Origin of the sequence: Streptomyces sp. NPDC126510 (assembly GCF_040302345.1) — a bacterium.
GTDB lineage: Bacteria > Actinomycetota > Actinomycetes > Streptomycetales > Streptomycetaceae > Streptomyces.
This window is the reverse complement of record NZ_JBEORR010000020.1, coordinates 113,073-169,055: the sequence shown is the minus strand read 5'-3', so window position 1 is coordinate 169,055 and position 55,983 is coordinate 113,073. Positions and strand designations below refer to the sequence as shown.

Annotated in this window: 50 protein-coding genes and 1 pseudogene (2 of these 51 running past the window's edge); 22 read left to right on the top strand and 29 right to left on the bottom strand. The window is 72.4% G+C overall.

The annotated features are described in order from the left end of the window. Window positions 1-243, bottom strand: partial view of an N-methyl-L-tryptophan oxidase gene (gene solA / locus ABTX60_RS27000; RefSeq protein ID WP_352099593.1) — the beginning only. Its footprint begins 897 nt before the window's first position; only the first 243 of its 1,140 coding nucleotides appear in the window; its start codon is at window positions 241-243; the stop codon falls past the left edge of the window. 282 nt (window positions 244-525) lie between these two features. Between solA and ABTX60_RS26995 the strand changes: the two genes are divergently transcribed. Together ABTX60_RS26995 and ABTX60_RS26990 are read left to right on the top strand one after the other, a co-directional pair. Further along, window positions 526-1,272: an IclR family transcriptional regulator gene (locus ABTX60_RS26995; protein WP_352099606.1), complete on the top strand. Its 747-nt coding sequence runs from the start codon at window positions 526-528 to the stop codon at window positions 1,270-1,272. A gap of 260 nt (window positions 1,273-1,532) precedes the next feature. Then, window positions 1,533-2,276 (top strand): IclR family transcriptional regulator, encoded by a 744-nt coding sequence (locus tag ABTX60_RS26990; RefSeq protein ID WP_352099605.1) that lies wholly within the window; start codon window positions 1,533-1,535, stop codon window positions 2,274-2,276. A 233-nt stretch (window positions 2,277-2,509) separates the two neighbouring features. Here the strand turns inward: ABTX60_RS26990 and ABTX60_RS26985 are convergent, their stop codons facing one another. The 3 genes from ABTX60_RS26985 to ABTX60_RS26975 all read right to left on the bottom strand — a co-directional run bounded on the left by ABTX60_RS26985 (window position 2,510) and on the right by ABTX60_RS26975 (window position 5,202). Next, window positions 2,510-2,725 (bottom strand): FAD-dependent oxidoreductase, encoded by a 216-nt coding sequence (locus tag ABTX60_RS26985; protein ID WP_352099592.1) that lies wholly within the window; start codon window positions 2,723-2,725, stop codon window positions 2,510-2,512. A gap of 90 nt (window positions 2,726-2,815) precedes the next feature. Next, entirely contained in the window at window positions 2,816-3,499 is a 684-nt protein-coding gene (locus tag ABTX60_RS26980) for a haloacid dehalogenase type II (protein ID WP_352099591.1), read from the bottom strand. 485 nt (window positions 3,500-3,984) lie between these two features. Continuing rightward, window positions 3,985-5,202 carry a PucR family transcriptional regulator gene (locus ABTX60_RS26975; protein ID WP_352099590.1) on the bottom strand — a complete coding sequence of 406 codons (1,218 nt, stop codon included), beginning with the start codon at window positions 5,200-5,202 and terminating at the stop codon, window positions 3,985-3,987. Window positions 5,203-5,961: 759 nt separating this feature from the next. On the opposite strand from ABTX60_RS26975, the gene ABTX60_RS26970 reads away from it, so the two are divergent. Both ABTX60_RS26970 and ABTX60_RS26965 read left to right on the top strand, forming a co-directional pair. Beyond that, complete coding sequence (locus tag ABTX60_RS26970) at window positions 5,962-8,988, top strand: aminotransferase class III-fold pyridoxal phosphate-dependent enzyme (RefSeq protein WP_352099589.1); 3,027 nt, start codon at window positions 5,962-5,964, stop codon at window positions 8,986-8,988. Window positions 8,989-9,366: 378 nt separating this feature from the next. Further along, complete coding sequence (locus ABTX60_RS26965; RefSeq protein ID WP_352099588.1) at window positions 9,367-10,770, top strand: MFS transporter; 1,404 nt, start codon at window positions 9,367-9,369, stop codon at window positions 10,768-10,770. A gap of 46 nt (window positions 10,771-10,816) precedes the next feature. On the opposite strand, the gene ABTX60_RS26960 is transcribed toward ABTX60_RS26965, so the two are convergent. From ABTX60_RS26960 to lnt, 4 genes and pseudogenes are all read right to left on the bottom strand, one after another. Then, complete coding sequence (locus ABTX60_RS26960; RefSeq protein WP_352099587.1) at window positions 10,817-12,721, bottom strand: helix-turn-helix domain-containing protein; 1,905 nt, start codon at window positions 12,719-12,721, stop codon at window positions 10,817-10,819. A gap of 75 nt (window positions 12,722-12,796) precedes the next feature. Next, window positions 12,797-13,597: a 3-hydroxybutyrate dehydrogenase gene (locus tag ABTX60_RS26955; RefSeq protein WP_352099586.1), complete on the bottom strand. Its 801-nt coding sequence runs from the start codon at window positions 13,595-13,597 to the stop codon at window positions 12,797-12,799. A gap of 54 nt (window positions 13,598-13,651) precedes the next feature. Then, window positions 13,652-14,130, bottom strand: a pseudogene (locus ABTX60_RS26950) (NUDIX hydrolase). A gap of 69 nt (window positions 14,131-14,199) precedes the next feature. Then, window positions 14,200-15,816 (bottom strand): apolipoprotein N-acyltransferase, encoded by a 1,617-nt coding sequence (gene lnt / locus ABTX60_RS26945; protein WP_352099585.1) that lies wholly within the window; start codon window positions 15,814-15,816, stop codon window positions 14,200-14,202. Window positions 15,817-16,033: 217 nt separating this feature from the next. Here lnt and ABTX60_RS26940 point away from each other — a divergent pair, with 217 nt between their 5' ends. Beyond that, window positions 16,034-17,107, top strand: a complete 1,074-nt coding sequence (locus ABTX60_RS26940) for an O-antigen ligase family protein (protein ID WP_352099584.1) — start codon at window positions 16,034-16,036, stop codon at window positions 17,105-17,107. Between the two features lie 80 nt (window positions 17,108-17,187). On the opposite strand, the gene ABTX60_RS26935 is transcribed toward ABTX60_RS26940, so the two are convergent. Continuing rightward, the gene (locus ABTX60_RS26935) at window positions 17,188-17,745 is read right to left on the bottom strand and encodes a hypothetical protein (protein ID WP_352099583.1); all 558 of its coding nucleotides are present in this window, start codon (window positions 17,743-17,745) and stop codon (window positions 17,188-17,190) included. 117 nt (window positions 17,746-17,862) lie between these two features. Next, window positions 17,863-18,648, bottom strand: coding sequence for a glutamate racemase (locus tag ABTX60_RS26930; RefSeq protein ID WP_352099582.1), 786 nt, complete (start codon window positions 18,646-18,648; stop codon window positions 17,863-17,865). Between the two features lie 39 nt (window positions 18,649-18,687). Between ABTX60_RS26930 and ABTX60_RS26925 the strand changes: the two genes are divergently transcribed. After that, window positions 18,688-19,878, top strand: coding sequence for a glycosyltransferase (locus tag ABTX60_RS26925; protein WP_502992402.1), 1,191 nt, complete (start codon window positions 18,688-18,690; stop codon window positions 19,876-19,878). 15 nt (window positions 19,879-19,893) lie between these two features. Here ABTX60_RS26925 and ABTX60_RS26920 read toward each other — a convergent pair whose 3' ends face one another. Beyond that, on the bottom strand, window positions 19,894-21,171 hold the full coding sequence (locus ABTX60_RS26920; protein WP_352099604.1) for a TerD family protein: 1,278 nt from the start codon (window positions 21,169-21,171) through the stop codon (window positions 19,894-19,896). A gap of 298 nt (window positions 21,172-21,469) precedes the next feature. On the opposite strand from ABTX60_RS26920, the gene ABTX60_RS26915 reads away from it, so the two are divergent. The 4 genes from ABTX60_RS26915 to ABTX60_RS26900 all read left to right on the top strand — a co-directional run bounded on the left by ABTX60_RS26915 (window position 21,470) and on the right by ABTX60_RS26900 (window position 26,207). Next, window positions 21,470-21,898, top strand: a complete 429-nt coding sequence (locus ABTX60_RS26915; protein ID WP_351640038.1) for a DUF6643 family protein — start codon at window positions 21,470-21,472, stop codon at window positions 21,896-21,898. 44 nt (window positions 21,899-21,942) lie between these two features. After that, a complete protein-coding gene (locus tag ABTX60_RS26910; RefSeq protein WP_352099580.1) occupies window positions 21,943-22,770 on the top strand; it encodes an MOSC domain-containing protein in 828 nt (275 codons plus the stop codon). Between the two features lie 165 nt (window positions 22,771-22,935). Further along, entirely contained in the window at window positions 22,936-23,541 is a 606-nt protein-coding gene (locus ABTX60_RS26905) for an Rv1733c family protein (RefSeq protein ID WP_352099579.1), read from the top strand. 230 nt (window positions 23,542-23,771) lie between these two features. Then, window positions 23,772-26,207 (top strand): right-handed parallel beta-helix repeat-containing protein, encoded by a 2,436-nt coding sequence (locus ABTX60_RS26900; RefSeq protein WP_352099578.1) that lies wholly within the window; start codon window positions 23,772-23,774, stop codon window positions 26,205-26,207. A gap of 8 nt (window positions 26,208-26,215) precedes the next feature. Here the strand turns inward: ABTX60_RS26900 and ABTX60_RS26895 are convergent, their stop codons facing one another. Beyond that, window positions 26,216-28,624, bottom strand: a complete 2,409-nt coding sequence (locus ABTX60_RS26895; protein ID WP_352099577.1) for a hypothetical protein — start codon at window positions 28,622-28,624, stop codon at window positions 26,216-26,218. A 293-nt stretch (window positions 28,625-28,917) separates the two neighbouring features. Here ABTX60_RS26895 and ABTX60_RS26890 point away from each other — a divergent pair, with 293 nt between their 5' ends. Beyond that, entirely contained in the window at window positions 28,918-29,748 is an 831-nt protein-coding gene (locus ABTX60_RS26890) for a DeoR/GlpR family DNA-binding transcription regulator (RefSeq protein ID WP_053668592.1), read from the top strand. 83 nt (window positions 29,749-29,831) lie between these two features. Here the strand turns inward: ABTX60_RS26890 and cds1 are convergent, their stop codons facing one another. After that, on the bottom strand, window positions 29,832-30,956 hold the full coding sequence (gene cds1, locus ABTX60_RS26885; RefSeq protein ID WP_352099576.1) for an L-cysteine desulfhydrase Cds1: 1,125 nt from the start codon (window positions 30,954-30,956) through the stop codon (window positions 29,832-29,834). A 509-nt stretch (window positions 30,957-31,465) separates the two neighbouring features. Between cds1 and ABTX60_RS26880 the strand changes: the two genes are divergently transcribed. Together ABTX60_RS26880 and ABTX60_RS26875 are read left to right on the top strand one after the other, a co-directional pair. Then, entirely contained in the window at window positions 31,466-31,789 is a 324-nt protein-coding gene (locus ABTX60_RS26880; RefSeq protein WP_352099575.1) for a hypothetical protein, read from the top strand. A gap of 183 nt (window positions 31,790-31,972) precedes the next feature. Beyond that, the gene (locus ABTX60_RS26875; protein WP_352099574.1) at window positions 31,973-32,515 is read left to right on the top strand and encodes an ATP-binding protein; all 543 of its coding nucleotides are present in this window, start codon (window positions 31,973-31,975) and stop codon (window positions 32,513-32,515) included. A gap of 163 nt (window positions 32,516-32,678) precedes the next feature. Here the strand turns inward: ABTX60_RS26875 and ABTX60_RS26870 are convergent, their stop codons facing one another. Next, window positions 32,679-32,963, bottom strand: a complete 285-nt coding sequence (locus tag ABTX60_RS26870) for an SHOCT domain-containing protein (protein WP_352099573.1) — start codon at window positions 32,961-32,963, stop codon at window positions 32,679-32,681. Between the two features lie 164 nt (window positions 32,964-33,127). Here ABTX60_RS26870 and ABTX60_RS26865 point away from each other — a divergent pair, with 164 nt between their 5' ends. From ABTX60_RS26865 to ABTX60_RS26855, 3 genes are read left to right on the top strand one after another with little or no spacing between them, the layout of a single operon-like run. Further along, the gene (locus ABTX60_RS26865; RefSeq protein ID WP_352099572.1) at window positions 33,128-33,706 is read left to right on the top strand and encodes a TetR/AcrR family transcriptional regulator; all 579 of its coding nucleotides are present in this window, start codon (window positions 33,128-33,130) and stop codon (window positions 33,704-33,706) included. A 10-nt stretch (window positions 33,707-33,716) separates the two neighbouring features. After that, window positions 33,717-34,295, top strand: a complete 579-nt coding sequence (locus ABTX60_RS26860) for a DUF4865 family protein (protein ID WP_352099571.1) — start codon at window positions 33,717-33,719, stop codon at window positions 34,293-34,295. Next, entirely contained in the window at window positions 34,289-35,218 is a 930-nt protein-coding gene (locus ABTX60_RS26855; protein ID WP_352099570.1) for a phosphotriesterase family protein, read from the top strand. Before ABTX60_RS26860 ends, ABTX60_RS26855 begins: the two co-directional genes overlap by 7 nt. A gap of 6 nt (window positions 35,219-35,224) precedes the next feature. Here the strand turns inward: ABTX60_RS26855 and ABTX60_RS26850 are convergent, their stop codons facing one another. The 4 genes from ABTX60_RS26850 to ABTX60_RS26835 form a co-directional block, all read right to left on the bottom strand. Beyond that, on the bottom strand, window positions 35,225-35,647 hold the full coding sequence (locus tag ABTX60_RS26850; protein WP_352099569.1) for a PPOX class F420-dependent oxidoreductase: 423 nt from the start codon (window positions 35,645-35,647) through the stop codon (window positions 35,225-35,227). 12 nt (window positions 35,648-35,659) lie between these two features. Beyond that, on the bottom strand, window positions 35,660-36,550 hold the full coding sequence (locus tag ABTX60_RS26845; protein WP_352099568.1) for an NAD(P)-dependent oxidoreductase: 891 nt from the start codon (window positions 36,548-36,550) through the stop codon (window positions 35,660-35,662). 143 nt (window positions 36,551-36,693) lie between these two features. Beyond that, complete coding sequence (locus ABTX60_RS26840) at window positions 36,694-37,941, bottom strand: ROK family protein (RefSeq protein ID WP_352099567.1); 1,248 nt, start codon at window positions 37,939-37,941, stop codon at window positions 36,694-36,696. After that, the gene (locus ABTX60_RS26835) at window positions 37,938-38,672 is read right to left on the bottom strand and encodes an alpha-ketoglutarate-dependent dioxygenase AlkB family protein (protein ID WP_352099566.1); all 735 of its coding nucleotides are present in this window, start codon (window positions 38,670-38,672) and stop codon (window positions 37,938-37,940) included. Before ABTX60_RS26835 ends, ABTX60_RS26840 begins: the two co-directional genes overlap by 4 nt. Before the next feature lie 68 nt (window positions 38,673-38,740). Here ABTX60_RS26835 and ABTX60_RS26830 point away from each other — a divergent pair, with 68 nt between their 5' ends. Further along, window positions 38,741-39,871: a methyltransferase gene (locus ABTX60_RS26830; protein WP_352099603.1), complete on the top strand. Its 1,131-nt coding sequence runs from the start codon at window positions 38,741-38,743 to the stop codon at window positions 39,869-39,871. Here the strand turns inward: ABTX60_RS26830 and ABTX60_RS26825 are convergent. Beyond that, on the bottom strand, window positions 39,861-40,721 hold the full coding sequence (locus ABTX60_RS26825; protein ID WP_352099565.1) for a class II fructose-bisphosphate aldolase: 861 nt from the start codon (window positions 40,719-40,721) through the stop codon (window positions 39,861-39,863). The two genes, ABTX60_RS26830 and ABTX60_RS26825, sit on opposite strands and share 11 nt — an antisense overlap. Window positions 40,722-40,835: 114 nt before the next feature. Further along, window positions 40,836-41,717 carry an SIS domain-containing protein gene (locus ABTX60_RS26820; protein ID WP_352099564.1) on the bottom strand — a complete coding sequence of 294 codons (882 nt, stop codon included), beginning with the start codon at window positions 41,715-41,717 and terminating at the stop codon, window positions 40,836-40,838. Between the two features lie 135 nt (window positions 41,718-41,852). Here ABTX60_RS26820 and ABTX60_RS26815 point away from each other — a divergent pair, with 135 nt between their 5' ends. Then, window positions 41,853-42,632 carry a DeoR/GlpR family DNA-binding transcription regulator gene (locus tag ABTX60_RS26815; protein ID WP_352099563.1) on the top strand — a complete coding sequence of 260 codons (780 nt, stop codon included), beginning with the start codon at window positions 41,853-41,855 and terminating at the stop codon, window positions 42,630-42,632. Between the two features lie 266 nt (window positions 42,633-42,898). After that, on the top strand, window positions 42,899-44,725 hold the full coding sequence (locus ABTX60_RS26810; RefSeq protein ID WP_352099562.1) for a glycoside hydrolase family 15 protein: 1,827 nt from the start codon (window positions 42,899-42,901) through the stop codon (window positions 44,723-44,725). A 3-nt stretch (window positions 44,726-44,728) separates the two neighbouring features. On the opposite strand, the gene ABTX60_RS26805 is transcribed toward ABTX60_RS26810, so the two are convergent. Continuing rightward, window positions 44,729-45,688, bottom strand: a complete 960-nt coding sequence (locus ABTX60_RS26805) for a DUF8832 domain-containing protein (RefSeq protein ID WP_352099561.1) — start codon at window positions 45,686-45,688, stop codon at window positions 44,729-44,731. Window positions 45,689-45,887: 199 nt separating this feature from the next. Between ABTX60_RS26805 and ABTX60_RS26800 the strand changes: the two genes are divergently transcribed. Next, a complete protein-coding gene (locus ABTX60_RS26800) occupies window positions 45,888-46,100 on the top strand; it encodes a heavy-metal-associated domain-containing protein (RefSeq protein ID WP_352099560.1) in 213 nt (70 codons plus the stop codon). A 3-nt stretch (window positions 46,101-46,103) separates the two neighbouring features. Beyond that, window positions 46,104-48,350 carry a heavy metal translocating P-type ATPase gene (locus ABTX60_RS26795; RefSeq protein ID WP_352099559.1) on the top strand — a complete coding sequence of 749 codons (2,247 nt, stop codon included), beginning with the start codon at window positions 46,104-46,106 and terminating at the stop codon, window positions 48,348-48,350. A gap of 12 nt (window positions 48,351-48,362) precedes the next feature. Here ABTX60_RS26795 and ABTX60_RS26790 read toward each other — a convergent pair whose 3' ends face one another. Next, window positions 48,363-49,019, bottom strand: coding sequence for a class I SAM-dependent methyltransferase (locus tag ABTX60_RS26790; protein ID WP_352099558.1), 657 nt, complete (start codon window positions 49,017-49,019; stop codon window positions 48,363-48,365). Between the two features lie 135 nt (window positions 49,020-49,154). On the opposite strand from ABTX60_RS26790, the gene ABTX60_RS26785 reads away from it, so the two are divergent. Beyond that, on the top strand, window positions 49,155-49,856 hold the full coding sequence (locus tag ABTX60_RS26785; RefSeq protein WP_352099557.1) for a phosphatase PAP2 family protein: 702 nt from the start codon (window positions 49,155-49,157) through the stop codon (window positions 49,854-49,856). Between the two features lie 280 nt (window positions 49,857-50,136). Here ABTX60_RS26785 and ABTX60_RS26780 read toward each other — a convergent pair whose 3' ends face one another. The 7 genes from ABTX60_RS26780 to ABTX60_RS26750 form a co-directional block, all read right to left on the bottom strand. Next, window positions 50,137-50,745 carry a hypothetical protein gene (locus ABTX60_RS26780; RefSeq protein ID WP_352099556.1) on the bottom strand — a complete coding sequence of 203 codons (609 nt, stop codon included), beginning with the start codon at window positions 50,743-50,745 and terminating at the stop codon, window positions 50,137-50,139. A gap of 5 nt (window positions 50,746-50,750) precedes the next feature. Further along, on the bottom strand, window positions 50,751-51,611 hold the full coding sequence (locus ABTX60_RS26775) for a carbohydrate ABC transporter permease (protein WP_352099555.1): 861 nt from the start codon (window positions 51,609-51,611) through the stop codon (window positions 50,751-50,753). Continuing rightward, entirely contained in the window at window positions 51,608-52,546 is a 939-nt protein-coding gene (locus tag ABTX60_RS26770) for a carbohydrate ABC transporter permease (protein ID WP_352099554.1), read from the bottom strand. The genes ABTX60_RS26775 and ABTX60_RS26770 overlap by 4 nt, the downstream gene beginning before the upstream one ends. Continuing rightward, entirely contained in the window at window positions 52,543-53,826 is a 1,284-nt protein-coding gene (locus ABTX60_RS26765) for an ABC transporter substrate-binding protein (RefSeq protein ID WP_352099553.1), read from the bottom strand. The genes ABTX60_RS26770 and ABTX60_RS26765 overlap by 4 nt, the downstream gene beginning before the upstream one ends. A gap of 89 nt (window positions 53,827-53,915) precedes the next feature. Then, the gene (locus tag ABTX60_RS26760; protein WP_352099552.1) at window positions 53,916-54,680 is read right to left on the bottom strand and encodes a cupin domain-containing protein; all 765 of its coding nucleotides are present in this window, start codon (window positions 54,678-54,680) and stop codon (window positions 53,916-53,918) included. Next, window positions 54,674-55,597, bottom strand: a complete 924-nt coding sequence (locus ABTX60_RS26755; RefSeq protein ID WP_352099551.1) for a DUF6807 domain-containing protein — start codon at window positions 55,595-55,597, stop codon at window positions 54,674-54,676. The genes ABTX60_RS26760 and ABTX60_RS26755 overlap by 7 nt, the downstream gene beginning before the upstream one ends. Further along, a protein-coding gene (locus tag ABTX60_RS26750; RefSeq protein ID WP_352099550.1) for a Gfo/Idh/MocA family protein crosses the window boundary here: on the bottom strand, window positions 55,594-55,983 show its 3' end. 726 nt of this gene lie beyond the right edge of the window; the window shows 390 of its 1,116 coding nt (coding positions 727-1,116); the start codon falls outside the window, past its right edge; its stop codon occupies window positions 55,594-55,596. Before ABTX60_RS26750 ends, ABTX60_RS26755 begins: the two co-directional genes overlap by 4 nt.

Here is a 55,983-nt window from a genome sequence, read left to right as displayed (position 1 = left end):
GGTCTCCTGTTGGAGCTGTTCCCAAAGGGCGTCTGCGTGCTTGAGGAGCGGAACGTACCGGGAGTCCTCGAAGTGCGCGCTGCGGAAGATGCGGGACTCGCCGCCGCCGGCACTGCGGTCGTGGCCGGGTGCGTAGCGGTCGTATCCGACGACGTCGGCACCGCGGGCCGCCAGCCGCCAGGCGGCCTGGCTGCCCATCGTTCCGACGCCGATCACCGCGACGCGCTTCCTGGCAGCTGACACAGGACTTTCCTTTCGTATCGCCGAGGCGCATGCTGAGCCTTCGACGTGAGGCTGTTCGATTCGAGAGGGTTTGGGCGGGAGCCAGGTCCTCCTCGTGGACCTGCGGCTCGCAACCGCCGCTTCTCGCAGTCCGGCTCACTTCCGGGGGATCCCCCCGAGGCCGTGCCACTATGTGGAATGCTGTGCTAGAATCTGGCACAGAGAATGACAGCGGCCTCAGGGAGGCGTCAAGAGGGTGTCCAGCAGAATTTCTGAGGATCAACAGGGGGAAAACGGATGGAAATGAAGAGCGTCACCAGGTCCCTTCGGATCCTGGAGGCGGTCGCTCAGCATCAGCCCGTGACCGTGGGGGAGTTGACGAAGCTCTTCGGGCTACCCAAGTCCACCGTGCAGCGCACGTTGGTCACGTTGGCGGAGGCCGGCTGGCTTCGCGCCAGCCGCAAGGACACCACCCGCTGGGAGATCGGCGCCCGCGTCCTGGCCGTACGCCCCGCCGCACTGCAGGGATCGAGCCTGTTCGCCGCCGCCCGTGAACCCATGATCCGACTCCGCGACGCGCTGAACGAGACCATCCACCTGTCGGTGCCGGACGCCCTGCAGTGCATGGTCGTGGTGGACCGCGTCGACTGCGACCACGCAGTGCGGACCTTCCACACGATCGGCGATACCTCACCTCTGCACGCCACCGCCGTCGGGCGCGCCGTCCTCGCCCACCTTCCGAGGCAGGACGTCGAAGAGTTCGTCGCGGCGGGGCTTGAGCGTTTCAGCGACACGACCCCCGTCGAGCCCGACGAGCTGCGCGCCGAGCTGGACCGGATCCGCGCCGACGGCTACGCGGTCAATCGCAACCAGTACCGGCCGGGCGTCTGCGCCGTCGCCGCCGCCGTGCTCGACGAGGACGGCACCCCGCTGGCAGCCGTGGCAGCCTCCATGCCCGAGGCCCGGTACATGGATGAGCGAACGCCCAAGTGGGGCCACCTCGTCGCCGACACGGCCGCGGAGATCTCACGGCGCCGCCTGGGCGCCTGACCAGCAGACGACCCACAAGCCGTCGACCGAGGGCCGGCTCACACGCGTCAGCGTGCGAGCCGGCCCTCGGCCTTGTGTCACGGCAGCCATGCCCTGCGCTGGTCGGCCGCATCGTGTCCGGCCTACTGTCCGACCCCCCTTTGTTCCACATAGTGGCACGCTATGCTGTATTCTGGCATGAGTCGTGGCCGTAGAGCTCCGTACCGGAGCCAAGAGACGAGCACCGGGAATCCACGGGGCGGAGGGGGTATCGAATGGAGATGAAGAGCGTCACCAGATCGCTGCGCGTTCTGGAGGCAGTCGCCCGGCATCAACCCGTGACCGTCGGGGAGCTGACGAAGATCTTCGGGCTGCCCAAGTCAACCGTGCAGCGCACCCTGGTCACCCTCAACGAGGCGGGTTGGCTACGGGCGAACCGTGAGGACACCACCCGCTGGGAAGTCGGCGCCCGCGTCCTGGCCGTACGTCCCGCCGCACTGCAGGGATCGAGCCTGTTCGCCGCCGCCCGTGAACCCATGATCCGACTCCGCGACGCACTGAACGAGACCATCCACCTGTCGGTGCCGGACGCTCTGCAGGGCATGGTCGTCGTCGACCGCGTCGACTGCGACCAAGCCGTTCGCACGTTCCACGCCATCGGCGACACCTCACCCCTGCACGCCACCGCGGCCGGGCACGCCGTCCTGGCCCATCTGGCGAAGTCCGAGATAGAAGAGGTCGCCGCGGGGACGCTGGAGGGCTACGGCGAGGAGACCATCACCGACCCCGGACAACTGCGCGCGGAGCTCTGCCGTGTGAGAGAGCGTGGCTACGCCGTCAACCACAACCAGTACCTGCAGGGTGTCTGCGCGATCGCGGCTCCCGTGCTCGACGAGGACGGCACCCCACTGGCCGCAGTGGCCGTCTCCCTGCCCGACTCCCGCTTCGAGCCGGACGGCCTGCCCGAGCTGGGCCGCCTGGTTGCCGAGACGGCTACGGAGATCACCGCCCGGCATCTGGCCTGACGACGGTCCTGGCCCCGAGTCCTCCACGCCGGCTGACAGCACCGGCCCGGCTACGAGCGGATCACCGACATCGCCGACATATCCATGGAGCGGCCCATGTAGGTGGCCATCCGTACGCCGTGGCCGCAGCAACCCATGGAGTATCTGCGGGAAGAGCTCGGTCATCTCCCGCTTCAAAACGTCACCGCTCTGACGTCCGAGGCGGGGTCTGACCCTCCACGACGCCCACCGCCTCACGGACGGCGTCGTACAGTTCCCCGGGCCCGCGGCTGCCCGTAGCGCTTGCGCGCCTCGGCGGGGCTGATGGTGACGCCCTGGGTGCACATGCTGCCGTTGCGCCCGGAGGCGCCGGAGCCGGCCTCGTCCTTTTCCACGAGGACGACGTGGGCGCCCCTGCGTGTCGCATGGCAGGCAGTGAAGAGGCCGTTCAGGCCGCCGCCGATGACCACCAGGTCCGCCTGCTCGGGCAGGGGCTTGCCGGTCAGGTCGGGGAAGCAGGAGCTGAGTCGAGCCGGCAGGGAATCGTCCGGGTCCCGGCTTCAGCAGCCGAGCAGGGCAGGCAGGCCGGACAGGTCGGGGAGCTCGTCGTAGGGCTGGTAGTCGGCGCTGCCGCGGGCGCCGATGGAGCCGTTGTGGCCGTAGCGGTTGATCCACACGCGGCGAGCGAGGCCGAGGTCGCGGGTGGGGATGAGGTCGTACTCCCAGCCCTGGGCGACGTGTATGACCTGGGCGGGGTCGATGTCCATGGTCTGGAAGGCGTACTCGAAGGTCTGCCGGGACGGCTTGTACGCCTTGGCCTGCTGGGCGGTGACGACATGGTCGAACTCGACGCCGATGTTGACCAGGTTCTGGGCGATGAGATCGTCGTCCGTGTTGGAGATGATGGCGATCTCGTACCGGGACTTCAGCGCCTGCAGGGCGGCCGGGACCTCGGGGTGGGGGCCGAAGGTGGGCACGGCCGCGACCAGGGCCTCGCCGTCGGACTGCCGGTACTCCAGGCCGTGCAGACGCATCGCTGTCTCCAGGCTGGCGGGCAGCACCTCGCGGAAGGGGCGGTATGCCTCCAGGACGGCGTGGAACCGCATGATGCGGAAGTCGTCGAGAAACTCGTCGACGTTCAGACGGTCCAGGTCCAGCCGGTCGGCCAGGACCTTCAGGGTGGTGGGGCCGAGCTGAAAGTCGACCAGGGTGCCGTAGGCATCGAAGGTGACGATCTGACGCATGATATTCAACCTCTTTCTGGATATATAGGACATCCTGTTTACCGGGAGTCGCGATCTCGTCGAGTGCGGCCAGGCCGGCCGCATCGGAAGTTCAGGAGGCTGCCGAGGCGTTGGGGCGGCGACCTGTTCAGGAGGGATGGGGGCTGAGGGGGTGCCCGAGGGGCCGCCGCTGGAGGACGAGCCCCCGGACAGGCCCGGGGCGGCGAATGCTGATCAGGTGTCGGCGGCAGCATCATTACTGCTCCGATGCGGTGAGCCTCTCCGGCTCGAAGTGATGCGTCAGTGAAGCACTGTCGAGAATCCCGCAACAAGGGACGTCAGGCTGCGAGATCGACTGCGCATTTTGTGCCTGTGCACAATTCCTGTCAGGGAACCGTGCCGTTCTGCTCGAACCGAATGGTCTCTGAGAGGCACCGCGAGCAGCTCCGGACCGCGGCCGCTCGGCGGCGTGACCGGGCCGTCGGCCGTCGCCGGCGACCGGTGGATCAGGACGTCGTCGCCCGGAAGCGGGCGCCCGCGTCCGTCTCCAGCCAAGCCAGGGCCAGGACCAGCCGGGCGGCGTCGTTCGGTCGGGACAGCTTCAGCCCGGTCGCCTCTTCCGCAGCCTGCAGGCGATTGCCCACCGTGTTCCGGTGACGGTAGGTGCGTGCGGCCACCTCGGCGACCGAGCCCAGGTCGAAGTACCAGCGCAGGGTCTCGACGATGCTGTCGCGGTCGCGCAGCTCGAGCAGTGGGCGCAGCACGCCGGTGGCCATCGCACCGGTGAGCTCCTCCTGCGCCGACATGATCGCCCCGATCCAGTGGCCCTCCACATGCCGCACTCCGGGCTGTGCGGAGCTGCGGATCGCGGCGCGTGCGAACCGGATGCCCCGCGCCGTCAGCGCCAGCCCGGGGACTTCCGCGACGCCGCAGCGCCACGGGGCGAACGGCCGGAGCACGGCAAGCATGGCCTCTTCATCGCGCCGTCCGTGACCGATGATGCCGAGGAGCTCGTCACCCATCCATCCGAAGTGACGTACCAGGCCGCCCCGACGCAGCGCATCGTCGACCTGGGACACAGCCGGGTCCCCGGTGGGAACGGATTCGACCACGACCACGGTCAGGGCGACGTTCTCGGAGAAGCCCAGCAACGTGGAGGCCTCGGCGACGGTGGAGGGATCCTGCTCCCCTTCCAGGACCAGGCGGCTGAAGGCGCGGTTGCGCACCTCCGTACGACGGCTCGCCAGGTCGCGCTCGGTGCGGCGGTAGGCGTCGACGACCTCGACGCTGTTGGCGTCCGTCGCCTCCCAGACGCGGATCAGCCCGTCGAGGAAGTCGGGATCGGCGCTGATGCCACGTGCTCGCCCCTCTGCGAGCACGGCCTCCCACAGGGTCCTGAGATCCAGCTGGAAGGAGTGCATCAGAGCGGTCAGCGGGAACCCCTGCTCCGCTCGCTCGCGTCCCACGTCCTCGCTGGCGCGCGAGACCGCCCGGGGCAGGGGGCCGCCGGCCAGCCGGGTCAGGGCGAGTTCGAGGGTCCGTCGCATCCCCTCCCGTTTCTGGACCGGGTCCCAGTCCGCCGACGCGTAGGCCGGCTCCTCGGCTTCCAGTTGTTCGAGAGCGCGAGAGGTCAGTTCGTCGAGTCGTTCTTCCAGGAGCCGGCGTGCGATCGCCTGCACGGCGTCGTGGCGAGCCCCGCCCTGACGGCGTCCCGGGCCGCTCATGAGGACCGCCTCTCCCTACGACAGCTGTCACCTGATGGATTCGGGGCCGTCTTCGGGCGATGCCGCTGACATGCCGCCGGGGCTTGCTGACAGAGATTGTGCACAGGCACAAAATACGGGGTCGATGTCGCGGCCTCGCGTCCCTTGTTGCCGGATTCTCCGCGGTGTTTCACTGACGCACCACCTCGGGCTGGACTGGGCTCGTGACATGACCACGCACTTGGAGCAGCTATGGCACTTCCGTAAGCACCTGATCCCCGGTCCGTCCCCTTGAGCAGGCGCTGCTGAGGGGCGCCGCGTTCCTCGGGTCGGTGTCAGCGGTTCGCCAGGCAGAGCGGCATCGAGATCGCCCAGGACTCCCCCAGAGCCTACGCCGGGCTCAAGGCGAGGGTCGAGGACCGTGAGGACATCGACGGAGCCCGTCGAGGCGCTGGGCGGGTGCTCGCCTCCAACGTCACCCGGGACGCCGTGAGCGCCGCCGCGTGAGCTGTTGACCGGTCTTCCGATGAGCGCTCCGCCTTTACGGACGGCTGACGGACGGCCCGCGGCGGACCTGATCGCCTTGCACGCCCCCGGTGTTGACGCGCGTCCTGGCCCGGCCCCCTGCGGCCGTCTGAGTGGGGCATCGAGGGGACGTACCAGGCGGGAGAGCCAAGGTCCGACACGGGTGGCGGCGGACGACTGGCGACGACCTGAGCGTCGTGGCGCAGGCCCACGGTGAGTGATGAGCGACCTGACGACGAGAGAGAGAACGCACCGATGACCTCAGTGACCACCACCGGCCAGGACGGAACGACCGTCCCCGGTCACACCGGCCAATTGCCGGGCCCACTCCTCGATCACGTGCTGCGGCAGTCCTTCGGACTCGAGGGACATGTCCAGCACCCCCTGGGAGGGGAGGTCGACCAGAACGTCCGGATCACCGGCGATGACGGTATGCGCTACTTCGTACGGGTCACCCGCGCGGAGCCGGACTCGGCCGACGTTCTCTGGCAGAACTCGCTCCTCCAGCATCTGGCCTCCACCGTTCCCGACCTTCCGGTGCCACGGCTGGTCCCGACACGGGAGGGGACGTTCCTCGCCACCGTCGTCCACGAGGGCCGAACGCACGTGGTCCGCGTGATGAGCTGGGTCGAGGGCCGGGTCCTGGCGGAATTCGACGACCACCCGGCGGCGCTTCTGCGTCGGCTGGGAGAAGCCGCTGGGCGGCTGAGCCTCGGACTCTCCAGCGTGGAGCCACCGGTGGGCCTGGAACCGCACGACTGGGACATGCGCCGGGCCGCTGAGATCGTCGAGGCGTCGCTGCACGCTGTCCAGGACGCGGACCGGCGGGAGTGGGTGCGCACGATCATGGGCTGGTACGACGATCTCCTGCCGGCATGGGACCGGCTGCCGCGGAGCGTCGTACACCAGGATCTCAATGACGCCAATGTCCTGGCCGACGCCGACGAGGACGGGACGCTGCGGATCTCGGGCATCGTCGACGTGGGTGACTCGCTCTACGGTGTGCGCGCGGTGGAGGTGGCGATCGCGGCGGGCTACGCCATGCTCCGCAAGGCCGACCCGCTCGCTGCGGCGGCCGAAGTCGTGGCAGGCTTCCACTCGGTGCTCCCCCTCACGGCTGAGGAACTGGCGGCTGTCCATCCGTTGGCCGCCGCCCGGCTGTGCATGAACGCCGTGACGTGGACGCGCCGGGTCGCCGAGAGCGACACGCCGTACGGGCGGACCCGCATGCAACACACATGGCCCGCGATCGCGCAGGTGGCCGAAGTCTGCCCCGATGTCGCCGAGGCGACGTTCCGGGTCGCGTGCGGGCTCCCCCCGACGCGGGAGCAGCGGAATTTGGAAGAGGTCTTGGCAGAGGCGGCCCGAGACGGTGCCCCGCGCGCACAGGCCCCACGGCTGCTCGACCTGCGACCGGCAAGTGACCTCTACGACGAAGTCGACTGGCACGACGCGAGGACGGTGCGCGCGAGCATCGACGACGTCCTCGACGGACGACGGCGACGGGGTTACGTGCCCCACCTCAGCGCATCGCTGCTCCTGGGGGGCCGCCGCCGCCCGGGAGCCGACGAGCCCGCGACGGTTCAGGTCGGCGGCTCGCTGATCGTGGCCGACGCCGAGGAGGTCTCCAGCCCGCTGCCCGGCGTCGTCGAGGCCCGCGGCGGCGCCGGGATGCCGTTGGTACTGCGACATGCGGTCGAAGGGCAGGAGTTCTGGACGTGCTGGTGGGGACTCGACGACACGCCGCCCGTTGGGGAGACGGTCCCGGCCGGTGCCCCGTTGGGACGCGCCGGCGCGAGCGAGGAGACGGACCCGCTCGGGTCCTGCGTCCAGGTACAGGTCCACCGCACCGCGCGGATGGCCACGTGGCCGCCCCCTCGTGTCGTGCCGCCTTCCGCACGGCAGGTCTGGAGCCACCTGTCACCCGACCCGGCCCGGCTCCTGGGGTTCACCGAGTCCTCCTCCGCGGCCCCGACCATTGACGACGTCGTCTCAGTGCGCCGTCGCCACATCGCTCGCTCCCAGCGCAACTACTACCGCACCCCGATGAACCTTGTGCGTGGGCGGGACGTGTGGTTCCACGACGAGGACGGCCTGGCCTATCTGGACTCGCTGAACAACGTCACCCACGTCGGCCATGCCGAGCCACGCGTGACGGCCGCCGCCACCCGACAGATGCGCAAGCTCAACACCAACAGCCGTTTCGTCTACCCGCAGATCGCCAGTTACGTGCAGAAGCTGGTAGCCACCCTGCCCGACCCGCTCGAGGTCGTCTTCCTCGTGTGCACCGGCAGCGAGGCAAACGACCTGGCGCTGCGGATCGCCCGCCAGGTGACAGGTCGTCAGCACATCGTCAACATCGACGGCGCGTACCACGGAAACACCGGCGTGGTGACCGGGATCAGCCCGAACCGTTACAAGGGGCCCGGCGGCGCCGGCGCACCCGCGACCACCCACGAGGTCGTCATCCCGGACCGCTACCGCAGCACCTACGGGTACGACGACGCGGACGCCGGAGTCAGATACGCGCGCGACGCCGCGGCCGTCATCGAGCGGATCACGGCCGACGGCCGATCCCCGGCCGCCTTCATCGCCGAGTCCCTGATGGGATCGGGTGGGAACATCGTGTTCCCCGACGGCTACCTCGATGGCGTGTTCACCGCTGCCAGGCGGGCGGGCGCCCTGTGCATCTCCGACGAGGTCCAGGTCGGCGTCGGACGACTCGGGCCCTGGTGGGGGTTCGAGCTCCAGGGGGTGGTGCCGGACATCGTCACGATGGGCAAGCCGCTCGGGAACGGGCATCCTCTCGCGGCGGTGGTCACGACTCGCGAGATCGCCGACGCGTTCGACACCGGCATGAAGTACTTCAACACCTTCGGCGGCAACCCGGTCTCCTGCGCGATCGGTGAGGCCGTGCTGGACATCGTCGAGCAGGATGGGCTGAGGGAGAACGCCGTGAGCGTGGGCGGGTACTTCGCCCAGTCGCTGCGCGAGCTCCAGCAGCGCCAACCGCTCATCGGTGACGTGCGGGCGGAAGGGCTCTACCTCGGCGTCGAACTGGTCCGCAACCGCACCACCAAGATGCCGGCCACGGAGCAGGCCTTCATGGTCACCGAACTCATGAAGGAGCGAGGCGTCATCGTCTTCCCCAATGGCGTGTACGACAACGTACTGAAGATCAAACCGCCCATGACCTTCCGCCGCGAGCACGTGGATCTCTACGTCGACGTGCTGGACGAGGTCCTGTCCCTGCCCGAGCTGCGCTCGGCCGTTCAGTCCTGAGAAGTGCCGTGCGGGCCGGCTTCTCCGGCCAGGGCTTCAAGGTCTCGCCCGCCATGCCGTGGAGTGGCGAGCCCGCTCATCGTGGAGCACGCGACGGCTCTCTCCGAGCTCTCCGCCAGGGGAACGCGGTATGCGCGAGGGCGATGGCGTCCAGGTCGGCGTGAGTCGGACCGCGTTGTTGTGCGGGTGGTGCACAGGTCAAGCCGGCCCGGGCGTCCCGTCGACGCCGGGCGCCCGGTGTCTGAACGAGCCAGCATGGTGGCCGCACGCATAGGCGCTCCCCGAACTATGTTGCCCCACCACATGTGCCCCTGAACTGCACCTTCCTACGGTGTGCGAACACCACCCGTCCCCACCGCACACGAGGAAGTGGCGCACATGGCCTCAGCAACCACCGCTCCCCCACCCCCCGCCAGCCTCAAACGCATCGTCGCCGCCAGCCTCATCGGCACCACCATCGAGTGGTACGACTTCTTCCTCTATGGCTCCGCCGCCGCGCTCGTGTTCAACAAGCTGTTCTTCCCGGACTCCGACCCGCTCGTCGGCACTCTGCTGTCGTTCCTGACGTACGCGGTCGGGTTCGCCGCCCGGCCGCTGGGCGCGCTGGTGTTCGGGCACTACGGCGACCGGCTCGGGCGCAAGAAGCTGCTGGTGCTGAGTCTGCTGCTGATGGGCGGTGCGACCTTCGCGATCGGGCTGCTGCCGACGCACGCCTCCATCGGGACGGCCGCGCCGGTGCTGCTCACCGTGCTCCGGCTGGTCCAGGGGTTCGCGCTCGGCGGTGAGTGGGGCGGTGCCGTACTGCTGGTGTCGGAGCACGGAGACGCTCGGCGTCGTGGGTTCTGGGCGTCGTGGCCGCAGACCGGCGCGCCGGCGGGACAACTCCTCGCCACCGGTGTGCTCTCGCTGCTCACGGCCCTGTTGTCGGACGCCGCGTTCGGCAGCTGGGGGTGGCGGGTGCCGTTCCTGCTCTCCGGGGTGCTGGTGATCGTCGGTTTGTGGATTCGTCTGTCTGTCGATGAATCGCCTGTCTTCAAGCAGGCGTTGGCGCAGGCCGAGGCCCGCAAGGCGGACGCGGCGGCGGATGCCGAGAAGCTGCCGATCGTCTCCGTGCTGCGGCACCACTGGCGTGACGTCCTGGTCGCGATGGGGGCGCGCATGGCGGAGAACATCAGCTACTACGTCATCACCGCCTTCATCCTCGTCTACGCCACCACCTCGGCCGGCGTCTCCAAGCAGACCGCGCTGAACGCGGTACTGATCGCCTCGGCCGTGCACTTCGCGGTCATCCCGGCGTGGGGCGCGCTGTCCGACCGGATCGGCCGCCGGCCCGTGTATCTGATCGGTGCGGTCGGCGTCGGGCTGTGGATGTTCCCGTTCTTCTCACTGATCGACACCAGTGGCTTCGGCAACCTGATCCTCGCCGTCACCGTCGGGCTGGTTCTGCACGGGGCCATGTACGCGCCCCAGGCCGCTTTCTTCTCCGAGATGTTCGCGACGCGGATGCGCTACTCCGGTGCCTCGATCGGCGCGCAGTTCGCCTCGGTCGCGGCGGGTGCGCCCGCACCGCTCATCGCCACCGCGCTGCTGTCCGACTACGGCAGTTCCACACCGATCGCCCTGTACGTCATCGCCGCCGCCGTGCTCACGGTCGTCGCGGTCGCGGCGGCCGAGGAGACACGGCACCGGGACCTGGCTGACGCCGACGCCGGCGCCGTGCTTCCCGCCGACCGAGGATCGGACCGGAAGGGCGCGGCCGCGGAGGACGTCCGCACCTCCTGACCGGGAACCTGCGCCCTCCGGCCCCCGTACGCCCCGCGTACGGGGGTCAGTGCGGTGCCGGCGCCGACAAGCGGTGCAGGCGCAGCGCGAGCTGGATCTCCAGGGCCCGGGCCGGGCTCTGCCAGTCGTCGCCGAGGAGGCGCCCGACGCGCTCCAGGCGCTGGGCGACCGTGTTCACGTGGACGTGCAGTTCGTCCTTGGTGCGCGCCGGGCTCATGCCGCAGGTGAAGTACGCGTCGAGGGTGCGCAGCAGTTCCGTGCCGCGTCGCTTGTCGTAGGCGACGACCTCGCCGATGGTGCGGTCGACGAAGCCCGGGATGTCCCCGTCGCCGGCCAGGAGCAGTCCCAGGAAACCGAAGTCCTCGGCGGCCGCCCCGTCCCCGCGGCGGCCGAGGACGCGCAGGGCTTCGAGGCAGCGGCGGGCCTCCGCGTACGCCGTGGTCACCCTCTCGGGGCGGGTGGCGAAGTCCTCGGCGGGGGCGGAGGCACCGACGGTGACCGGTGCGTGGACCGCTGTGCCCAGGTGCCGGGCAGCGCGGCGGGCCAGATCGGTCGCGGTGTCGCCGGGACCGAGGGGCAGCAGCAGGACGGTGCCCCCGTCACGTGCGGCCGCCAGGCCGTGCCGGGTCGCGGCCAGGTGGGACGCCGCCGCCGCCAGACGCCTGCGGGAGTCCGCCTCCTGGTCGGCATCGGTCGTGTCGCCCTCCCGTCGCGCGGTCAGCACCACGTGGCGGGCGTCGAGGTCGGCGTGGAGCCGGGCCGCGCGCTCCCGCAGCAGGCGCGGGTCACGGTCGCGGGCGTCGAGCAAATCGTCGAGCAGTTCGCCGCGCACGCGCTGTTCGGCCTCGGCGGCGGATCTGCGGGCCAGGAGCAGCAGGGAGGTGACCATGGCGGCACGCTCCAGGGTGCGCTGGTCGACGGGGTCGAGCCCGGGGTGCCCGCGCAGCACCAGGGCGCCGAGCACTTCACCGCCGGCGGCGACGGCGGCGATCCAGTCGTCCTCGTGCAGCACCGCGTGGCCCTGGGCGCCGGACTTCTCCAGGGCCTCTGCGGGTGCGGCGGCGGCCTCGGCGAACTCGACCGTACCGTCGAGGATTTCGGAGACCGCGGCGGCCACGTCGTGCACCCCGCCGCCGCGCAGGACGAGTTCGGCGAGCCGGTCGTGCACGTCGGAGGCTCGCTCGATGACGCCGCTGCGGTCCCGGATGATCTCGTTCGCCCGCTCCAGGCCGGCGAGGGCCGACCGGGTCTCGGCGAGCAGGTTGGCGGTGTCGATGGCGGCCGCGGCGAGGGCGGCGAAGGAGCCCAGCAGGGCGATCTGCTCGCGCTCGAAGACCCGGGCGCGGCGGTCCGCGGCGAACAGCACGCCGATGACGTGGTGCCCGAGCGTCAGGGGCACCCCGAGGATGGCCACCAGCCCTTCGTCCCGCACGCCCGCGTCGATGGTGAGGGTGTGCTGGAAACGGTCGTCCTTGAAGTAGTCGTCGGTGACATAGGGGCGCGCCGTCTGTGCGACCAGGCCGCCGAGCCCCTCCCCCATGCCGAGCCGCAGCTGCTGGAACCGGGCCGCGACCGAGCCCTCGGTGACCCGCATGTAGGTGTCGCCGCGTTCCGTGTCGTTCAGGCTGAGGTAGGCGACGTCCGTGCCCAGCAGCGAACGGGCGCGCTGCACGATCGCCTGGAGCACGGCGTCGAGGTCGCGCAACCCGGCGAGGTCGTGGGCGGTCTCGAACAGTGCCGACAGCTCCGCCTCGCGCCGGCGTCGTCCCTCCAGCTCGGCGCGGACGCGCAGGGCGAGCGGCTTGGCCTGCCGGAGCGCGGCGATCCACTCCGCCGGGCGCCCTTCGGCACGCGCGAGCAGCTCCGGCTGCTCATAGGCGTCGGCCGACGCGCCCCGGGCCAGGAGCTCGAGGAACGGCATTTCGGCGGACTGCACGTGATCGCTGGACATGGTCACAGGATTCACCATGTCCGGGCCGCCCTGTCAGCCCTGTGGACAACTCCCCGGGCCGAGCGGACCGGCCGCTCAGTGGGCGGTCCAGCCACCGTCGAGCACGAGTGAGGCACCGGTCACGAAAGACGCCTGCGGGCTGCACAGATAGGCCACCGCCTCGGCGACCTCCTTCGGCTCGATGAGCCGTTTGACGGCACTGTCCTGCAGCAGCACCTCGGACAGGACGCGTTCCTCGGGGATACCGTGTGCCTGGGCCTGGTCGGCGAGCTGCTTCTCGACCAGGGGGGTGCGCACATAGGCGGGGTTCACACAGTTCGAGGTGACACCGTGGGGCGCTCCTTCGAGGGCGGTGGTCTTGGACAGTCCCTCCAGCCCGTGTTTGGCCGCCACATAAGCCGACTTGTACGCCGAGGCGCGCAGCCCGTGCACGGAGGACACGTTCACCACGCGGCCCCATCCCTGCCCGTACATGTGAGGCAGGGCCCCGCGGATGAGCCGGAAAGGTGCCTCCAGCATCACGGTGAGCACCGTGTGGAAGACCTCGGGCGGGAACTCCTCGATGGGGCGCACCAGTTGGAGTCCCGCGTTGTTGACGAGGACGTCGGTGCCCGCGGCGGCGAGTTCGGCGGCGTCCAGGTCGGTGAGGTCGAGGACGTGCGGCTCCACCGTGCCTGCGAGGCCGCGCCCCTGCTCGGCCAGTGCCTCCAGGCCCGCCGCGTCGCGGTCGACGGCTCTCACCTTGGCCCCGGCGGCGGCGAGCCGCAGCGCGCAGGCACGGCCGATGCCACCGGCTGCGCCGGTGACGAGCGCGGTGCGGCCGCCCAGGTCGAGCGGGGATGCGTGGGGAGCCGGATGGGCCCGGGGCGCGGTCATGGTGCGACCCTAGGCAGCGCCAAGCCCCCACCCCATGTGGTCACGCCCCATAGTTCAGCCGGAGGCAGTGGGGTCGAACCATGTGGGGGCGTCCGACAGGGCCTGTTTGATCCGGTGCAGGCCGAACTCGTTCAGCTCGGGCAGGGCGTCGACGTCGAACCAGGCGCCGCCCGGCGACTCGTCGTCGTTGACACGCGCCTCGCCGCCGACAGCCCGGCAGCGGAAGGTGATGTCCGTGTACTGGCAGATGTCGCCGTTCTCGTACGGGACGGGCTCCCGGGCCTGGACGAGGACGACCCGTTCGGCGACGCAGCGTACGGCCGTCTCCTCGTGGACCTCGCGCACCGCGCAGGCGGTGGGCTGTTCCCCGGGGTCGGGGATGCCGCCCAGCACGGGCCACTCGCGGGTGTCGGCGCGGCGGCTGAGCAGCACCCTGCCCTCGTCGTCGAGGACGAGGGCGGTGACACCGGGGAGCCACAGCAGCCGGTGACGGCCGAGGCCCGAAGAGTGCGGTTGAAGTCGGGAGCAGCCATGCGATCGCCCCTGAACGGGCCGCTCATGGCGCCCCGGCGCGATTCAAACGGCGCGCGCCGGGCGTACGGTCACACGTCACCGGCGCGTCGCCCGCGCAGCCCGGCGCCGACGGCCCATCCGAGGCCGCCGGCCGCGACCAGGACGAGGGCGATCTCCGGCAGGATGCCGAGCCGCGTGGCGGGGGTCTGCGAGGAGCGCAGCGGCACCTTCTGCACCAGGGAGTCGGCCACGAACATGCCTGTCTTCTGGGTGATCCTGCCGTCCGGCATGATGATCGCACTGACACCGCTGGTCACCGGTACCGTCACGGTCCGGCTGTGTTCGACCGCGCGCACCCGGGACATGGCGAGCTGCTGGTAGGTCATCTCGCTGCGGTCGAAGGTGGCGTTGTTGCTGGGCACGGAGATCATCTGGGCGCCGTCGGTGACCTCGGAGCGCACCGTCCAGTCGAAGGCGGCCTCGTAGCAGGTGACCAGGCCGACCTTGGCGCCGTCCATGGTGAACACGCCCGGCTCGGTACCCCGGCTGAAGTCCTGGCGGACCATCGCCGTCCAGTTCTTGTTGATCGCGCCGATGAGCGAGCGCAGCGGCAGGTACTCGCCGAACGGCTGGATCTGGCGCTTGTCGTAGGTGTCGACGGGGCCCTTGGCCGGGTCCCAGAGGATCTGCTCGTTGTACAGCTTGCCGTCCCGCTCGACGACACCGCCCACCGAGATGGGCACGCCGATGGACTTCGCGGCGGCGTCGATGACGGCGCGGGCGTCGGGGTTGGCGAAGGGATCGATGTCGGAGGAGTTCTCCGGCCAGAGGACGAAGTCGGGCCGCGCGACCTTGCCGGCCCGGACCTCGGCGGCCAGTCGCTCCGTCTCGCGCACGTGGTAGTCGAGTACGGCCCGGCGCTGGGAGTTGAAGTCGAGGCCGGCGCGCGGCACGTTGCCCTGGATCACCGCGACGGTGGCGGTGCCGTCCTCTGCCGCGTCGCTCACGAGCGGCCGGGCCGCGACGGCGCCCACGACCGGGACGGCCAGGCTCAGCAGGCCCACGGCCGCCGCGGCACGCCGTACCTGACCGGTCCGCCGCCATCGCACGGCCAGCCGGACGACCTCGAACAGTCCGAAGCCGCACAGGACGACCGCGAAGCCGAGCACGGGGGTGCCGCCCACCGCGGCGAGCGGCAGGAACACCCCGTCCGCCTGCCCGAAGGCGACCTTGCCCCAGGGAAAGCCGTGGAAGGGCACGCGCGCGCGTGCCGCCTCGCCGGCGATCCACACGGCCGCCGCCCACACCGGCCGGCCGGGGAGCTTGGACACGGCCGCGACACCCGCGCCGACCGCGGCGACGAACAGGGCCTCGATCGCCACCAGGGCGAGCCAGGGACCCGGCCCCACCTCCACTCCGGTCCACACCAGCAGCGGCAGCAGGAAGCCGAGGCCGAAGAGGTAACCCAGTCCGAGTGCCGGCTTCCAGCCGCGGCCGCGCAGCACCCAGCCGAAGACGGCGAACGCCGGCAGCGCCAGCCACCACAGCGTGCGGGGCGGGAAGGAGACGTAGAGGAGCAGGCCGGAGAGCGCGGCTGCGGCGGCCGGAGCGAGACGGACGAGCCGCTGGGCCCACGTCCGCGCCCCGGGCGCGATCCGCGGCTCCAGCTGGTCCGACTCGCCGACGGAGGTTGCGGTGACGGTCACTCCCGGAGTGTAAGACGCGTGACCTGGGAGCCGACAGCGCGGTCTGCACCGGGGACTCCCCGTTCATTTCGGCACGACACATCCTCAAACCGTCCACCAGCCGTTACGGTGTGCCCAGCCTCAGTCGTGCGGCCCGTGGCGGCTCGTGACGGCGGGGGGTCTTCACAAGTCGGGGGCGACGGTGCGCCGGGGGGCGGGCGGGGTGGGTTCCAGCGGGATGACGTCCGCGTCCGGGTCGGACGCGGACGGCGAGAGACGAATCGTTTCCGACGCGGCCGGTGTCGTGGTGCTGGGTGCCTGCGCCACCTGGTCCCTGGTCACGGCGGCCGTGCACGACGGCAGGCCGGAGGGGGTTCTCCTGGCGGTGCTGGCCGTGGCCGCCGGGTACGCCGCCGGACGGATCAGCGGGGCGCTGCTGCCCGTCGGTGCGCCCTTCGCCGGGGCACTGTCCGGCATCGCGCTGACGGTTGCCGTCCCCCACCTCGCGCCCGGCCCGCAGATCGCCGCGCCCCTGGGACATGCGGGGGCCACCGCCGCCGTACTGACCCTGTCGGCCGGTGCCGCGTGCTGCGCGGCCTGGGCCACGCCGGTACCAGCCGTCCGGTTCGCCCTGCGTCTGCTGGCCGCCGGGACCGCGGTGCTGGCGGTCGTGCTCGGTTCCACCAGCGGCTTCGCGACCTGTCTGGCGGTACTGCTGTGCTCGCTGGCCGCCGGCCGCACCCGTCACCGCGGCGCCGGTACGGCCCTACTGGCCGCGGTCGCCGCCCTGGTCACCGGTCTGGTCTGGGCGGTTGCCGCGCGGACCGTACCGGGGGGCTTCGTGGCGGCTCTGGAGGGGCGGCTGACGCCGCACCGCGTGCGGCTGTGGCAGGACGCATGGCAGCTGCTGGGCGACGACGCCCTGCTGGGGGCCGGGCCGGGCCGCTTCGGCGAACTGAGCACGACGTCCGCCCGGTCCCTGCTGTCCGACGACAAGCCCCACTCGGCGCCCCTGCAGCAGGCGGCGGAGCAGGGGATCGTCGGCGTGGCCCTGCTCGCGGCCGTGTTCGGCTGGGTCCTGTACGCCCTGTGGCGCGGTCCGCGGCCGACCCCGGTGGCGCTCACCGCGGGTGCGGCCCTGACGGCACTCGCCGCGATCGCCGCCGTCGGCAACGCGCTGAGCTTCACGGCGGTGTCCGTCGGAGCGGGCCTGCTGGCGGGCATGGCCACGGCGCGCCCCCTCGCCGACGAATCGTCGAGCCGTACGGCGCGAGGCCCGACGCGTGGAGCCGGTCGCGCCCCGGCGCGGTGACCGCGGACAGCCGGCGTTCGACGCGGTGTGCGTCACCCTCCGATGATCACAGCCGGTGACGAGTGCCGTCGGGCTGCGGTTCAGCGCGCGGGAGCGCCCGGCTTGGTGGGCCGCAGTCGTGCCTCGATCACCCGTACGGCGGCCTCCGCGTCGTCCACGGTGATCGTGAAGGTGTGCCCGTCCCACAGTTCGAGCTCGACGCCCTCGCCGCGTCGTACGACCACCGCGGTGCCCTTCTCGGGCCGCCACCGGTAACCCCAGCCGCCCCAGTGGCGGGGGGTGACGTGGGAGATGTACGTGGCGCCGACCACGCTGGAGAGCGGGATACGGCGGCGGGGCACACCGATGTGGCCGCAGCGCACCTCGAGGTGCTCCTCGTCGACCCGCAGCGCGACGTGCACGAAGGCGAGCGTTCCGAAGAGGACCAGCAGCCCGGCGGCGATGCACCCGACGACGGCCATGACCAGCGGGGCGATGCCGGACGTCCACGCGGAGTCGACGGCCAGCTCGATGCCGAGCGCCATGCAGGCGGCGCCCACGAGCGCCAGCAGCCACTGCACCCGGTTCGTGGCACGGCCGGTCCAGACGTCCGTGTGCGAGTGGTGGGGGGCGTTCTCGCCGTGGCGGTGGTCCCTCATGTCTTTGAGGGTACTCAGATTTCGCTGGGCTGGTACCTCGTGGCGGAGCGTGACTACGCCGGGCGGGCGTGGCACCGATCCGGTTTCGCCGGTGACCGTCGGTGGCCGGTTCTCCGGTCAGCGGGCGGGCGTCGCCGCCTGCAGCAGACGGCCTTCGGCGTAGGCCAGGGCGGGGGCGGGCAACGTCCCCTCGCGTCCGCTGAGCAGCACGGTGAGCGTGCCGGGCGGGGTGGCTCCCGGAGCGGGCTGCCGGCCGAGGCGGCGCAGGGCTTGGGCGGCCACGGCCCCGGCGGAGCCGTGCAGCACGAGGGGCGGGCGGCCGGGGCGCTGGACGGCGGCCCTGATGCGCTCGGCGACCAGTTCGTAGTGGGTGCAGCCGAGGACGACGGTGGTCACCTCGTCCGGGGTGAGGGCGGCGGCCGCGGCGACGGCCCCGTCGATCGCCGCCTCGTCGGCGTGTTCCACGGCCTCGGCGAGGCCCCAGCAGGGCACCTCGGTGACGGGCACGCCACCGGCGAATTCACTGATCAGATTCTGCTGGTAGGGGCTGCCCGTGGTGGCCGGGGTGGCCCAGATGGCCAGGTGACCGCCGCCGGCCGCGGCCGGTTTGATCGCGGGGACGGTGCCGATGACCGGAAGCTCCGGTTCGAAGCGGGCGCGCAAGGCGGTCAGCGCGTGCACGGTCGCGGTGTTGCAGCCGACGATCAGGGCCTCGGGGCGGCGCGCCGCGGCGGCTTCGGCGACGGCCAGGGCGCGTCCGGTCAGGTCCTCGACGGTGCGCGGGCCCCACGGCATGCCGTCGGGGTCCAGGGAGAGCACGAGATCGGCGTCGGGGCGCAGCCGTCGCACCGCGGCGGTGGCCGCCAGCAGACCGATTCCGGAATCCATGAGCGCGATCTTCACCCGATCACGATAGACGATGAGCCGTCCGGAGCAGCGCCGGTGGGGCAGACTGCGCCCGTGAGCGCCGTTGTGTGGACCGCCGCTGGATCACTCCTCGCCTGGTTGTGGCTGCTGCTCTGTCAGGGCTTCTTCTGGCGCACCGATGTGCGACTGCCGCCGCGCCCGGAGCCGGATGTGTGGCCGTCCGTGTGCGTCGTCGTCCCCGCCCGCGACGAGGCGGCCGTGCTGCCCGCCGCGCTGCCGTCGCTGCTCCTGCAGGACTATCCGGGACGGGCGGAGATCTTCCTCGTCGACGACGGCAGCTCGGACGGTACCGGTGATCTGGCGCGCGAGCTGGCACGCCGGCACGGTGGGCTGCCGCTGACGGTGGGGTCGCCGGGCGAGCCTCCGGCGGGCTGGACCGGCAAGCTGTGGGCGGTGCGCCACGGCATCGGGCTGGCACGCGCGCGGGGTCCCGAGTACCTCCTCCTCACGGACGCCGACATCGCACACGCTCCGACCAGTCTGCGGGATCTGGTGGCGGCGGCCCGTTGCGGTGGATACGACGTCGTCTCCCAGATGGCCCGGCTGCGGGTGGAGAGCGTTTGGGAACGGTTCGTCGTGCCGGCGTTCGTCTACTTCTTCGCGCAGCTCTACCCCTTCCGCCGGGTCGCCGCGGCGGGCCGGACGGCGGCCGCGGCCGGGGGCTGCGTCCTGCTGCGGGCGGAGACCGCTGAGCGGGCACAGATCCCGGACGCGATCCGGCACGCCGTGATCGACGACGTGGCGCTCGCCCGGGCCGTCAAGCGCGGCGGCGGTCGCGTCTGGCTCGGGCTCGCCGAGCGGGTGGACAGCGTGCGGCCGTATCCGCGTCTGCACGACCTGTGGCGCATGGTCTCGCGCAGCGCGTACGCCCAGCTGCGGCACAGCCCCCTGCTGCTCGCCGGGACGGTCGCCGGGCTGGCGCTGGTGTACCTGGTCCCGCCCGTGGCGCTCCTGACCGGCCTCGCCGCCGGCAGCACGCCCGCCGCGGTCCTCGGCGGTCTGGCGTGGCTCGTCATGGCGGGGACGTACGTCCCGATGCTCCGCTTCTACCGGCAGCCGCTGTGGCTCGCTCCCCTGCTGCCCTTCACGGCGTTCCTCTATCTCCTCATGACCGTCGACTCCGCGGTGCAGCACTACCGGGGACGGGGTGCGGCCTGGAAGGGCCGCACCTATGCGCGCCCGGACGCCCTGCCCGACGAGGGCTGACGGCCGCCGGAGGGGTCATTTCCGGCCAGGGGTCCAGTTCATGCCCCAGCCGTAGGCGTGGTCGACGGTCCGCTGCGGACTCACCCCGCGCTCGGGCACCAGGTAGCGCGCCTCGCGCCGGACGACCAGGTCGCCTCCGGTGTTGGTGATCAAAGCCAGTGCGCACACGAGCGAGGGAACCGTGCACTCGTCGAGGGAGAACTCGATCGGCGCCCCGTGCTGCGGCCGGAGCGTGACCGAGGCATGCAGATCGGCGAAGGAACGGGCTCCTTCGTAGATGGTGACGAAGACGAGGATGCGCCGGAAGGCGTTCTTGTGGTCGAGGTTGACGGTGAGGTTCTCACCGCTCGACACGGCACCGGTGCGGTCGTCACCGTCGAGGTGGATGTACGGCGGCCGGTGCATCGCTCCGAAGCTGTTGCCGAGGGCCTGGACGACGCCCTTGCTGCCGTCGGTGAGTTCGTACAGCGCGCACAGGTCGAGGTCGAGGTCGGAGTGCATCGCGGTCGGGCGCCCGAACTTGCCGCTCCACCCCGAGAACTGCTTGCGCACCTCCCAGTTGAGGTTCACGTGCAGCGCTCCGGAGGTGCCTCCCTGCTTGGTGAGGGAGACGGACGGGGCCGCCTTGGTGAGCGTCACCTTGGTGAGGCGGACGGGCGTGGGCGGCGCGGCGGGCGGGGGCGGCGCAGCGGGCTGCGGCATGGACGGAGGCGCATACGCGGTGGGCGGCGCGGTTGCCGGCGGCGCCGCGGCGGGGGCCGGTGCCGCCCGCTGCGGTTCGTCCACCGTGATGCCGTAGTCGGTGGCCAGCCCCTCGAGGCCGCTGCTGTAGCCCTGGCCCACGGCGCGGAACTTCCAGGCGCCCTGGCGACGGTAGAACTCGCCCAGCACGAAAGCGGTTTCGGTGGTGGCGCCCGGGTTGTCGAAACGGGCCACCGGCGTGCCCTGGACGGCGTCCTGGACCTCGATGTACAGGCCGGGGACCTGCCCGAAGGTGCCGCCGTCGGCCGATGCGGCGAGGACGACGGTCTCGATGGCGGGTTCCACGCGCGCGAGGTCGACGAGGAGCGTGTCGGTGACCCGGCCCTCGGTGGTGCGCTTGCCCTCGTGCCGGATCGCGCCGGAGGAGTGCGCGGGCTGATTGTAGAAGACGAAGTCCGCGTCGGAGCGGACCTTACCGCTCACCAGCAGCAGAGCGGAGGCGTCGGAGTCGGGCACGCCCGCTCCGGCACGCCATCCCAATTCCACCCGCAACGCGGCCGTCGGCACAGGAGTATTTGAACCTTTCAGCATTTGCATGTCCGCCCCCATTGCGTGTCGCCGCGCCGGGCCCGTCCCGGCCGTCCATCGAGTTTCGTGCGCACAACCTAATTGCTCACCCCGGCGAAGTCCCCGGCGCGACCGCCACGGAGGCCGGCGGCCGACCCCCGGTAACCCGCCCGGAACTCGGCCTTTACACGATCAAGGCGTCGATCGCCGCCCCTTTTTGGCGAGTTCGCTCGCATTGGGGATACCGGGTCACTGCGGACACGGAAAACAACCCTCTTATCGGTCTCCCCAACGAGCACATCGTTGGCTTAACTTATGTGCCATGACCTCCCCCCGCTCCACCTATGGCGGCGGCTACTACTCCGCCTCCTTCCCGGACACCCCGATCTACGACAGGCTCGTCGCCGAGCGGGGCACCCCGCAGATCGCCCCGATCCGGGTGCCCGCCCAGTACGACATGCCGGGCAGCAACCTGCCCGCCCTCCCGTCGGCGCTGCCCGCCCTTCCGGCAGCCCCTTCCCAGCCCGCCTACGGCTATCCGCAGGCGCAGCAGCCCGCCCCGCTGCAGCAGGCGCCCGCGGCGTACATCCCGCAGCAGGCCACCGCTCCGCGCGGCTACCCCGGCCCCCAGCCGCAACAGCCTCGTCCGGCGGCCCCCGCGGGCTACGAGGCGATGCGCCCCGCGGCTCCCCGGCCGGCCCCGGCTCCCTATCAGGATCCGTACAACAGCCAGCAGTACCGCGGGTACTGAGCCGGACTCGGGGGGCTGTCGGTGCCGGCTGGCACGATGGCCCCATGGGGAACGCTCACCTGCACTCGATTCACGTCCATCCGGTCAAGGCGGTCCGGGGCCTGGCGCCCCGGCAGGCCGACGTGGAGCCCTGGGGGCTGGCCGGAGACCGGCGCTGGGTGCTGATCGACGACGGGGGAAAGGTCGTCACACAACGCCGGCAGCCGCGACTCGCGCTCGCCGCCGCCGAGCCGCTGCCCGGTGGCGGCGTCCGCCTGTCCGCGCCGGGCATGCCGCCGCTGACCGTGCCCGTACCCCGGTCCTCGGTCACCGTGCCGGTGGAGATCTTCCGCGACAAGGTCGAGGCGGTCCCGGCCGAGGACGAGGCCGCGCACGCCTGGTTCGGTTCCCACCTCGGCATCGAGGTGCGCCTGGCGCACCTGGACGAGCCGGCCACGCGCAGACCCCTCGCCCCGGAGTACGCGCGGCCCGGTGAGACCGTCTCCTTCGCCGACGGCTTTCCGCTGCTGCTCACCACGACAGCCTCGCTCGACGCCCTCAACTCCCTCATCGCGCAAGGCGATCACGCGGGCGAGGGCCCGCTGCCCATGAACCGCTTCCGGCCGAACGTGGTCGTCACGGGCACCCCCGCGTGGGCCGAGGACGACTGGTCGCTCCTCGCCATCGGGGACGTGCCGTTCCGCGTGGCCAAGACCTGCGGCCGGTGCGTGGTGACCACCACCGACCAGGACACCGGCGAGCGCGGCCACGAGCCCCTGTTCAGCCTGGGACGGCACCGCCGGCTCGACGGCAAGCTGGTCTTCGGCCAGAACCTGGTGCCGCTGTCCCGCGGCACGATCCGGGTCGGGGACCCGCTCACGATCCTCGAATAGCTCTTCGGTCGGAGCGGGAACCGTGCCGCGCGCCTGGGCGTTCGGGCTTGTGTGAGAAATTCGTGAGAGGCCCCGGGAGAGGTGATTTCGCTCTCTCTTCGCCGGGTCCGTGCGTGGGACGGCTCCGCCGGGGAGTATCACGGAGCGGGAAGGGGGGTGCAGGCGGTGCGAGCGATCAGCGGACTCTGGCGCTGGCGGCGCAATCCACTCTGCCGCGCGACCGACCTGGCCGAGGCCTGGGTGGCGCTGGCCGCCCTGCTGTTGATCCTGCTGGTCGCGCCGGTGGCCGGCTCGCTCGTCGGGGGGTCGGCTCAGGACGCGCTGCAGCGCTCGGTGCGCGCGCAGCACGACGCGCGGCATCTGGTGACCGCCACCGTGGTCCGCAAGCTGGACCGCTCCCCGCTGGACTCCGACCCCGAGACCTCGTCGGGCCGGGATCTGCGCAACCGCGTCCTCGCCGACTGGACCGCGCCGGACGGCACCGCGCACCAGGGCCCCGTCCTGGCGGGCCTCAAGGACCCGCAGCAGGGCGACAGGTTCCGGATATGGACCGACCGGCACGGCCGGATGGTGCCCCGCCCGCTGGATTCCGCGACCGCCTCGACGCACGCGCTCCTCGCCGGCGTCGGCACGGCCCTGGCGACGGGCGGTCTCATCGAGGGCTGCAGGCGGCTGATCGTCTGGCGCATGGCCCGCCGCCGGTACGCCCGTTGGGACCAGGCATGGGACAGGGCGGGCCCGGACTGGGGCAGGACGGGCACCGGCAGCTGACGGCCTTCCGGCTCTGGTCAACCCACCACCCGCGCGCACGCTACGGTGGTCCGGCCGAACCGTTCGGCACAACCCGCGCGCGAGCGAGCCTCAGGGACGCGCCGGTGTCGATGCCGCGTACGCGCCCAGGGCCCCGAAGGGCCGGGCTCGGTCGCGGTCACGGCCCCGGCCGGAACGCCCCGAGGGCGGACGAGCCATCAGTACGACCGAGGTGGGGGCACGGCTACACCATGGCACAGGGCACGGTCCAGGTGACGCACACCGGCACGTCGCGGTGGCGGCGCCGCACGGGTGAGTACGCATCGCTCGCCGCCGCCCTGGAGGCCGCGGCCGACGGAGACGTCCTCACCGTCGCGCCCGGCACCTACCGGGAGAACCTCGTCCTGCAGCGCGCGGTGACACTGCGCGGCCCCGAGGGCTCCCCCGGCTCGGTGCGGATCGCGCCCGTGGACGGCGTGCCGCTGACCGTGCGTGCCTCTGCGGTGGTGCAGGACCTGCACGTGGAGGGCCAGGACGCGGCCGCCCCCGCCGTGCTGGTGGAGGAGGGCACCCCGGAGCTGCGGGACGTGCGGGTCGTGACGCGGTCGGCGGCCGGGATCGAGGTGCGCGGCAGCGCCCGGCCCACGGTGCGGCGCTGCGCGGTGGACAACCCGGCGGGCATCGGCATCGCCGTGGTCGACGGCGCGGGCGGGGTGTTCGAAGAGTGCGAGGTCGTCGCGGCCGGACAGGCGGGAGTGGCGGTGCGCGGCGGCGCCCACCCGCGCCTGGAGCGCTGCCGGGTGCATCACACCTCGGGCGCCGGCCTGTCGGCGACCGGGGAGAACTCGGCGCTGGAGGCCGTGGGCTGCGAGGTGTACGAAGTCCGGGGCAGCGGGGTGCAGATCACCGGCCGGGCCACCGCGCACCTCACCGACTGCGATGTGCACCGCACGACATCCGACGGGGTCACACTCGACACCGACGCGGTGCTGACCCTCGCCGACTGCCGTATCCACGACATCCCGGAGAACGCGGTCGACCTGCGTTCCCGTTCCGTTCTCACCCTGACCCGCACCACCGTGCGGCAGTTCGGGCGCAACGGCCTGTCGGTGTGGGACCCGGGCACACGCGTGGACGCCAACCAGTGCGAGATCTTCGACAGCACGGGCGACTACCCGGCGGTGTGGGTCAGCGACGGCGCCACCGCCGTACTGGACTCCTGCCGGGTGCACGACGTGCCGGACGCGCTGTTCGTCCTCGACCGCGGTTCGCGTGCCGACGTCGTCGACACCGACCTGTCGCAGGTGCGCAACACGGCCGTGTCGGTGAGCGACGGCGCGACCGCGCAGCTCGACGACTGCCGGATCCGGGACGCGGCGACGGGCGCCTGGTTCCGCGACCACGGCAGCGGCGGCACGCTCAGCGGCTGCACGGTGGACGGCACCCAGACCGGCGTGATCGTCACCAAGGGCGCCGACCCCACCGTGGAGCGCTGCACGATCGACTCCCCCGCGGAAGCCGGTGTCTATGTCTCGGCCGGCGGCCGGGGAAGCTTCCTCAACTGCCGGGTGACGGGCAGCGGCGGCTACGGCTTCCACGTCATCGACGGCAGCCGCACGACGCTGCGGAAGTGCCGCACGGAGCGGTGCGCGCGCGGGGGTTACGAGTTCGCGGACAGCGGCGCCGACGGGGCGTCCGGGGCGGGCCCGCTCGTCGAGGACTGCACGAGCGACGAGAGCGCGGGGCTGCGGACGCCCGCGGCGCGGGAGACGGCCGTGCAGACGGTGAGCCACTCCTCCGGCCTGCTGGGCGCGCTCCCGGGGCCGCGCACCGAACCTGAGCCTCCGGCGCCGGTCGCCGAGCCCGAGCAGCCGGCCCGGACCTCCAAGGACGTCCTCGGTGAACTGGACGCGCTGGTGGGCCTGGAGAGCGTCAAGCGCGAGGTGCGCGCCCTGACCGACATGATCGAGGTCGGCCGGCGCCGTCAGCAGGCCGGTCTGAAGGCGGCCTCGGTCAAGCGGCATCTGGTCTTCACCGGCTCCCCCGGCACCGGCAAGACGACCGTCGCGCGGCTCTACGGCGAGATCCTCGCCTCCCTCGGCGTGCTGGAGAAGGGCCACCTGGTGGAGGTGTCCCGGGTCGACCTGGTCGGCGAGCACATCGGCTCGACGGCGATCCGCACCCAGGAGGCCTTCGAGAAGGCGCGCGGCGGCGTGCTGTTCATCGACGAGGCGTACGCGCTGTCCCCGGAGGACGCGGGGCGTGACTTCGGCAAGGAGGCCATCGACACGCTGGTGAAGCTGATGGAGGACCACCGGGACGCGGTCGTGGTGATCGTCGCGGGCTACACGGCAGAGATGGAGCGCTTCCTGTCGGTCAACCCGGGCGTGGCGTCCCGCTTCTCACGAACCATCACCTTCAGCGACTACGGCCCCGAGGATCTGCTGCGGATCGTGGAGCAGCAGGCCGAGGAGCACGAGTACCGGCTCGCGCCGGGCGCCACGGAGGCCTTGCGCGAGTACTTCACGGTGCTCCCCAAGGGCCCGGCGTTCGGCAACGGCCGTACCGCGCGGCAGACGTTCGAGGCGATGGTCGAGCGGCATGCGAGCCGGGTCGCCCAGCTCCCGGAGCCGAGCAAGGACGACCTGACGCTGCTCTTCGCCGAGGATCTGCCCGAGCTGCTCTGAGGATCCGCCTAGGCAGCGGGCGGCTCGGGCTGGTGGCGTGGCGAAGGCAGCTCCGGATGTTCCGAGCGTCGCCCTGGAGGCTCCGTCGGCACCTCCGAGGGCTCCGAAGGCGCCTCGGGCCGCAGCCGGGCGAGCAGGGCGCGGCGCTCCTCGGCGAACACCGGGTCCGCCTGGTAGTCGGAGTGCCCGAGGATCGGTGCCGGCAGCGGCAGCAGGTCGGTGCGGCCGTAGGCGAGGGGGTCCATCAGAGGGGCGTGGTCGACCTGGGGACCGCGCTCGCCGGGCAGGTGCATCGGGCCGCCGATGGGGTCGGTGAGCCGGTAGAGGTTGCGCCAGCAGTCGACGTCCCGGTGCAGGGAGCTGAGTGCGGCGGGCCCGAAGTGGGCCGGGAACCAGCGGCCGTAGAGGCGCTCCAGAGGGGAGCCGTAGGTCAGGAGCGCGACGCGCTTGCGGGCGGACGGGGCGAGTTGCCAGGCCGCGGCGGCGGCGAGGACGCTGCCCTGCGAGTGCCCGGAGATGACCAGCCGCCCGCCGGTGGCGCGGGTCCAGGTCGCCATCCGCCAGGTCAGGTCGGGCACGGCTCGCTCGGCGTAGCAGGGCGGGGCGAAGGGGTGGGAGGCGCGTGGCCAGAAGGTGCCGACGTCCCACAGGATGCCGATCGTGCGGCGGGCCGCGGCGTCCTTGTAGGCGCGCCGGCCCCAGGTGACGAAGAGTATGAAGCCGAGGCCGATCAGCCAGGAGCCGAGGGCCTGGGAGGTCTCGGCGGCGCCGTGGAGGACGGGGTAGGTGCCCTGCGCGGCCTCGCCCGGGGTCTCGTCGGTGGCCAGGGCGCCCACGAGGGCTCCGGCGCCGAGCAGCAGGGTGACCCCGGAGGTGACGGCGACGACGCGGGGTCCCCGGTCGGTGAGCGAGGCCATCGCACGGGTGTAGGCGATACGGCGGGTGCGGGCGCGGTCCTGGTGTTCGTCCGGGTAGTCGAGTGCCACGGCGGTGCGCTCGGCGCGGACCAGCTGCCAGGCGCGGTGGGCCAGCCAGCCGAAGAGCCCCAGCAGGACGACGAGCAGCGGCGGGATCACGGACGCCTGCCAGGTCAGCAGCACCGGCGGGCCCTGGATGGACGCCCCGGTGCCGTCCAGCCAGTCGGACACCCGCTGGGAGACGCCGCCGGACATCACCCCGCCGAGCGCGCAGGCCAACATCGCCACCGCGGGCCCGCCCAGGCCCCGCAGCACCGCACGGCGGTCGGGGTCCGTGTGGTGCAGGACGTGGGCGACGATCCCGAGGACGATCACGAGCAGCCCCTGGACCAGGGCGATCCCGCCGAAGGTCGTGTCACCCGGCAGCCGGCCCTCCGACGTCCACCCCGGGCGCTCCCACCCGGCGTACACCACGGCGAGGGCGAGCAGGACGAGCGCGGCGAGCGGCAGGCGTCGTACGAACCCCTCGTCGAGTTTCCGGTCCAGCCGTCTCTCGCTGCGGCCGCGGCGGCACACCACCCACACCACGGCGACCGCGCAGAGCACGAGGGCCGCTTCCAGGATCAGCCCCAGGGTGCCGAGCACGGCGGGGCCGCCGGGGCGGCGGTCGTGGCGGGCGGCGGCGCTGCCGACGGCGGCGGCGACCGTGATCAGGCCGGCGGCGGTGTGCGCGGCGCGCAGCCGGGCCACCAGCCGGCGCCCGTACCAGAACCCGGGCCGGCCGAGGGCGGTCGGGCCGCCATCCGCTTCGGGCCCAGGGGCACGTTCGATGGGCTGCTGGGACTCGTAGTCGCTCCAGGTGCGCCGGGACAGGTACCACAGCAGGACGGTCAGGGCGGTGGGCACGGCGGCGGCGAGGGCGAGCCGGCGGCCGGGGGCGCTCCACCAGCCGCCGTCCGAGACGGTGGGGGACAGGAAGCCCAGCCAGGAGTGCCGGTCGGCGCACGCGGCGGTGCCCGCGCACTGCCAGGCCGCCAGGTCGAGGGCGACCTCGCAGGCCGCCGCGACGAGCAGCACTGTCAGGGTGAGTCCCGCGAGCCGCACCAGCAGGCCGTACAGCCGTACGGTTCGGCGGCGGCCGTGGGCTGTGGGGCGCATCCAGTGGGCCAGGTTGACGACCATGAACGGCAGCAGCAACAGCCACAGGGCTCGGGTGCCGTTGCCGGAGGTGAGGTTGCACCAGACGTAGGCCTCGGGCACCGGCCCGTCGCGGCGGCGGTCGCCGGGGCTGTGCTCGGCGTCGACGTCGTCGGCGCGCCGGAAGACGGCCGCGGTGTGGTCGCCGGTGATCCGCACCGTCCGCGGATCGTTGAGCATTTCCTGCGGCGTGGTGCCGCCCACGCCGTGGACCAGGAGCTCCAGGGCGGTTCCGCTTTCGCCGCGCCCCGCGGCGGGACCGTCCGGTCCGCCGGTCGACGCTTTCCCCTGCGCGTGTTCCACTGATTCGCACTTCCCCCGTGACACGCCGTCGGCTCTGTCCGTGCGGGCACAAGGATCTCCACTTCCGCGGCGCGGCACACCCCCTGTCACCGAATCTCCCCGATCTGTGATGAAGCGGAGCCGGGAGAGGAGCGAGCGGGTGGCACGGGCGCGACGAGCGGTCGGTGGCACTGTCCGCCCCTCGACATGCGAGGATGGGGCGTCCTCGCATCACGGCCGGGAAGAATGTCCTGGTAAGAGCCGGTATGCGCGGGGCGTGTCGACGGCATTGAGGCGAAAGGACCGGAGCGTACGTGAGCGAGAATCAGAACCTCCTCGCGGAGCAGCGGCGATCCCTGATCCTCGACGAGGTCCGCCGCCGGGGCGGTGTCCGGGTCAACGAGCTGACCCGCAAGCTCGGCGTGTCGGACATGACGGTCCGCCGCGACCTCGACGCGCTCGCCCGCCAGGGCGTGCTGGAGAAAGTGCACGGCGGCGCGGTCCCGGTGGTCGAGGCGAGTACGCACGAACCGGGCTTCGAGGCCAAGTCCGGTCTGGAGCTCACCGCCAAGGAGGACATCGCACGCGCCGCGGCCAAGCTGGTCGCGCCGGGCGCGGCGATCGCCCTGTCGGGCGGTACGACGACGTTCGCGCTGGCGCACCAGTTGCAGGACGTACCGGACCTCACGGTGGTCACCAACTCGGTGCGGGTCGCGGATGTGTTCCACGCGGCGCAGCGCACCTCCGGCCCGCGGCAGGGTGCGGCCACGGTCGTGCTGACGGGCGGGGTGCGCACGCCCTCCGACTCGCTGGTGGGGCCGGTCGCCGACCAGGCGATCGCGGCGCTCCACTTCGACCTGCTGTTCCTCGGGGTGCACGGCATATCGGTCGAGGCCGGCCTGTCGACGCCGAACCTCGCGGAGGCCGAGACGAACCGGCGGCTCGTGCAGTCGGCCCGCCGCGTGGTCGTGGTCGCGGACCACACCAAGTGGGGCAAGGTGGGCCTGAGTTCGTTCGCCGCGCTGGAGCGGGTCGACACGCTCGTGACGGACGCCGGCCTGCCGGAAGAGGCCCGCGGGGTGGTCGCGGACCATCTGCGGCGGCTGGTGGTGGCCGGGGAGCCCGAGGACGCCGAGGACATCTGACGGCCCTTCAGCCGAGGTGGCGCGCGGTGCGCCACCCGCTCCCGGGTGGGAGGCCCGGCGGCCGCTGGGCCGATGTCCCGGGCTCAGTCGGGCCAGACTCCCGTCTTCAGGAGTGAGTCGATCGCGGCCGTGTACGGCTCGATGTCCAGTCCCTGGCCTGCCAGCCAGGCGTCCGAGTAGTACTTGTCGAGGTACCGGTCCCCCGGGTCGCACAGCAGGGTCACGACGCTGCCCTGCCGGCCGGCGGACACCATCTCGGCGACGATCTTCAGCGCGCTCCACAGCCCGGTGCCGGTCGAACCGCCGGCCTTGCGGCCGATGGCGCGCTCCAGGGCCCGGACGGCGGCGACACTGGCCGCGTCGGGCACCTTCATCATCCGGTCGATCGCGCCGGGCACGAAGCTCGGTTCCATCCGGGGCCGGCCGATGCCCTCGATACGGGAGCCGCAGTCACAGGTGACGTCCGGATCGCCGGCGGTCCAGCCTTCGAAGAAGCACGAGTTCTCGGGGTCGGCCACGCAGACGCGGGTGTCGTACTGCATGTAGTGGACGTAGCGCGCCAGGGTCGCGGAGGTACCGCCGGTGCCCGCCGTGGCGACGATCCACGCCGGCTCGGGAAAACGCTCCAGGCGCAGCTGGCGGAAGATGGACTCGGCGATGTTGTTGTTCCCGCGCCAGTCCGTGGCCCGTTCGGCGTAGGTGAACTGGTCCATGTAGTGGCCGCCGGTCTCGGCCGCGAGGCGGGCGGACTCCGCGTACATCGTGCGAGGGTCGTCCACGAAGTGACATCGGCCGGAGTGGAACTCGATGAGGCGGATCTTCTCGGCACTCGTCGTGCGCGGCATGACGGCGATGAAGGGCACGCCGATCAACTTCGCGAAGTACGCCTCGGAGACGGCCGTCGAACCGCTGGAGGCCTCGATGACGGGCCGGTCCGGCCGGATCCAGCCGTTGCAGAGGCCGTAGAGGAAGAGGGAACGGGCGAGGCGGTGCTTGAGGCTGCCGGTGGGGTGGGTGGACTCGTCCTTCAGGTACAGGTCGATGCCCCACCGCTCCGGCAGTGGGAACTGGAGCAGATGGGTGTCGGCCGAGCGGTTGGCGTCGGCCTGGACTCTGCGGACGGCCTCTTTGAGCCACGTCCGGTAGGCGGCGTCGCTGTGGTCGACGTCGAAGGTCACGCCGGTCCGGGTCTGCTGGGAAGTACTCACGGGGGCTCCTAACGCTGCGCGCCGACGACGCGTCGCGCGGCCGACACCTCCGATCATAAGCACCTTGTGCACGCTTCTCACCTGCATAAACGCACCTTTGAGCCCCCCAAAGCGCCCCCAGGAGCAGAGCCGGGGCAAGGGGGCGCGTGGTCCCGGGGGCGCGTTCGCGAGCGTGCTGCGGGCGCCCCCCGGCGAGGGGGTCGCGGGCACTGGTGCTCGACGCCGGGCAGGGGGCAGACTGCACGGCGGGACCAAGGCCCCGGACGGGGTGACCGCGGGGATACGACGCGTCTTCCGCGGCAGGCTCCCGGGGCATGGGCACCGCGCCCCGGGAGACGCGGCCGGCGAGGTGCGTCGCGGTGCCGGGCCGGGGTCCTGACCGGGCACGACGCACCGGCCGGAGGGGAGCACCCCCTGCGGACGGGGCACACTGGAACAGGACACGAGCCCGTACCGGGCATCGCGCGGAGCGATCCGGTACACCGACGCGCACCAGGGGGGCGGGTGGCATGGGAGAGCCGGAGTTCAGGGCCACGGGCGTGCGGATCGGGAAGCGGCTGCGCTCGCTCACCCGGGCCGGACAGGTCCGGATCAACGACGGCCGGCTCGAGCTCCTGACCAGCTACGGCAGTGAGATCGACAGCGCCCCGGTGCAGGCGGTGCGCGCCTCCAGGCCCTGGTTCGGCCCCGATGACCGGGCCACGGCGGATCTCAACGGCAAGCGGTACCTGCTCACCCTGGGCGAGAACGACCCCGCGCCGGGAGAGCCGGGCCCGCCGGCCGCGCGGCGCTTCATCGAGGCCGTGCGCAGGGCAGCGGGGCGTGGCGACTGAGATGTCCGCGAGTTGCGGTACCCCACCCCCTGCGCCACTCTGGTCTCACGTCACTCTGGGTTTACCGGCGATAACGCTGCGAACCAGCCCGCCGGCCACGACAGCAGGCGGCAGTGTCACGCAGGCGCCCTGCTGGATCCGAATCCCGTGTTCTTCCGGACCTCACGTCGGGGAGTCGCAGCCGTGATCAGCTACCCAAGCAGGCACTGCACGGTGGAGCTCCAAGCCCTGCCGTCGCGGATCGGCCAGGTCCGCAGAATCGTATCTGCGCAATTGCGCTACTGGCATCTGGATCCCCTGATCGACCGGGCCTCACTCGGCGTGACGGAACTGTTGTCCAACGTCCACCGGCATGCCCAGCCCGACAAGACGTGCACCGTGGAGATAGAGCTGCTGCTCGACCGGCTCATGGTCTCCGTGCGCGACGGCGATCCCCGTATGCCCGTGGTGGAGGACCCTCAGGACATCGCACCGATGGCGACCTGCGGGCGCGGACTCGCCATGGTCGCCGCCATGAGCGAGAGCTGGGGCGTCCGGCCGGACGGCGAGTCCGGCAAGGTCGTGTGGTTCACCCTGCCGACGTCCGCCCCCGTGATGACGGCGCCGTCGCTCCGCACGCGGCGCACGGTGCCAGAGAAGCCCGAGCGCCGGTTCGCCGAGGTCGGGGCGTCGACCGACGGGCTCAGGCCCGACCATGCTCCCGCCCGGTCCGCCGTTGCCGGCTGACCGGGCGGTGACCACCGTCCCCCTTGGTGCGCCGGGGGCGTACGCCGTCGGGTGTGCTCCCAGGGTGTGCGCCACTGCCACCCCGAAGCGACGGCACACCGCACGTCCGGGCGTGCCGCGCGCCGGACCGGCCACGGCCCGGCGCGGTGTCGGTCGCGCGTGATCAAGCCGCACCTGACGTGTGGCCGAACTCCTCGTTCAGCACCGACAGTCGGCGCCAGTACTCGTCCTCGTCGATCTCGCCGGAGGCGAAGCGGCGTCCGAGCACGGCGATGGGCGAGTCGTGCCCGACGGTGGGGCGCCGCCCCGGGCCGCCGCGGCGTCCGTGCCACACGGTGCGGCGCAGCAGCGCGATGCCGCCGCCGATCACCAGCGCCCAGATCACCGGGAAGAACAGGATCCACGGACCGGGCCCGCCACCGTCACCGAAGTTCGCCAGGGTCTGCATGTCGTCCCACTCCTCGATCGCATCGTGTCGCGTGTCGCTTTCGAGCGTCGCCCGGCAAAGGGGCCCAGGTCGTCGTACGGCCGGCGGCACCGCGTGTACCCCGCGGGGAGCAGGCGGGCGGGCTCCGAGTGCTCCGTGCCCCCTCGACTTCTGTAACTACTGGTATGTACAGTGAGAGCATGAGCACCCCGGAACGGCTGATCGAGTCCACCCGTGAGCTGCTGTGGGAGCGCGGTTACGTGGGCACCAGCCCCAAGGCGATCCTGGAGCGCGCGGACGCCGGACAGGGCAGCATGTACCACCACTTCAAGGGCAAGCCCGATCTCGCCCTGGCCGCGATCCGGCGGACCGCGGAGGAGATGCGCGCCACCGCCGCGAGAGTTCTCGACGGTCCGGGCACGCCGTACGAGCGGATCGCGGCCTATCTGCGGCGCGAGCGGGACGTGCTGCGGGGCTGCCCGGTCGGCCGGCTGACGATGGACCCGGACGTGATCGCGAGCGCCGAACTGCGGGCGCCGGTCGACGAGACCCTCGACTGGCTGCGCGGGCGGATCGCCGGGATCGTCGAAGAGGGAAAGACCCAGGGCCAGTTCGCGCCGGGCCTCGACGCCGGGGAGATCGCGGCGGCGGTCGTCGCGACCGTCCAGGGCGGTTACGTCCTCGCCCGCGCGTCCGGCTCCCCCGCCGGCTTCGACGCGGGGGTCCGGGGACTGCTCTCCCTGCTGGCACCCCGGTCCGCCTGAGGAGACTTCCATGCACGCCATGCAGTACGAGCTCACCCTGCCCGCGAGTTACGACATGGGCATCATCCGCGACCGCGTCGCCCGCCGGGGACATCTGCTCGACGACTGGGACGGGCTCGGCCTCAAGGCCTACCTGGTGCGCGAGCGCGGGCTGCGCGGTTCGCCGGTCAACCAGTACGCGCCCTTCTACCTCTGGAACACCGTCGACGGCATGAACGCCTTCCTGTGGGGCGGAGGGTTCCAGGGCGTCAGTGACGACTTCGGGCGGCCGTCGGCGCGGCAGTGGACGGGACTCGCGTACGAGGAAGGAGACGGTTCGCACGCGCGGTTCGCGGTGCGGCGGCGTCAACCGGTGCCGGACGAGAGGCCGTTGGCCGATGCCGTGGCGGACGCGGTGGGCGAGGTCGGGCGGTTGGCGGCGCGGGACGGTGCTCTGTTCGCCGCCGCGGCCGTCGACACCAGCCGCTGGGAGCTGGTGCACTTCTCCCTCTGGGAGCAGGATGCGCCCGAGGCCGACGGCGATGTCTTCGAGGTGCTGCACCTGTCCGCGCCGGGCCGGGACCGCCTGCCCCGGGGACGCCGGTGGTGAACGCCGTCGCCGTCCGAACGGTGCTGGGGGACGTGCCCCCGGCGGACCTGGGGGTGTGCGACGCCCACGACCATCTGTTCTTCGGCAGTCCCCGGCTGCCCGGCCAGGAGCTGCGCAGCGTGGCGGCGGCGCGGGCGGAGCTGGCGGCGTTCCGGGAGCAGGGCGGCGGGGCCGTCGTGCAGTGGACGCCGTACGGGCTCGGGCGGCGGGTCGCCGATCTGCCGCCGCTGTCCCGGGAGACCGGTGTGCACGTGGTCGCGGCGACCGGTCTGCACCAGGCCGTGCACTACGACGAGGACACGCTCGCCGGACTGCGGAGCCGGCTCGCCGAGGTCTTCGTCTCCGAACTCACCGCGGGCATCGGGACATCGGGGGTGCGGGCGGGGCTCGTCAAGGTCGCGGGAGGCTTCCACGCACTGGACGCGCACGCCCGCTGGACCATGACGGCGGCGGCCGAGGCGCATCACGCCACGGGCGCGACGATCACCGTGCACCTGGAGATGGGGACCGGCGCACTGGACGTACTGGACCTGCTGTGCGGGCGGTTGGGGGTCCCGCCGCACCGGGTGGTGCTCGGGCACCTCAACCGCTCCCCCGACCTGGTGGTGCACCGGCAGGCCGCGGAGTTCGGCTGCTATCTGGCCTTCGACGGGCCGTCGCTCGCCCACCACGCCACCGACTGGCGGATGCCGGACGCCGTACGGGCCCTCGCGGACGCCGGGTTCGGCGACCGGCTGCTGCTGGGCGCGGACACCACGACGGCCGCCGCCCGCTCGGTGGACGGCGGCCCCGGCATGCCGTACCTGCTGCGCCGGGTGCGGCCCCGGCTCGTGCACGCCGTGGGCGAGGAGCTGGTGGGGCGCATCCTCACGGAGAATCCGGGCCGGGCGTTCGGGACCGAGTGGCGCCGACCGGTGCGGTGACCGGCCTCAGCCGCCGGCCTGGTCGCTGTCCTTCATCGAGCCCCAGCCGTGCCAGCGGTCGACCTCGATCCACGCACTGACCCGGGGGCGGACACGGTCCGGGTAGGGCTTGCCGGTGTAGTGCCGGGCGAGGAGGTCGATGTCCCCCAGGTCCTCGTCGGCGTACGTCTCGGTGACGCGGCCGATGAGGGTGACATGGGTGTACCAGTCGTCCCCGGCGAGGACGGTGAGGGTGACGCGCGGGTCGCGGCGCAGGTGCTTGAGGCGTACCCGGCCCTCGTCGAGGTTGATCAGCACACGGCCGTCCTTCCACGCGTACCAGGTGGCGGTGGAGACGGGGGCGCCGTCGGAGCGCAGCGTGGCCATGACGCACGGGTTGGGCTTGCTCAGCAGGGCCTCGGCCTCGGGCGGCAGCGGCGGCTTGGACATGGGAGGAACCTCCTAGGAGCCGGTCTTCTCGTCGAAGCTTGCGAAGTAGGCCGCGACCATGTCCTCGTCGGCGTGGCCCTGGGCGGCGGCGCGCTCCATACGGGCCGCGGTCGCCTCGGCCACGTCCAGGCGGACACCGTTGTGCGCGCCGGCCTCAACGATCAGCCGGGCGTCCTTGGCGGCGGTGTTCACCGCGAACTGGGGCGGCGTGAGCCGGTCTTCGAGGACGAGTTCGGACTTGGCGCGCAGATAGCCCATGTCGAGGGGGCCGCCGACGACGAGGTCGAAGAAGCCGTGCGGGTCGACGCCGAGGGCCTTGGACAGGGCGAGGGCCTCGCCGGCGGCGGCCGTGACGGCCAGGACCCAGCTGTTGGCCACCAGCTTCAGCCGGGTGGCACCGCCCAGCGCCCCGTCCTCGCCGCTCCACACGGTCCGGGCGCCGACGGCGTCGAAGACGGGTGTCACCTTCTCGCGCCCCTCGGTGGGGCCGGCGGCGAGCACCGTCAGCTTCCCGGCCTCGGCGGGCTGGCGGGTGCCCAGGACGGGGGCGTCGTAGAAGACCAGGCCGTGTTCGCGGGCGAAGGCGGCCAGCTCGGCGACGTCCTCGATGCCCGCGGTGGTCGACTGCACCCAGACGGTGCCGGGGCGCAGGGCGGGGGCGGCCGCACGCAGGGTGTCCAGGGCGGCGGGGCCGTCGTGGAGCATGGTCAGGACGACGACGGTGCCCTGGACGGCCTGCGCGGGGCTGTCGGCGATCTCGACGCCCTCGTCGGCCAGCGGCTCGGCCTTGGACCGGGTGCGGTTCCAGGCGCGGACGGTGTGTCCGGCCCGGGCGAGATTGCGGGCCATCGCTGCGCCCATGATGCCGGTGCCCAGGACGCTCACGGTGAGTGTGTCGGTCATTGCGTCAACTTCCTCGGTGGTGCGGTGCGGGCGGACTGCTCTGCGGATCAGCCTGCCCGCTCAGCGGCGCGCGTTCCCGGAAGCGGCGCGGACAAGCCTGATACCGGTGGGGTCACTCTCGCGCTCTCGCGCCCGGCGAGCTGTCACGCCTGCGCGGCCAGCGCACCCAGCGGATCGTCCAGGACCGGCTGCCAGGCCAGTTCTGCCGCACCGACCAGGCTGTTGTGGGCGAGGGTGCAGGGCAGGATGGGGACACCGCCGCTCTGGCCCCACAAACTCCGGTCGGCCACGACCGCGCGCAGCCGGCCGGGGTCGGCGTCGAGGAGGGTCTGGTGCAGACCGCCGAGGATGATCCGGTCCGGGTTGAGGATGTTGACCAGGCCGGCGAGGCCGAGGCCGAGGCGGTCGATGAGGGTCTCGGTGGCGGTGCGGACGCCCGGGTCGTCGTAGTGATGGCGGATCAGGTCGATGGACTGCTGGAGCAGGGACACTTCGGGGCCCGGTTCGCGTCCGGCCTCCGTGAGGAAGGCCAGCGGGTCGGTCTCCACGTCGAGGCAGCCGCGGCTGCCGCAGTGGCAGGGGCGGCCCTCGGGGTGCACGGTGAGGTGCCCGACCTCCAGGGCGAGGCCCGAACTCCCCCGGTGCAGGCGGCCGTCGAGGACCAGCGCGCCGCCGACCCCGCGGTGGCCGGTGGCCACGCACAGCAGGTCGCGGGCGCCTCGGCCGGCGCCGTGCCGGTGCTCGGCGAGCGCGGCGAGGTTGACGTCGTTCGCGGCGAACGCGGGTCCGTCGATGCCGGCCGCGCGCACCTGCTCGGCGAAGATGTCCCGCACGGGCGCGCCCGCGGGCCAGGCCAGGTGGAGCGGGTTCAGCGCCAGTCCCTCGGGTTCGGCGACGGCGGAGGGGACGGCGAGGCCCGCGCCCACACACCGCAGCCCCGTCGTGCGCAGCAGTTCGGCACCGGCCGTGACGACCGAGGCCAGCACCTTGGCCGGGTCGGCGTCGACGACCTCGCAGCCGGGCGCAGTGGCGACGATCCGGCCGCCCAGTCCGACCAGCGCCGCCCGGAACCCGTCGGCGTGCACCTGCGCGGCCAGTGCGACGGGGCCGTCGTCGGCGACGGCCAGTCTGTGGGAGGGCCTGCCCTGGGAGCCGGCCGCCGCGCCGGGCCGGGCGTCGACCCGGATCAGCCCGAGTGCCTCCAGCTCGACGGCGACCGCGCCGGCGGTCGCCCGCGTCACCCCGAGTTCGGCGGTGAGCACGGCCCGGGTCGGGGCGCGTCCGGTGTGGACGAGCTCCAGCGCGGGTCCGAGTGCTCCGCGTCCCCGGTCGAGCCGCGCCCTCGAAGTGGTCCCGTTCCCCGCGTGCCGGGGGTCCGCCTTCCCGCTCATGAGGGCGAGTCTCCCATGATCCGCCGGGCTGGTGGCCGAGCGTGCCCGCCGGGCCTCGCGGTGCGGCCGGGGCCGTCGTCCGCGGGATGCCGGAGGCCGCTGACCCGGAGTGTGATGTTGAGCCGTCCGGTCAGCCCCAGCCCCAGCGGTGCCGTCCCCGGGTGGACGCGGGGCACCCCGTGGTAGGCGAGGCGGGAGGGGCCGCCGAAGACGAACAGGTCGCCGCTGCGCAGCTCGACGTCGGTGTAGGGCCGGGTGCGCGTCGCAGTGTTGCCGAAGCGGAAGACGCAGGTGTCGCCGAGGCTGAGCGACACCACCGGGGCGTCCGACTTCTCGTCGCTGTCGCGGTGCATGCCCATCCGGGCGTCGGCGTCGTAGAAGTTGATCAGCGCGATGTCGTAGTCCGGGTCGGGCCCGCCGAGGGTGTCGCGCACCGCCCGGCGGCCCAGTTCGCCGAGCCACGCCGGGAAAGGCTCTACCTGGGCGCCGTCCCCGTCGGCGACCGTGCGGGCGTAGGTGTACGGGTACCAGTGCCAGCCGAGGCAGACCTGCCGGGCGGTCATGGTGCCGCCGCCGGGGGTGCGGACGGTGCGCAGCCCGGCGGGTGGCCTGGCCCAGTCGCGGCAGGCGTCGAGCAGCGCCGACTGGCGTTCCGCGTCCAGCCAGCCGGGCAGGTGCACGGCACCGGGCGCGACCTGCGTCCGGGCCCTGGGGAACAGCTCGGCGTCCATGCCTTCCATGGTGCCCGACAAGCCCTGAGCTGCGGCTCGGCTAGCCTGGTCGCACGATGGACGACCGTATGACGACGCCGTGGGGCGAGCCGGCGCTGACCCGTTTCCCCGAGGACCCGAGCGACCGGCTGCGCGCCTGGGACGCCTCGGACGAGTACTTGCTGAGGCATCTGGCCACGGAGCGGGTGCCGCTGGACGGCTCGGTCGTGGTGCTCGGGGACCGCTGGGGTGCGCTGGTCACGGCGCTCGCGGCGCACCGGCCGGTGCAGGTCACGGACTCCTTCCTCGCGCAGGAGGCGACCCGCGCCAACCTCGCGCGGGCCGGGGTGGAGCCGGGCACGGTGCGGCTGCTCACCACGCAGGATCCGCCGCCCGGCCGGATCGACGTGCTGCTGGTGCGGGTGCCGAAGAGCCTGGCGCTGCTGGAGGACCAGCTGCTGCGGCTCGCTCCGGCGGTGCACGCGGGGACGGTCGTGGTCGGCGCGGGCATGGTGAAGGAGATCCACACCTCGACGCTGCGGTTGTTCGAGCGGATCCTCGGCCCGACCCGCACCTCCCTCGCCGAGAAGAAGGCCCGGCTGATCTTCTGCACGCCGGACCCCGCGCTGGAGCGGCCCGCCAACCCGTGGCCTTACGTCTACACGCTGCCGGACGGCATCGGTCCCGCCGCGCAGGGCACCGTCGTCAACCACGCCGGGGTGTTCTGCGCCGACCGGCTCGACATCGGGACGCGGTTCTTCCTCCGTCATCTGCCCGAGGGGCGGGGCGGCCGGGTGGTGGACCTGGGATGCGGCAACGGCGTGGTGGGTACGTCGGTGGCGCTGGCCGACCCGGGGGCCGAGGTGCTGTTCGTGGACGAGTCGTTCCAGGCCGTCGCCTCCGCGGAGGCGACGTACAAGGCGAACGGCGTGCCGGGGCAGGCCGAGTTCCGGGTCGGGGACGGGCTGGCGGGTGTGCCGTCCGGCAGTGTCGATCTGGTCCTGAACAACCCGCCGTTCCACTCCCACCAGGCGACGACGGACGCCACGGCCTGGCGGATGTTCACGGGGGCGCGGCGCGCGTTGCGGCCGGGCGGGGAGCTGTGGGTGGTCGGCAACCGGCACCTGGGCTACCACGTCAAGCTGCGCAAGCTGTTCGGCAACAGCCGGCTCGTGGCGAGCGACCCGAAGTTCGTGGTGCTGAAGGCCGTCAAGCGGTAGCGGTGCCGAGGGTTTTCAGGGTCCTCGCCACCGCCCGTGTCATCGCCTCCCGCGCGAGCGTCAGGTAGCTGCGCGGATCGACCGCCTCGGGCCGGTCGGTGAGGAACTCCCGGATCGCTCCGGTCAGCGCGATGTTCAGGGCCGTGCCGATGTTGACCTTGGTGATGCCACCCGCGACGGCCGCCGTGAGTTCGTCGTCCGGGACACCGGAGGAGCCGTGCAGGACGAGCGGGACGTCCAGTGCGGCCGACAGGCGTTTCAGCAGGGCGTGATCGAGGGCGGCGCTGCGGGTGGTCATGGCGTGGGAACTGCCGATGGCGACGGCCAGGGCGTCCACCCCGGAGTCGGCGACGAACGCCCGTGCCTCGTCGGGGTCGGTGCGGGCGCCGGGTGCGTGCGCGTCCAGCGGCGGTCTGCCGTTCTTGCCGCCGATCTGGCCCAACTCGGCTTCGATCCAGAGCCCTTGGGCGTGCGCCCAGGCGACCGCCGACCGGGTCGCCGCGAGGTTCTCCGCGTAGGGCAGCCGGGCCGCGTCGTACATCACCGAGCTGAAACCGGCGTCCGCGGCCTGGTGCAGCAGGGCGTCGCTCTGTACGTGGTCGAGGTGCAACGCGATCGGCACGGGGGCGTGTTCGGCCGCGGCGACGGCGGCGCGGGCGAGCGGGAGCAGTTGTCCGCCGCGGAACTTCACCGCGTTCTCGCTGACCTGCAGGACGACGGGGGCGCGGACCGACTCGGCGCCCGCGATGACGGCCTCGACGTGCTCCAGTGTGATGACGTTGAAGGAGGCGACGGCGGAGCCGGCCGTCGCGGCGCGGGTGACGAGGTCGCCGGTGGTGGTGAAGGGCACGGGGTCTCCTGGAGCCTGTTGTCCGGGTCAGGTCGCGGGGCGTCGGCTACGCCTGTCGTCGATACGCGTGCCGGGCCACGCGCCCGCGGCGTGGTCCGGACGACCCGTCCTGGGTCAGGGCGCGAGGATCACCGAGCGCGTGAGGTGGCGCGGACGGTCGGGGTCCAGTCCGCGGGACGCGGCGACGGTGACCGCGAGGCGCTGGGCGCGGACCAGTTCGGCGAGCGGGTCGAGGTGCCCGGCGATCCACGACGCGCCGGTGCCGCGCACCTGTTCGGCGAGTCCGTCCGGCGCGTCCCCGAACATCCAGGTCGCCGTGCCCGTGGTGCTGACGCTGACGGGGCCGTGCCGGTACTCCATCGCCGGGTAGGCCTCCGCCCAGGCCAGCGCGGCCTCGCGCATCTTCAGTCCGGCCTCGTTGGCCAGGCCGACGGTCCAGCCGCGCCCCAGGAAGGTGAACTGCCCGCATGCCACCAGCCCTTCGGGCAGTGGTTCGGCCAGGGCGGTGCGCGCGTCGGTGACGGCGGTGCCGGGGTGCAGGCCGAGGTGGGCGCGGAGCAGGGTCAGGGCCGTGGTCGCGAACCGTGTCTGCACGACGGAGCGTTCGTCCGCGAAGTCCAGGACGGCGAGGTCGTCGGCGGCCGTCATCACGGGCGTGTCCGGGTCGGCGGTGATCGCGGTGGTGCGCGTGCCGCCCCTCAACCGGGCCAGCAGGTCCAGGACTTCCGTCGTGGTGCCGGAGCGGGTGAGGGCGACGACCCGGTCGTAGCGGCGGCCGTGGGGGAACTCCGAGGCGGCGAAGGCGTCGGTCTCGCCCTGGCCCGCGCCCTCGCGCAGGGCCGCGGCGGCCTGCGCCATGAAGTACGAGGTGCCGCAGCCGACGATCGCGACCCGCTCCCCCGGGGCCGGCAGCGCCTTGAGGAACCGGGGCGCTTCCGACGCCGCGCGTTCCCAGCACTCGGGTTGGCTCCCCAGTTCGTCCTCGACATGCGTCATCCCGCACTCTCCGCTTCCCGAGTCGCCGCCCATCTGATTGTTCCTGCAAGATATAGCCACCTTTCGAGCATCATCAAGCATCCGGGCAGGATCGGGTGCGTTAGGGTCGCCGGAGATCGAGACGTGGAGGTGCGGATGTCGCGCGACGCCCGCTGGAAGGCGCTGCTGGCACTGCTCGTGGAGCGCGGCCGGCTGGACGTCGAGGACGCGGCGGCGGAGCTCGGGGTCTCGGCGGCGACGATCCGCCGTGACCTCGACGGGCTCGCCGAGCAGCAGATGCTGGTGCGCACCCGGGGCGGCGCGGTCGTGCACGGCGTGTCCTATGAGCTGCCGCTGCGCTACAAGACGGCCCGCCACGCCTCGGAGAAGCAGCGCATCGCCAAGGCGGTGGCGGAGCTGGTGGCGCCGGGCGAGGCGGTCGGGCTGACCGGGGGGACCACCACGACCGAGGTGGCCCGGGCGCTGGCCGTGCGCGGGGACCTGGTGTCCGGGGCGCCCGCCCTGACCGTGGTGACGAACGCGCTGAACATCGCGAACGAGCTGGCGGTGCGGCCCCAGTTCAAGATCGTGCTGACCGGCGGGGTGGCGCGGGCCCAGTCCTACGAGCTGGTCGGGCCGCTCGCGGACGGGGTGCTCGGGCAGATCACCGTCGACGTGGCGGTGCTCGGTGTCGTCGCCTTCGACGTCACGCACGGTGCGGCGGCACACGACGAGGCCGAGGCGGCGATCAACCGGCTGCTGTGCGAGCGGGCGGAGCGGGTGGTGGTCGCCGCCGACTCCAGCAAGCTCGGGCAGCGCGCGTTCGCCCGGATCTGCGCGGCCGAGGCGGTGGACACGCTGGTCACGGACACGGCGGCCGACGCGGAGACGGTGCGGCGCTTCGAGGAGGCCGGGCTGCGGGTCGTCGCGGTCTGACGGCGGCTCTCCGACAGGGGCGGTCCGTCGGCGGCGGCTCTAGGGTCTGTCGTTTGGATCAGGCCGCAGGACATCGGCGGTTCTTGTCTATGCCGGTGAGCGGGGCCTGGTGCGTGCAGCTGCAAGGCGGAGGAGGGCGTCGACGCGGAGCGTCGGCAACCGACGACAACGCGGCAGATGCGCGTGCCAGGCCCCGCGTCTGCGGGCTGATCCAAACGCCAGGCCCTAGGCTTGGGCTGAGGCGCCTACCGGGCAGGGAGGCTGTCATGGGCGGAGCGGCACAGGACCGGGGCGGTCGGCGGTACGTGCCGATCGCGGAGCACGGGCTGATCGGTGATCTGCGCAGTGTGGCCCTGGTGGGGACCGACGGCACGATCGACTGGTACTGCTGCACGGCCTTCGACGCGCCGAGTGTGTTCGCCTCGATCCTGGACGCCGAGCGTGGTGGCTGTTTCGAACTGGCGGCGTCGGTGCCGGCCCGGACCAAGCAGTTCTACTTCCCCGACACCAACGTGCTGATCACCCGGTTCTTCACCGAGGACGGGGTCGGCGAGGTGCAGGACTTCATGCCGCTCGGCGGCGGTCCGGCCGAGACCGAGCGGCACCGGCTGATCCGGCGGGTAGTGTGCGTCCGCGGCTCCCTCCCATTCCGTACGCGGGTGGCGCCCCGGTTCGACTACGGCTCCGCGCCGCACACCGTACGGCTGGAGGGCGACACCGCGGTGTTCGAGACCGAGGGGCTGGCGCTCGCCCTCACCGCCACCGTGCCGCTGGAGGCGGACGGGCCGGACGTGCGGGGCGACTTCAAGCTCTCCGAGGGCGAGACGGCGGTGTTCGCGCTGGACAAGGTCGGCGGCGATGTGGCGCCCCGCCGGTGTGCGCGCACGGAGGCGGAGGAGCAGTTCGAGGCGACGGTGGCGTACTGGCGGCGCTGGCTGTCGGCGTCCCGGTACAAGGGCCGCTGGCGGGAGATGGTGCACCGCTCGGCCCTGACGCTGAAGCTGCTCACCTACGCGCCGACCGGGGCGATCGTGGCCGCGCCGACGACGAGCCTGCCCGAGGAGCTGGGCGGCGAGCGCAACTGGGACTACCGGTACGTGTGGGTGCGCGACGCGGCGTTCTGCGTCTACGCCCTGCTGCGGCTGGGCTTCACCGAAGAGGCCGAGGCCTTCATGGACTTCGTGACCCGGCACATCAGCCCGGGCGACGGCAAGGTCTCCGGCCCGTTGCAGATCATGTACGGCATCGACGGCCGCACCGAGCTGCCCGAGCGCACCCTGGACCATCTGAAGGGGCACCACGGCTCGGCGCCGGTACGGGTCGGCAACGCGGCGGCCGACCAGCTCCAGCTCGACATCTACGGCGCGCTGATCGACTCGGTCTACCTCTACGACAAGTGGGCCAAGCCCATCTCCAGCGGCCACTGGGACGACGTGTGCGCGCTGGTGGACTGGGTGTGCGCGCACTGGGACCAGCCGGACGAGGGCATCTGGGAGACGCGGGGCGGGCGCAGGAACTTCCTGTACTCGCGGCTGATGTGCTGGGTGGCGATCGAGCGGGCCATCCGGATGGCCAACCGGCGCGGCCTGCCCGCCGACCTGCCGCGCTGGCGGGAGTGCCGCGACACGATCTACCGGCGGATCATGAGCAGGGGCTGGTCCGAGGAGCGCAAGGCCTTCGTCCAGCACGAGGACGGCGACGTACTGGACGCGGCCGTGCTGATGATGCCGCTGACGAAGTTCATCGCCCCCACCGATCCGAAGTGGCTGTCGACGCTGGACGTGCTCACCGAGGAGCTGGTGTCGGACTCGCTGGTCTACCGCTACGACCCCCGCTCCAGCCCCGACGGGCTGCGCGGCGACGAGGGCACGTTCTCCATCTGCTCGTTCTGGTATGTCGAGGCGATGGTGCACGCCGGCCGGATCGACGAGGCACGGCTGGCCTTCGAGAAGATGCTGACGTACGCCAACCACCTCGGCCTGTACGCCGAGGAGATCAGCCACACCGGGGAGCAGCAGGGCAACTTCCCGCAGGCGTTCACGCACCTCGCGCTGATCAGCGCGGCCTTCAACCTGGACCGGGCGCTCGGCTGACACTCAGTGGCCGTGGCCGTCCTCCGCATGCTCCTCGGGGGTATCGGGGACGGCCGGCGCTCCCCCGGCGTGGACGGTGAAGGCCGCCGTGTGGACCTTTCCCCGGTGCTTGAAGTCGAGGAACAGGCGGTAGGAGCCGGAGCTGGGCGCCGTGGCCGTGAAGGAGATGTCCGGGCCGGGCCTGGTCGTGCCGTCGCCGGGTTCGCCGTTCGGGTGGACGTGCAGGTAGGCGAGGTCGCCGGAGCGCAGGGCGACCAGGTGGCCGTACGCTCCGAGGTAGGGCTCGAGGTCGGTGACGGGCCGGCCGTCGCGGGAGACCTTCAGTTTGAGCTCGCTCGCCGCACCCGGGCGCAGGGTGCCGTCCAGCTTCACGTCGTAGCCGTCGATCCGGGCCGTGGCGTTCGCGGGCGGCAGCTGCCGGGCCCGGTACGGGCCGGAGGCGGCGAGGTCCGCGCCGAGGGTGAGGTTCCCGGCGTCCTTCTCGGCGGGGGTGAAATCGGCGAAGACGCGGTAGCCGCCCGCGCGGGGCAGGTCCGCGGGGGTGCTCCAGGTGCCGTCGGCGGCGCGGGTGGGGTGCAGGTGGCGATAGGTGACCAGGTCGCGTGAGGCCACGATGAGGTGCAGTTCCTTGTCGTGCTCGCGCTGGTAGGCGGTGAGCGCGCGACCGGCGGCGTCCCGGACGGTGAAGCGCAGGTCGGCCCGCTCGCCCGCGGTGACGCGGGGGGTTTCCAGGTCGAGCGTGTAGCCGCCTTCGGAGATCTGCAGTCCGCCTGCCGGGGGCGTGTCGTGTCCGGCGTGGCCGCCGCCCTCCGTCTGCTCCGCGGTGGACCGGGCGTGTTCGTCCCCGTGCTTCGGCGGGCTCACGGCGACGACGGGGCCGACGCCCTGCCCGACGCCGTAAGCCGCGCCGAAGGTCGCCGCCAGGGCTGCGGCGAACGTGGTGATCCTCAGTCCGGTGTTCATGGCCGTCGACTCCTTCAGATACCGGGCCTCCCGCTCGTTGCGAGGCCTCCACGCAGTTCACAATACCCCTGGGGGGTATGCAGTCAAGTCGCTCTCACGCTTGCATCGTATACCCCGTGGGGGTATACCTGAAGTCGGCGAGGAGATACCCCCGCCCCCTATTGACCGCATATGTTGAATCGCCCGAAGGAGGCACCCGATGCCCGCCACCACCTACGCCGTCTCCGGAATGTCCTGCGGCCACTGCAAGGCCACGCTCACGAAGGTCATCGGCGAGCTGCACGGCGTCCGCGGCGTCGAGGTCGACCTCGACGCCGGCCATGTCACCGTCACCAGTGCCGCCGAGCCCGACGACGCCGCGATCGCGGAGGTCGTCGACGAGGCCGGCTACGAGCTGACCGGGAGGGTCTGAGCCATGAGCACCGGTACGACGGCCGGCACCGACGCCGAGGTGGAGCTCGCCATCGGCGGCATGACCTGCGCCTCCTGCGCGGCGCGCATCGAGAAGAAGCTCAACCGCATGGACGGCGTCACCGCCACCGTCAACTACGCGACGGAGAAGGCCAAGGTCAGCTACACCGGCGAAATCTCCGTCGGCGACCTCATCGCCACCGTCGAAGCGACCGGGTACACCGCGCAGGAGCCGTCTCCCCCCGTCGAGCAGGACCCGGGAGTGGAGGCCGACGACCTGCGGCCGCTGCGCGAGCGGTTGATCACGGCCGTGGTGCTCGCGGTCCCCGTCGTCGCCATGGCGATGATCCCGGCGCTGCAGTTCGAGTACTGGCAGTGGCTGTCGCTCACCCTGGCCGCGCCCGTCGTGACGTACGCGGCGTGGCCCTTCCACAAGGCGGCGTTCACCAACGCGCGGCACGGCGCGGCCACCATGGACACCCTGATCTCGGTGGGCACCTCGGCCGCGTTCCTGTGGTCGCTGTGGGCGCTGTTCCTCGGCACCGCGGGCACGCCGGGCATGACGCACCCGTTCGAGCTGACCATCGAGCGCACGGACGGCGCCGGGAACATCTACCTGGAGGCCGCGGCGGGCGTGACCGCCTTCATCCTGGCCGGGCGGTACTTCGAGGCCCGCGCCAAGCGCAAGGCGGGCGCGGCGCTGCGGGCGTTGCTGGAGCTCGGCGCGAAGGACGTCACGGTGCTGCGCGACGGCGGCCGCGAAACAACCCTTCCCGTAGCGGAGTTGAAGGCCGGGGACCGCTTCCTGGTCCGGCCCGGCGAGAAGATCGCGACGGACGGCACGGTCGAGGAGGGTTCCTCCGCCGTGGACGCCTCGATGCTCACCGGCGAGTCCGTCCCCGTGGAGGTGGGCGCGGGCGACCCGGTCACCGGCGCCACGATCAACGTCGGCGGGCGGCTCGTCGTCCGTGCGACGCGGGTGGGTGCCGACACGCAGTTGGCCCGGATGGCCCGGCTGGTGGAGGACGCGCAGAACGGCAAGGCCGCCGCGCAGCGGCTCGCGGACCGGATCTCGGCCGTGTTCGTGCCGGTGGTGATCGCCCTCGCGCTCGGCACGCTGGGCTTCTGGCTGGGCAGCGGCGCCGGGCTGACGGCCGCCTTCACCGCGGCGGTCGCCGTCCTCGTCATCGCCTGCCCGTGCGCCCTGGGTCTGGCCACGCCGACCGCGCTGATGGTGGGCACCGGGCGGGGCGCCCAGCTCGGCATCCTCATCAAGGGCCCGGAGGTCCTGGAGTCCACGCGCCGGGTCGACACGGTCGTCCTCGACAAGACCGGCACGGTCACGACCGGCCGTATGACGCTGCTGGCCGTGCACACCGCCGAGGGCGCGGACGAGGCCGAAGTGCTGCGGCTGGCCGGGGCGTTGGAGCACTCCTCCGAACACCCGATCGCCCGGGCCGTCGCCGACGGGGCGCTGGAGAAGCTGGGCTCGCTGTCCACGCCCGAGGGCTTCGCGAACATGCCCGGGCTCGGTGTGCAGGGCGTGGTCGAGGGCCACGCGGTGCTCGTAGGACGGGAGCGGCTGCTGGCCGACTGGGCGATGGAGCTTCCCGTCGCCCTGGCCCGCGCCAGGGCGACGGCCGAGGACGCCGGGCGCACGGCCATCGCGGTCGCGTGGGACGGCGAGGCCCGTGCGGTGCTGGAGGTGGCCGACGCGGTGAAGGGCACGAGCGCCGAAGCGGTCGGCCGGCTGCGGGCGCTCGGTCTGACGCCGATCCTGCTGACCGGCGACAACGAGGCGGTGGCCCGGTCCGTGGCCCGCGAGGTGGGCGTCGAGGAGGTCTTCGCCGAGGTGCTCCCGCAGGACAAGGTCGACGTGGTCAAGCGGCTCCAGGCCGAGGGCCGGACGGTGGCGATGGTCGGTGACGGTGTCAACGACGCGGCGGCCCTCGCCCAGGCCGATCTCGGTCTGGCCATGGGCACCGGCACGGACGCCGCCATCGAGGCCGGGGACCTGACCCTGGTCCGGGGCGATCTGCGGGCCGCGGCGGACGCCATCCGGCTCGCCCGCCGCACGCTCGGCACCATCCGCTCGAACCTCTTCTGGGCCTTCGCCTACAACGTGGCGGCCCTGCCCCTGGCCGCCTCCGGCCTGCTCACCCCGATGATCGCCGGGGCGGCGATGGCCTTCTCGTCGGTCTTCGTGGTCGGCAACTCGCTGCGGCTGCGCACCTTCCGAACCGCCGCCTGAGGTGCCGGCGGATCAACGGCGGCGCCACACCAGCGTGTAGCGCCAGAACAGCCGGCGCCGCAGGCGCACCCCGGGGAGGACGGCCCGGGCCTCGCGCACGATCTCGGTGAAGGTCAGGTCCGCCGGACGGGCGCGGGCCGTCATCGAGACCGGGCGCGGCGCCGTACGGCCCCCGTTCTTCAGCAACGCCATGACGATGTTGAGCGGGACCGACGCGATGCCGAGCAGGTGGTCGACGGGCGTCCGCTCACGGGCCACACCGACGATCACCAGGGTGCCGCCGGGGGCCAGACGGTCACGGAACGTCTCGAGGGCCCGGGTGAACGGCAGATGGTGGACGACGGCGACGCAGGTGATGACGTCGTACGACCGGTCACCGAGGCCGGTCGTCGCGTCGGCCGTCGTGTACGTCACCGGTGCCGCCACCGGAGTCAGCTCCCGCGCCCGGGCCGTGATCGCCGGGTCGGAGTCGATGCCGTACACCCGGGCGGACCGGCCGGTCAGCAAACGGGCCAGGTCGCCGCTGCCGCATCCCACGTCCAGGGCACTGCCCACCCGCTCGGGAAGCTGCCGCAGGATCCAGCGGTGGAAGTGGGCGTTGTGGTCCCAGGGCCGGTCGGCGTGAAAACGCTCCAGGGCGCGCAAGGCCCGGCGGGGCAGCAGAGTCATGTGCTCAGTATTCCGGCTCACCGGGGTGGTCGTCCGCCGTCTGGGCACTCGGGAGGTACCGGCTCGCAAGGGCGCCGAGCGTGCGCCGGGCGTGAGCCGGTACCTTGCTGGGAAGGCCACTGCGGGGAGAAGCACATGACCGATCCGACGACCACAGACGCGGACGCCCCCCGTCCGCTTCAGCACACCCGGGACTTCGTGAGTCGGCCCGGTCGGCTCCTGAGCGCCGTGTTCGCCGATCTCAGGGCCGTGGACGGCGCCCTGTACGCGGCGGTGGCCGCCACCCCCACGCCAACCCTGGACCGGACGCTGCGCCACCTGTCGCACGCGGCCGACCACTCGAAGATCTCGTTCACCATCGCCGCCGCCCTGGCACTGGCGGGGAAGCGACCGCGCAAGGCCGCTTTCGCCGGCGTCGGCGCGATCGCGGTGGCCTCGGCCTCCGCCAACCTGCTCGGCAAGCGCCTGGTGCGCCGGGCTCGGCCGGACCGGGAGGCGGCCCGGGTGACGGTGGACCGGCACGTCAAGATGCCGACCTCCGCCTCGTTCCCGTCCGGGCACACGGCGTCGGCAGTCGCCTTCGCCACCGCCGTCGGCGTGGTCCTGCCGCCCGCGGCGGTACCGCTCGGCGCGCTGGCGAGCGCCGTCGGCTACTCCCGTGTCCACACCGGCGTGCACTATCCGGGCGACGTGGCGGCGGGTGCGGTGCTCGGCATCGCGAGCGCGGCGGCGGCCCTGGCGGCAGCAGCGGCCACCCCGTCGGCGAGGGCCCACGCCCTTCTCACGGCGGCCCGTTCGTGGCCGCGGATCCGCGTCGGCGGGTTTGTACGCGGCTGAGCCGGGCGCTACGGGGCCGCGCCTCGTGGCGATGTGCACAGCTGATCGCGGTGGGCGTGCGCGGCGGAGCCGGACGGCGGGCACGACTCGGTCCCGAGCCGCGCCGCGCGTACGCGGCTGCGGCTGCGACGGGCCTCCTGTCTCTGTCCGGCGGCGGGCGGCTGGAGCAGACGGTTGTCCTCCCTCGGCCGCGCACGCGTGTGCCACAGGCCCGGCCGGGCGGGGCGGCGTCCGAACCCCGCACCCGGCGTCCCGTCCTGACGCCGTCAGCCGAGCGCCATCACGGCCCGACAGTACGTCCGGGCCGTGCTGTCGTGGACCGGCGTACGTCGACGGCCGTGAGCGCCAACGCCAGTGGCCCGGGAGCGAGAAAGGCGAGCGGCAGCAGCATCCAGGCGCACAGCACTGCCGTCGCCACGGCGAGCAGGACCAGGCCACTGCCCCCCATGTCCGCCACGGCGTCCCGGCCGGCCCCGCGCACCGCGGCCCGCCAGTCGGTCAGCGACTCGGGGCGCCCGCAGGCCCGCAGCCCGACCACCACCGCGCCCGTGCCGATCACCCCGGCCGCCACCGCGAACAGCGGCGCTCCCGGCAGCCCGGCCCGGGCCAGTGCCAGGTCGGCGGCGACCACCAGCAGACCCGCCAGGGCGACGGCTCCCACCGCCAGGTCGCCGGCGCGCAACCGCCGCCGCAGCAGGGCGAAGTACCGCCCCGCCGTGACGGGTTGATCCAGTCCAGCCCCCCGCAGCACGGCGCACGCCGTCGACAGCGCGGCCGGGACCGTGACCAGGGGCAGGCAGGCCGCTGCCGTGGCCAGGCCGACGCTCAGCACGTCGGCGAACAGCGTCATGCGCGGGCCGAACACCTCACCCGTGTCCCTCGCGGCCATGTCGCTCAGCCCTTCAGTCCGGAGCTCGCCATGCCCTCCACCAGGAACCGCTGGAAGGCGAGGAAGAACAGCACGATCGGCAGCAGCGCGATCACCGACAGGGCGAACATCGGGCCGAACGCGGAGGTGCTGGAGGCGTCCACGAAGGAGCGCAGCGCGAGCGTGAGGGTGAACTTCTCCGGGTCGAAGAGGTAGATGAGCTGGGTGAAGAAATCGTTCCAGGTCCAGATGAAGGTGAAGATGGCGGTGGTGATCAGGGCCGGCCGGGTGAGCGGCAGCACGACCTGGAAGAAGCTGCGGAAGGGCCCGCAGCCGTCGATCCGGGCCGCCTCCTCCAGCTCGCGCGGCAGGCTGCGCATGAACTGCACGATGAGGAAGACGAAGAACGCCTCGGTGGCCAGGAACTTCGGCAGGATCAGCGGCCAGTAGGTGTTCACCATGCCGAGCTGGTTGAAGATGATGTACTGCGGGATCAGCACCGCGTGGTGCGGGAGCATGATGGTGGCGATCATGAAGGCGAACAGCGGCCCGCGGAAGCGGAACCTCAGCCGTGCGAAGGCGTAGGCGGCGAGCGAGCAGCTGATGATGTTGCCGAGGACCGCGCCGCCCGCGATCAGCAGGGAGTTGCCGAGCAGCCGCCAGATGGAGACGTCGTTGACGCCGTCGAGGGCGGTCGCGTAGTTCGACCACTCCAGGTGGCTGGGCAGCAGGTCGAGGCTGGCTATGACCTCGTCGGCGGGTTTGAGCGAGGTGGCCAGCAGCCAGGCCAGGGGGTACAGCATGACCAGCAGGGCGGCCAGGCAGCCCGCGTGCAGGGCGACGCGGCCCCATCGAACGGACTTGCGCGCAACGGCGGTTGAGGTCACCGGTCCCCCTCGGAGGCGTAGAAGACCCAGGAGCGTGAGGTGCGGAACAGCACCGCCGTGACGACGCCGATCACGAGGAGCAGCACCCAGGCCATGGCGGAGGCGTAGCCCATGTGGGAGGCGACGAAGCCGCGGTCGTAGAGGTACATGGTGTAGACGAGCGTCGAGTCGGCCGGTCCGCCCTTGCCGGCGCTGACCGCGAAGGCGGGTGTGAACACCTGGAACGCCTGGATGGTCTGCAGGACCAGGTTGAAGAAGAGCACCGGGGACAGCATCGGCACGGTGACGGACAGGAACTGCCGCCACTTGCTCGCCCCGTCCACAGCCGCCGCCTCGTACAGCTCCGCGGGAATCTGCTGGAGCCCGGCGAGGAAGATGACCATCGGCGCGCCGAACTGCCACACCGTCAGCAGGGCCACGGCCAGCAGCGCCCAGCCGGGCTTGTTGACCCAGCCGCCGGTGCCCAGCAGGTGGTCCACGGTGCCGCCGTCGTTGAAGACGGCCCGCCACACGAGCGCGATGGACATCGACGCGCCGAGCAGGGACGGGGCGTAGAACGCGGAGCGGTAGAAGCCCTTGCCGCGCTTCATGCCCTTCAGGGCGAGGGCGACGGCGAGGGCGAGGGCGAGTTGCAGGGGCACGGCGATGACGACATACGTCAGGGTCGTCGCGACCGAACGCCAGTAACGGGGGTCCTCGGTGAACATCTGCACGTAGTTGCGCAGGCCCACCCACCGCGGCGGGGTGAACAGGTCGTAATCGGTGAACGACAGGTACAGCGACACGGCCATCGGCAGCAGCGTCAGGACGATCGCGCCGAGCACCCAGGGCGAGAGGAACACCCAGGCCGCACCCTCGCGTTCGCGCTGGGGGCGGCGCTTCGGTGCGGCGGCGGGGGCGTGCCTCGACTCCGCGGGGATCGCGGTGGTGGTCATGACCTCAGCTCCGCCTTCGCCTCGGTGACGTAGTTCTCGGCCGCCTCGCGGGGCGACATGCGCGCGTAGGACACCTGGTCGTAGTCGCGCTGGAAGGTGCTCTGCAGGGCGTTGTCGCCCGAGGGCGGCGCCTGGGGCGGATCCTTGAGCCTGCCCTCCAGGGATGCCTGGAAGTCGGCGATGGTCTTGTCGAAGTCCTTGAGCTGCGGGCCGAACTCGTCGCGGATCGTCTCGTTGACGGGGATGCCGCGGCTCGCGCCGAGGATCTTCGCGGCCTGCCGGTCGTTGATCAGGAAGTCGACGAGCCGCGCGGCCTCCTCGGGGTGGCCGGTGTCGGCCGAGACGCCCACGAACATGGACGGCTTGAAGTACTGGCCGGGTGTGCCGTCCTCACCGGAGGGCATCGGGGCGAGAGCGACGCCGCCCTTGACGAGAGCGGCGAAGCCGCTGGCCGGGGCGTCCCAGTTGGCGTCGGTGACCGACGTGCCGCGCCCCAGCGGGGTGTTCTCGACGGAGCCGTCGAGCTGGGTGGTCTGCTCGGCGGGCGAGACGGCGCCCTCGCGGCGCAGCCGGTCGGTGAAGGTCCACCAGCGTGCGAGGTCGCCGGCGGTGAAGCCCAGTCGGCCGCCCTCGGTGTAGAGGGACTTGCCCCGGCCGCGCAGCCACACCTCGAAGGCGTCCTCGCTCTGGCCGGGGTCGGTCGCCCCGGACTTGCCGGTCTTCTTCGCGAGGGCCCGCATGGTGTCGGCCCACTCGCTCCAGGTCCAGCTCGCGCCGGGCAGGGGGACGCCCGACTTCTTCCACGTCCGGATGTCGTAGGCGACGGTCTCGGTGCCGCGGCCCTGCGGGATCGCGTACTGGACGTCGTCGACGCGGCCGGTGGCGAGCAGACCCGGGTCGATCTCGGAAGTGCGCAGGACGGACTTCTGTTTCGCCAGGTCGAGCAGGACCCCGCCGGAGGCGTACTGGTCGATCTGGCGGTAGTCGAGCTGCATCACGTCCGGGGCGTCACCGCCGGCGGCCTGGGTGGCGAGCTTCTGCTTGTAGGCGTCGTAGCCGGAGAACGACGTCGCCACGTCGATGTCCGGGTGCTGTTTCTCGAACAGCGCGACGGCCTGCTCGGTGCGTTCCGCGCGGTCGGGGTTGCCCCACCACGTGTAGCGCAGCACGACCTTGCCGCCGCCCGCGGACTCCCCGGATCCTCCGCAGCCCGCCAGCACGGCACACAGTGCCAGTGCGGCGGCCGACGCGCAGAACCCCTTTGTCCTGTGTCCGGGCATGCCGAGGTCACTCCTCTCGACGGAGTTTCGGTTGAGCCCCCCTCAGACCCCCCTCAGGTCCCCTCAGGTCCCCTCAGGCCTCCCTGCTGCTACTCCCCCTGGTACGGCAGCGTGGTGCCGGGCAGCGTGTACTCGTCGCGCCGGCCGCACATGCCGAAGCCGCCCAGCCGGGTGGGCGCGGCCTCGTGGGCGGTGGCCCCGCCGAGGTAGGCGGGATCGCCGGCGGCCAGGGCGTCGAGCTGGGCGCCGGTGCGTTCCGCGGTGGCCAGCGCGCCCTCCCGCCACAAGGCCTGCCAGGTGGGCACCTTGTCGCGCACGATGCGGGCGGCGGCCCGCTGGAACTCCAGGTACGGGCCGTTGTCACCGGCGACGAGGGCCTCGCGCAGGGCCAGATAACCCTCGACGGCTAGGTCCCTGCGGCGTCGGGCGGCCGCGGCCGTCTCCGGTCCGGTGCCGGGCGGCAGGGCGGCCGCCGCGGCGTACTTCTCCGGGTCGGCGAGCACCTCGGGTGGGAAGGTGAACACGGCGTCCCCGGCCTCGGGCAGGCCGCTGTTCTGCATCAGTACGGTGATGCGCAGGTCGCCGCCCTGCACCATGCGGTGCACGGTGCCCGGTGTGAACCAGGCGAGGGAGCCGGCCTCGAGGGGGATCTCCCGGTAGCCGTCCGGGCTCAGGGTCTGGACCGCGCCCCGGCCGCCGGTGACGACGTACGCCTCCGTGCACACCAGGTGCAGGTGCGGGCTGCCGCCGCAGACGCCGTCGGCGGCCTCCCAGTCGTAGGCGCTCAGGTGGGACAGGCCGATCGCGCCGGGCAGCGGGTGCGGAAGGCCCGCCGGCTCGGGTTCGCTCACCACGCCAGGCCCTCCAGGTGCGCGCCCACCCGGTCGCGGTCCCAGGCGCCGTCGGCGACGACGATGCGGTACCGGTACCCGAAGGACTCCCCCGGCGGCAGTTCGAACTCCTCGAAGAACGCCCAGGAGAAGGCGGCGGTCGGGAAGGGCTCGGAGCGGACGAACCAGTGCGACTCGTGGATCGCGGACGTCTCGTCGAGGTTCTCGGGGGCGTGCGCGAACACCAGGGTGGAGTGGCCGTCGACGTCGTCGTGCTCGGTGGTGAAGGCCAGCCAGGGGCCCTGGGTGCCCATCAGCTTGCCCGCGTCGGCGTCGGTGTCCGGGGCGAAGACCGTGCCGCCGGTGAAGTCGCGGGGGCCGCGCCACTGGAGTCCGGTGTAGCCGGCCATCTCACGGCCCGCGGTGGTCGGGGAGCCGAAGGCCAGGGGCTCGGAGCGGGTGTTGGTGAGGCGGATCGACCAGTCCAGGACCCAGGACCCGGACTCCTCGTCGACCGAGTGGACGGTCAGTCCGCGCACCTCGCGCGCCCACTCCTCGCCGCCGTTCTCGATCCAGGTGAGGTTCTCGGTGAAGGCGAGACGGTCGTCCTCGACGGTGAAGTCCGCGAAATCGTCGTGCCGCATCGAGCCGACGCGCTCGGGCAGGCGGAGGTAGCCCTGGCCGTGGACGTAGCAGTTGCCGCCCCAGAAGTTCTGCCCGGACAGATGGCTCGCGGTCATCTGCAGGCCCTTGTGCCAGCGGTGGTCGTTCGGGCGGTAGCCGGTGACGGTGCGGCCCGAGAGGGTGCGCACGGGGTGGGCGTAGGGCTTGCGGGACTCGAAGGGATCCGGGTCGGGGCGGTAGACGTAGCGGAGGATCTCCGTGCCGCCTGCGGTGACGGCGATGTCCTCGCCGTGCGTGTGGGTGACGCGGATGGTCATGCGCGCTCCTTGGGGGCCCAGTCGGGGTACTCGCCGTGCATGGCCTCGTAGAAGGGATCGCCGGGGCCGATCTCCCCGGCCCGCACCGAGCGGCCGGTGAACGCCGCCTTGTACAGAGCGGCCGCGAACTCGAGGGTGGCCCGCGCGTCGTGGCCGCTGCCCGGTGGCCGGGTGCCGTTGTCGTAGGCGTCGAGGAGTGTGCCCAGCTGTGCGGTGTGCGAGCTGGGCACGTCGCTCGCCGGGGTGCGCCAGGCTGTGGCCCGCTCGGAGGCGACGTGCGGGGCCGGGGTGTAGGCCCAGCTGTCGTTGCTGTGGCCGTACAGATGGGTGAGCTCGACCGTGGCGTCGGCGCAGTCGATGCGGATGCGGCTCACCTCGTCCGGGGA

Excerpts from the sequence above, each read along its gene's own strand:
- ABTX60_RS26865 (WP_352099572.1), top strand. The coding sequence starts at position 33,128 with ATGTACAGTGAGAGCATGAGCACCCCGGAACGGCTGATCGAGTCCACC.
- ABTX60_RS26880 (WP_352099575.1), top strand. The coding sequence starts at position 31,466 with ATGGGAGAGCCGGAGTTCAGGGCCACGGGCGTGCGGATCGGGAAGCGG.
- ABTX60_RS26830 (WP_352099603.1), top strand. The coding sequence starts at position 38,741 with ATGACGACGCCGTGGGGCGAGCCGGCGCTGACCCGTTTCCCCGAGGAC.
- ABTX60_RS26965 (WP_352099588.1), top strand. The coding sequence starts at position 9,367 with ATGGCCTCAGCAACCACCGCTCCCCCACCCCCCGCCAGCCTCAAACGC.
- ABTX60_RS26955 (WP_352099586.1), bottom strand. The coding sequence starts at position 13,597 with ATGACCGCGCCCCGGGCCCATCCGGCTCCCCACGCATCCCCGCTCGAC.
- ABTX60_RS26975 (WP_352099590.1), bottom strand. The coding sequence starts at position 5,202 with ATGAGCGGCCCGGGACGCCGTCAGGGCGGGGCTCGCCACGACGCCGTG.
- ABTX60_RS26990 (WP_352099605.1), top strand. The coding sequence starts at position 1,533 with ATGAAGAGCGTCACCAGATCGCTGCGCGTTCTGGAGGCAGTCGCCCGG.
- ABTX60_RS26960 (WP_352099587.1), bottom strand. The coding sequence starts at position 12,721 with ATGTCCAGCGATCACGTGCAGTCCGCCGAAATGCCGTTCCTCGAGCTC.
- ABTX60_RS26770 (WP_352099554.1), bottom strand. The coding sequence starts at position 52,546 with ATGACCACCACCGCGATCCCCGCGGAGTCGAGGCACGCCCCCGCCGCC.
- ABTX60_RS26910 (WP_352099580.1), top strand. The coding sequence starts at position 21,943 with ATGGGGAACGCTCACCTGCACTCGATTCACGTCCATCCGGTCAAGGCG.
- ABTX60_RS26840 (WP_352099567.1), bottom strand. The coding sequence starts at position 37,941 with ATGAGCGGGAAGGCGGACCCCCGGCACGCGGGGAACGGGACCACTTCG.
- ABTX60_RS26940 (WP_352099584.1), top strand. The coding sequence starts at position 16,034 with ATGACGTCCGCGTCCGGGTCGGACGCGGACGGCGAGAGACGAATCGTT.
- ABTX60_RS26935 (WP_352099583.1), bottom strand. The coding sequence starts at position 17,745 with ATGAGGGACCACCGCCACGGCGAGAACGCCCCCCACCACTCGCACACG.
- ABTX60_RS26810 (WP_352099562.1), top strand. The coding sequence starts at position 42,899 with ATGGGCGGAGCGGCACAGGACCGGGGCGGTCGGCGGTACGTGCCGATC.
- ABTX60_RS26765 (WP_352099553.1), bottom strand. The coding sequence starts at position 53,826 with ATGCCCGGACACAGGACAAAGGGGTTCTGCGCGTCGGCCGCCGCACTG.
- ABTX60_RS26870 (WP_352099573.1), bottom strand. The coding sequence starts at position 32,963 with ATGCAGACCCTGGCGAACTTCGGTGACGGTGGCGGGCCCGGTCCGTGG.
- ABTX60_RS26835 (WP_352099566.1), bottom strand. The coding sequence starts at position 38,672 with ATGGACGCCGAGCTGTTCCCCAGGGCCCGGACGCAGGTCGCGCCCGGT.
- ABTX60_RS26815 (WP_352099563.1), top strand. The coding sequence starts at position 41,853 with ATGTCGCGCGACGCCCGCTGGAAGGCGCTGCTGGCACTGCTCGTGGAG.
- ABTX60_RS26995 (WP_352099606.1), top strand. The coding sequence starts at position 526 with ATGAAGAGCGTCACCAGGTCCCTTCGGATCCTGGAGGCGGTCGCTCAG.
- ABTX60_RS26850 (WP_352099569.1), bottom strand. The coding sequence starts at position 35,647 with ATGTCCAAGCCGCCGCTGCCGCCCGAGGCCGAGGCCCTGCTGAGCAAG.
- ABTX60_RS26790 (WP_352099558.1), bottom strand. The coding sequence starts at position 49,019 with ATGACTCTGCTGCCCCGCCGGGCCTTGCGCGCCCTGGAGCGTTTTCAC.
- ABTX60_RS26970 (WP_352099589.1), top strand. The coding sequence starts at position 5,962 with ATGACCTCAGTGACCACCACCGGCCAGGACGGAACGACCGTCCCCGGT.
- ABTX60_RS26900 (WP_352099578.1), top strand. The coding sequence starts at position 23,772 with ATGGCACAGGGCACGGTCCAGGTGACGCACACCGGCACGTCGCGGTGG.
- ABTX60_RS26755 (WP_352099551.1), bottom strand. The coding sequence starts at position 55,597 with ATGACCATCCGCGTCACCCACACGCACGGCGAGGACATCGCCGTCACC.
- ABTX60_RS26795 (WP_352099559.1), top strand. The coding sequence starts at position 46,104 with ATGAGCACCGGTACGACGGCCGGCACCGACGCCGAGGTGGAGCTCGCC.
- ABTX60_RS26805 (WP_352099561.1), bottom strand. The coding sequence starts at position 45,688 with ATGAACACCGGACTGAGGATCACCACGTTCGCCGCAGCCCTGGCGGCG.
- ABTX60_RS26860 (WP_352099571.1), top strand. The coding sequence starts at position 33,717 with ATGCACGCCATGCAGTACGAGCTCACCCTGCCCGCGAGTTACGACATG.
- ABTX60_RS26980 (WP_352099591.1), bottom strand. The coding sequence starts at position 3,499 with ATGCGTCAGATCGTCACCTTCGATGCCTACGGCACCCTGGTCGACTTT.
- ABTX60_RS26845 (WP_352099568.1), bottom strand. The coding sequence starts at position 36,550 with ATGACCGACACACTCACCGTGAGCGTCCTGGGCACCGGCATCATGGGC.
- ABTX60_RS26785 (WP_352099557.1), top strand. The coding sequence starts at position 49,155 with ATGACCGATCCGACGACCACAGACGCGGACGCCCCCCGTCCGCTTCAG.
- ABTX60_RS26820 (WP_352099564.1), bottom strand. The coding sequence starts at position 41,717 with ATGACGCATGTCGAGGACGAACTGGGGAGCCAACCCGAGTGCTGGGAA.
- ABTX60_RS26920 (WP_352099604.1), bottom strand. The coding sequence starts at position 21,171 with ATGCTGAAAGGTTCAAATACTCCTGTGCCGACGGCCGCGTTGCGGGTG.
- ABTX60_RS26780 (WP_352099556.1), bottom strand. The coding sequence starts at position 50,745 with ATGGCCGCGAGGGACACGGGTGAGGTGTTCGGCCCGCGCATGACGCTG.
- ABTX60_RS26800 (WP_352099560.1), top strand. The coding sequence starts at position 45,888 with ATGCCCGCCACCACCTACGCCGTCTCCGGAATGTCCTGCGGCCACTGC.
- ABTX60_RS26915 (WP_351640038.1), top strand. The coding sequence starts at position 21,470 with ATGACCTCCCCCCGCTCCACCTATGGCGGCGGCTACTACTCCGCCTCC.